This window comes from Pseudoalteromonas sp. Of11M-6, assembly GCF_022347905.1.
Taxonomy (GTDB): Bacteria; Pseudomonadota; Gammaproteobacteria; order Enterobacterales; family Alteromonadaceae; genus Pseudoalteromonas.
Genome location: NZ_JAKRFW010000013.1, coordinates 115,343 through 173,013 on the forward strand (window position 1 = coordinate 115,343; position 57,671 = coordinate 173,013).

Genomic DNA, 57,671 nt, shown 5'->3' on the forward strand with positions numbered 1-57,671 from the left:
AAAAGACGCCACACGAAGCGACATTAGAATCGAGTAAAGCAACAATGAAAAATTTATTAACGCTTAAACAGATAAAGTCAAGGGGATTGCAAACGAAGAATGCTAGGGTGGGATAGGGCAGAAGAAGCACAACACTTCTCCGTATTTTGCATTTATTTTTCAGTCACATTAAACGAAACTATCCATGGCGAGACTTTATCGAGGCCTTTGCCCAGTTCAATTGCAATTTTGCTAGTAGAGCTCGGCGAAGTAATGTCCGTACGCATTAGCTGGCCACTCTTTTGGCTATCACCAGCCCAAGAGTGATCTAAACATTGCCTTACTACACTCTGTGCATAGTTATGGATTTTTACTGCGTTTTCGTACTCTTTGAACTGCTCAGAACAGGTATATTTTGATTTTCCACTAGCGCTTTCTATAATTTGGCATTTATTGCCAACTAAATGTGCCTTAGCCTGCCAAGAGTTAATTAACTTTGCGCCGACTTCAGCACCTTTAAGCGCTGAAAACCCTGTGGATGATGCACTTAGAAGCGTATTAAGTTTCTCGCAATTAGACATATCATCGAGCTTTTCTTGTTGCTCTGGGGTTAATGTTGAACATCCGGCAGCTGTCAATCCTGCCAGCATTAGACCAAGTAATCTTGTTTTCATAAACCGTTCCATACTGTTCGTAGTAGCACCATTAAAGTTAGACTAATATTTTGCCACTACATAGTTGTAAGACTATGAGAAGTTTACCTTATTTATATGAACAGGAGTTGATCTAATTACAGGTTTATCCCAATTTTACTAAGCTGGCTTGTTTCGGCACGATGTCTGGAACAAGCCAACGAAGGGATAGACGAAATGATTACTTACCCAACGCGCAAATTACTTATGCCTATCTTTGAGCGTACTGACCACCTCACTGAGTGTAAGGCCCTGCCTCTGAAGTAAGACAATGAGGTGATACAGTAAGTCTGCGGACTCATTGAGCAACTCTTCGTTGTCGTTTTTCATCGCCGCGAGCGCCACTTCAACCCCTTCTTCTCCGACCTTTTGACAACTACGGCTTAAGTCTTTAGCAAATAAAGAGGCGGTATAGCTGCTTTCAGGTGATGCATTTTTCCTCTGGGCAATCACTCGCTCAAGCTTTCCTAAAAATGCAAGCTCTGGCATGGTTTCCGCAAAGCAGCTTTCGGTTCCAAGGTGGCAAGTTGGACCTTGTGGCTTTGCGTAAATCAGCAGGCTGTCTTTATCACAATCGGTATGCACTTCCACCAAGGTCAATACATTGTTTGAGGTTTCACCTTTGGTCCAAAGGCGCGATTTTGAACGCGAATAAAAAGTAACGAGTTGCTTTTCTAATGTCACTTCAAGGGCTTCTCTGTTCATAAAGCCTTGCATCAATACTACCCCGGTTAACACATCTTGTACGATAGCGGGAATGAGTGCTGATTTATCAAAATCTACTTTTGCTATGTTTTGTTTATTAATAATCATTGTCGTGCCGCCACATCATTATTTATTAAGAACTGTTTGAGCTTTGGAATGTCAATCACACCTTTATGGAACACACTTGCAGCCAAAGCACCATCGACATTAGTTTGTTTAAATACATCAACAAAGTCTTGCATACTACCCGCGCCGCCAGAAGCGATAAGTGGCACTTTACACAGCGCCCTAATCGCGCTGAGCTGCGCTATATCATAGCCATTACGCACGCCATCTTGATTCATACAATTAAGTACAATCTCTCCAGCGCCAAGGTCTTGAACTCGTTTGACCCATTCGTGCGTTTTGTATCGAGTACGACTTGCCGCATTCGGATCGCCAGTTAACTGGTATACTAAATATTCCTGAGTTTGCTTATCATAGAAGCTGTCTACGCCGACAACCACACATTGCTTACCAAATTCGTCATGTAACTCTTTAATGAGTTCAGGCCTTGCAATGGCAGGGCTGTTAATCGAGATCTTATCTGCGCCTTGCTCAAGCACTCGTGCCGCATCAGCCACTGATTTAATCCCACCAGCTACACAAAATGGTATATCGATATGTCTGGCAATTTCAGCTACCCAATTCACATCGAGTAAACGCTTTTCTACGCTGGCACTGATCTCATAAAACACCAGTTCATCAGCACCTGCCTCACTATAACGCTGGGCGAGGTCAAGAATATCACCGACGACTTCATGGCCTTGGAATTTAACACCTTTGACCACCTGACCGTCTTTTACGTCTAAACAAGGAATTATGCGTTTTGATAACATGCTAAAGCCTCCTCAACGCTAAATACACCTTCAAGTAGCGACTTGCCAAGTATCACTCCACCTACTTGTTGCTTTGCAAGCCGTGCAATATCGTCAAGAGAGCTCACGCCCCCTGATGCTTGTACTTTAATTGCACCGTTATGTTTGGTTATGTCTTCGTATAAGGAAAACGATGGACCTGTCATCGTGCCATCCTTACTGATATCCGTACATAAGAAATCACTCACACCTTGCTCAACATAAAAATCTAACAGCTCGAATAGATCGCTTTTCGCATCATTTAGCCAGCCGTGAGTGGCAGGAGACCAGCCGCTTTCGGTTTTGTTCACATCAAGTGCAATCACGAATTTGTCGGCGCCACATGCTTTAATCCACGCAGCAACTTCTTGCTGTTTATCTACCGCCATTGAGCCAATCACCACTTGGGCAGCTCCGGCATCTAACCATTGCTTTACGTCGTCTATACTGCGAATACCTCCGCCTACCTGAAAGGGAACAGATAAAGCCTTAGTCGCCGCTTGGATAGTGCGCCACTGCTTTTTGCTCGGGTCACGAGCCCCTTCTAAATCCACCAAATGTAGCTTGGTTGCGCCTGCATTTTGGTATTCAAGTAAACGCTCAGCTAAATTAAATGGGTAAAACTGTGCGGTTTCGTACTTGCCTTGATACAAACGAACAATATTGTTCTCTAATACATCTAAAGCGGGAATAATCATTGTTCGTCCTTTTATAGCTGCCAATTAATAAAGTTTTGTAAAAGCTGCGCACCAACCTTGCCGCTGCGCTCAGGGTGAAATTGCATGCCGGCATAATTGTCGTTTGCGACAATCGCAGAGAACGCTTGACCGTACTCACCCGAAACCAGTGTCGATTGATTGATGGTATGCGCAAAACTGTGTACAAAGTACACTTGGTCTTGTTCACTGAGTCCTGTAGTGAGCGCATGAGGCTTCACCACACGGAGATTATTCCAGCCCATATGCGGTGTAGTTAACTCATTAGTCTCTAATAATTCAACCTTACCCGGAATGCGACCTAAGCACGGAATATCCCCTTCTTCAGTCGATTGACAAAGCAGCTGCATCCCTAAACAAATCCCCATCAAAGGCCGTTGATAGTCAGCTACTGCGTCTGCCCAGCCTTGCTCATTTAACCGCTTCATTGCCACATTAGCGTGGCCGACGCCGGGTAAAATGGCTCGCTCAAAGCGGGCTAGCTTCTCCGGTGCAGTGATCACTTCAGGCGTGACACCAAGGCGCTCAAATGCAAAACGCACTGAGTTAATATTGGCACAACCAGTATTAATAATTGCAATCATAAACACCCCTTAGAACTTGCCATTTGCTGTGACGCGTCTGTTGCAATTGCCATACGAATAGCACGAGAAAATGCTTTGAATAAACCCTCAACTTGGTGGTGAGCATTACCTTCGCTTACGCTCAAAATTAAACTCACTGCCGCATTATCCGCGAAGGATTTAAAGAAATGCTCAACCATTTGTACATCCAAGTCGCCCACTTTATCTCTTGTAAAGTCAGCGTTAAGTACAAAAGACGCGCGTCCAGATAAATCCAACTGACATTCTGCTTTACATTCGTCCATAGGCAGCGCAAAGCCATAACGTGCGATTTGTGATTTTGTACCAAGCGCAGTCTTAAAAGCCTGACCAAGTGCAATACCGATGTCTTCTACGAGGTGGTGCTCGTCTATATGTAAGTCACCTTTCGCCTGAATATTCAGGCCAAGGTTAGCGTGAGTTCTGATCTGATCTAGCATGTGGTCGAAAAAACCAAGCCCTGTTGAAATCTCTCCATTGGCTTGTTGATCCAGATTTATCGCTACCGAAATCTGCGTTTCTTTGGTATTTCTGGCAATTTGTGCACTTCGATTTAAGGTGGTTAACTGCGTCACAATAGCAGGCCAGTTATCTTTGTAGAGAATACCTTCAATGCAAAGGTTTTCTGCAAGCTGAATATCGGTTTGCCTATCGCCAATAACAAATGATTTGCTAAGGTTCACTTTACCAGAGCGCATTAATTCAGTGAGTAATCCTGTTTTAGGTTTGCGACATTGGCAGTTGTCTTCGTCAAAGTGAGGACAGATCAGTACTTCTTCAAAACGGATCCCTTGGCTTGTTAAGATTTGCATCATTTTATCTTGAGGCGCATCAAAATCAGCTTTAGGGAAGCTATCTGTACCGAGACCATCTTGATTAGATACCATCACTAGCTTGTAACCAAACGACTGCAGTTGTAATAACGCTGGGATCACATTGGGTAATAGTGCCAATTTCTCTAGACTATCCACTTGCTTATCGGTTATTGGCTCTTCGATAATAGTGCCATCGCGGTCGATGAATAAATAGGGGGCGCTCATGATACTTCCTCAGTCACTTGGCATTGTTTCAGCCAGTTTTCTACTTGTTTTAATTCCTGCTCGTTGCCGATAGAGATCCGCAACCAGTTGTCCTCGCCAAACAGCACAAATGGCCGCATGATTAACCCCTGGCGCATCGCTTGCTCCACAAACTGTTTGTCGGTTAGCTGTAAAGTAACAAAGTTGCCTTCGCCGCATAACATTGCGCTTACGAACTCGCTGTCTTGTAGCCATTGTATAAGCTTCTTTTTTGCTAGGTTCAAAATAGAGACTTGCCGGCGCATCTGCGTTATCGCATCTGACGTTAACGCTGTTGCTGCTATTTGTGCCACGACTGTAGAAACAGGGTAGGGCGCAATCACTTTTCTCACCGGTGCCAATAGCGCTTCACTCGCTAACATAAAGCCAACGCGCAGTCCTGCCAGTGCAAACGCTTTAGATAGCGTACGCAGCACAACAACGTTTGAGAACTCTTTGATAAGCTCGACACAGGTTTGTTCTTCACAGAACTCAATATAAGCTTCATCAACGACCACGATTGCACGGCCTTTAAGCTTATCAGCAAGTGCAGCGACTTTGCTGGCAGGTTGTATTGCGCCAGTTGGGTTATTTGGATTACAAACGAAGACAAGTTTAGCGTCGCCAATTGCAGCGGCTAGTGTATCCACATCGTCATCGGCAAGCTGATCTTGGCTTAATTCATTAATGGCGATGTTGTGGGTGTCTGCCGTAACTTTGTACATACCATAAGTAGGGGTAAAGATTGCAATACTATCTTTGGCCGGTTCACAATATGTGCGTACTAATAACTCAATGCCTTCATCGGCACCACGTGTCATCAGTACATTTGTTTGCTCGACCTTAGCGTAGCCTGCATAGGCATCAATTACCGCTTGTGGCTGCGGATCGGGGTAACGGTTTAAGTTATCAAAGCGCATTTCAAGCACACGCGCGTATGGACTTTCATTGGCATTGAGCCACGTGGTGCCTGTTAGCTTTGCACTTTTCGCAGAACTGTAGGCCTTAAGCTTTTCAATGTTATTTGGTAGCGCAATATTAGTCATTATTATTCTCCAGCCTCACTTTCACGGCGTTCGCGTGTGCATCTAGGCCCTCAGCTTGTGCCAAAGGTAAAATGGCAGAGCGCAAACCACTCAGGCCTTCTTTTGTGATGGTTTGTACTGTGTAAGCCTTATAGAAATCCATCAGATTTAAACTTGAGTAGGTTTTTGAATAACCATAGGTTGGCAATACATGGTTGGTGCCAGACGCATAATCACCCGCTGATTCTGGCGTATAGTCACCAACAAACACTGAGCCTGCGTTTTTTACTAGCGGCAGGAAACGCTCTGCATCTCTTATCTGTAAGATTAGGTGTTCTGGCCCATACTCTGCTGAGATCTCAAATGCTTGCTCTATGCTCTCAACTAAAATCAGCGTGCTGTTTTTAAGCGCAGCTCTGGCAATATCAGCGCGACTAAGCTTGCTTAGTTGACGCTCAATTGCAGCTTCAGTTTCTTCGATAAGTTGACTGTCAGACGCCAATAATATGACTTGCGAGTCTTCCCCATGCTCCGCTTGAGAAAGTAGATCGGCGGCGATAAATTCTGGGTTAGCGCCCTTATCTGCAATCACTAACACCTCAGAAGGGCCTGCCGGCATATCAATCGCAAGTCCCGGCACTGACTGAGAAAGCAGCTGTTTTGCCATTGTGACAAAGCTATTGCCTGGACCAAAAATTTTGTTCACTTTTGGTACGCTGTTAGTACCTAGCGCCATGGCAGCGATTGCACCTGCACCACCACATTCAATCACATCCGTAACGCCACACAGTTTAGCCGCATACAAAATCGCAGGATGTATTTGGCTATCGCCTTTAACCGGCGTCGCCAACACGATTGTTTTTGCACCACTTAGCTGCGCACACACGCCTTGCATCAAGACAGAAGAAGGCAGTGGCGCGCTGCCACCTGGCACATATAAACCCACGGCTTCTATCGCTTGATATCTGAGCTCGCAGGTCACACCTGGCTGAGTCTCAATTTTCTTGCTTTGTGGTAACTGCAACTGGTGAAACTTCTTAATGTTGCTATACGCTTGGTCAATAGCACTTTTAAGTTCAGGTGTTAACGCAAATTCGCTTTCAATAAGCTCTGTTCCCGTTACCCGTATTCTTGGATTAATACGTGCGTCGAACTGCTCGGCATAACCAAGTAATGCGTTGTCGCCGTTGCGAGCGACGTTATCAATTATCTTTTCAACTGCTGCTTTTACCTTATCGCCCACTTTGACCGCAGGACGGCTCAAGCATTCGCGACGTTGCTCGCTGGTGGCTTGCTGCCAATCAAACATGCTGTTACTCCATCATCTTTTCAATTGGCATGACGAGAATAGAGTTAGCACCGAGCGCCTTTAACTCTTCCATTGTCTCCCAAAATAGGGTTTCAGAGCTGACCATGTGAAGTGCAACATATTCATCGCTTCCAGCAAGTGCAAGTAAAGTTGGTTGACCTGTGCCTGGAAGTAATGCACATACTTCATCTAGCTTATTCTTTGGTGCATGCATCATGATGTACTTGCTTTCTTTTGCTTGTTTCACCCCTTTAAGGCGTGGCATTAGCTTATCGATAAGCGCAAGCTTACTTTGGTCAGTCAATGTTGCATTTTGAATGAGGCAAGCGTTAGATTCTAAGATGGTATCGCCTTGCATAAGGCCATTAGCCTCAAGCGTGGCACCGGTTGATACTAAGTCACAAATGGCGTCAGCAAGGCCTGCTCGAGGTGCTACTTCTACCGAGCCCGTTAACATGACCACGCTAGCATCGATGTTCTCACGTTTTAGATATTGCTTTAAAATCTCAGGGTAGGTGGTTGCGATGCGTTTGCCGTTAAACCACGCCTTTTCCTGTTGACCTAGCTCTTGTGGCCACGCCAGCGCTAAACGGCAAAAGCCAAAGTCCAGTTTTGAAAGTTTAGTGACTTCAGCAAACTGCTCGTTGCGAACACGCTCAGCTTGCGCTTCTTCTAACACGTTTTCGCCTACAATGCCCAAATCACAAACGCCGTCCATTACAAGGCCAGGAATATCGTCATCACGTACTCTAAGTACATCAATAGGCATGTTAGTAGAGTGGGCGATTAAACGCTGTTCACGTAGGTTTAGTTTTACACCAAGTTGTTTGAGTAGGGCTTGACAATCCTTTGAAAGACGGCCTGATTTTTGGATTGCGATTCTTAAACGGTTGCTGTTGCTCATTATTTATTTCCTAATTCTTTAAACGAAAAACCCCGAGGCGGAACCTCGGGGCGAAATAAACTTTGACTATACTTTTTGCTTCGCCGGAGGTTCCTTTAAGGAATAACCCACCAGCGAAATACCTGACAGGTTATCCCGTATGATGATGGTGATGATGAATTGCTGTCAGTGTCATTAGCATGATGTTACCTTTGTAATATATCTGCTGTTCAAAAAGTTCATTTATAGATAAACACATTATTGTTCTATTTGGCAATCATTTTTTAACGCAAATTAAAGAATAGCTTATAACAGCCGATAATAAGTAAGATCAACAATAGGTTAGTGGAGAAATATATGGATGCGTTTAAACCGTTTTTAGGCCCAATCGTACGGCTAGATGTAACTCATAAGTCTGCATTTCATGTAGCTGGTGTGCAGCACTATAAGATTGAAAAAGTTAAGAAAGATCTAAAAACCGAGATCGAACTTAAACGCCAAGCTGCTGAGCATGAAAAAATTAAAGAAAGCGAAGATGAAGAGGATGAGGAGGAAAAATCTCACGAAGAACATAAAGGTGAGAATCTAGATACATGGGCGTGATCGTAAAATGTTTTGTTGCGTCTGTTAGTTTAAACTCACTTCACCTCGGTACCAATACATTTCCAGAACTGGTAAAGATATTTTTCGTCTTCGCAATACTTAGACCAGAAAAACTGCCGCCTTTCAAAAAGTTAGTAACCGCTACCCCCAACCATATTAAAAAATAAGATATTTTGTTTATAAAGGTGTAATGTCATGTAATTCAAATCTAGCATTTTCACGCCTATGTTTATAAACGAAATGGTGGCTAAGATAAAAATTCTAGCCGGTAAATCCATTTTGACTTAAATGAAAGAAAGTGATTCGATGATATGGTGAATGTGCAGGACGCCACAAGAGAGGGATCACTAATTTCTTGTAAATTTCATCCGATAGGAGAGGAATGTCATGTCAACATTAGAAGCATCTTCAGAAAGCATTAATGTGCTCATTGTTATTGATACAGAGTACGTGAAAGCGCATTATCCCCACCCAAGCCAAGACCAAAATAATCCCACACCTATAGATCATAACAGTGAGTTTATGATTGCTTCAGATCCCAGAGGCATTGTTAGTGGACAAGGTACTGCGGTACTAAACTTTAGAGCAAACGCTGGGGACAATGTTTCCTTTAGTGGCACGTCGATTTACGGCAACGCCGATGATGCAGTGATTATCTACGGGATCAAACAATTTGGTGGTACTCAGGTATTTAACACGTTTGTAACTAACAGCGTAAATCGCACTGAAGCAGCAGTTCCAAATGTTAATTCCGGCAACAATAATGGTTTACCAGCGGCGCATGTAAGCACAAACTTTATGACGCTGGATTCTAAGGTGCGAAACTCAGGCACTGAAAACTTTCAAGTTCAGTTTGCGTTATATACGCTTAGTTCAGATGGTCAAAGCCAGTCGCTTTTAGGATATTATCAATGGGATCCAACCATCACTGTTAGCTGAACAAAGTAACTGTTGACCAAAAGCGATTTCTTTTTGACATATTTAAGCCGTGTAGCTAACTAACCTGAGGTTTGGATAAGGAATGTTCCAACTCATTGTTGCTAAAGCACAACTTAGTTTTCTCCTTATCTAGCCAGAGAGTTTTAGGGAAAACAGTTAACTAGCACGGCTTTTCTCTCAATCTTTATGCTCAACAAATTTCACTAGGGCCAGTAGCCACCACGTCAAGCCAAAGCTAATTTAACCTGACCGTTCACCATTTTACACTGGAGAAATAACATGCCGTATAAATCAGTAAAGAACCTTATAGCTTGATTCGTTGTAGGTCTGCCTGTGCTCGCGTTAGCTCCTGTGTTTTCCTGATAGTATAGCTGTTTTAGCATTTTATTTAAGCACTGCGCTTCTCCTCATTTGCTTGTTTACCATTTCTTCAGCTAATCACCGCAACTTTTAATTGAAGGCAATCATTGTTGGTGTCGGTACGCTGGTTTTGAATGATTACTTGCGATTTGGTGCTTAGCCACATACAATTTCGCGACCTGTCTGTTTGTAAACTACATTACTTTGGCTGTATCTACGACTTTCTCTTCTACGGGGCCTTTAGCCCAGCATTTCCTGGGCTATCAACCAAGACAGCCCCAAATTGATATGGCTATTGCGGTAGAAGAAACCATACAAAATGGTGGACAATGCATCGCCGAAGCTGGAACAGGGACGGGGAAAACGTTTGCCTATCTCATTCCTGCCTTTCAGTCTAAAGGTAAAGTCATCGTCTCAACCGGCTCTAAGGCCTTGCAAGAGCAATTATTCCATCGTGACGTGCCAACCCTAAAAAAGGTGCTTGGCAGTGGGAAAAAAGTCACTTTGCTAAAGGGTAGGGCCAATTACCTTTGCCCTTATCGTTTATCACAGCATTTGAGCCATGTGCCAACCGACGACCCAGATGTTATGCACCAACTTGCCATGGTTGCAAAGTTCGCTTCTGAAACACACAGTGGAGACTTAGCCGACTGTGTGGGTATCGAAGAAGACGCAAAGGTATTACCCTACGTTACCTCAACTGCAGACAACTGTTTAGGGAAAGAGTGCCCAGACTACGAAGACTGTTATATCCGAAAGGCAAGATTAAAGGCAGTCGATGCCGATGTTGTGGTGATCAACCATCATTTATTTTTTGCCGATATGGCCGTAAAAGATTTAGGCTTTGCGGAGCTAATGCCAACCGCGGATAGCTATATCTTCGATGAAGCACATCAATTACCAGAAATAGCCAGTGACTACTTTGGTGAGACTATCAGCACTAAAGCTTTGCAGGCGCTTATTAACGATTTAAGGGTGATCTACCGTTCTGATATTCCAGATATGTTGCAACTTGGCAAAACACTCAATAAATTGGAAACCAGTGTCGCCGATTTGCGTTTGGTATTTGGTGGCGATGGTGCCCGTGGTGATTGGCGTGAGGCGCTGGCGAATAAACCAATTTGCGATGCCATGCATCGAGTGATAGCTAACTTAGACTTTCTCTATAAAGTGCTCAAACTTTGTCTGGATAGAAGTGAAAAAATAGAACACCCATTTGAAAAGGTCATGACCTTTAAAAATCAGTTTGAACGTGCCTTTGATACCAGTCAAACTGGATTTAGTTACTGGTTCGAAACCACAAGGCGCTTTTTATCTATTCATATCACGCCGCTTGATGTATCAAGTAAGTTTGCACAAATTGTCAAAACCACTGAGGCAAGCTTTGTATTTACCTCCGCTACCTTATCCGTTGATAATTCCCTTGAGCACTTTAGTCGTAGCTTAGGACTCAAACCGACCTCACAATTTATTGTTGATAGCCCATTTAACTATAAGCAGCAAGCCTTGCTTTGCCTGCCACGCTATTTGCCAGAAAGCCGTGACGACTTAATGCCACATGCGCTGGTAAAGCTTGCAAAACAGGTGATTGAAGCTGCAAAAGGGCGTACATTTTTACTCTTTACCAGTTATCGCGCGATGCATTTAGTCTATGAAGGGCTGAATACGGCACTGCAATATCCCATTTTTATGCAGGGTCAAGCATCGAAACGGATAATTTTAGAGCAATTTATTCGGCACGGTAACGCCGTACTACTTGGTACGGCCTCCTTTTGGGAGGGGGTGGATGTGAGAGGTGACACGTTGAGTTGTGTTGTCATTGATAAACTACCATTTGCTTCACCAGATGACCCTTTGTTGCAAGCGCGCATGCGAGACGCTGAAATGCGTGGATTAGAACCCTTTGATGCAATACAACTCCCCCAAGCTGTTATCGCGTTGAAACAAGGGGTTGGACGGCTAATTCGTGATGCTAACGATAAAGGTGTACTGATTATTTGCGATAATCGCTTAGTTACGAGAAAATACGGCCAGACGTTTTTAAGTAGTTTGCCCGATATGTCTCGCACGAGAGACTTAAACAAGGCAATCCGATTTTTAGAGAATATTGATAAAAATGAAAAATAACCTGTTGGCCATAGACGCCTCCACCGAAGCACTCAGTATTGCATTGCACTATGAAGGCAAGTTTATTCGCCACTTCGAGGTTTGCCCACAGCAGCATAGCCAAAAGATACTTCCCTTAGTTGAACGTATTTTACGCGAAGCCGATATCACGCTTAGTGAACTTGATGGCATTGTGTTTGGACGTGGGCCGGGCAGTTTTACTGGGGTTAGAATAAGTACAGCGGTTGCGCAAGGCTTAGCTTATTCTTCAGGTCTTAAGTTGGTTGGCGTTTCAACTTTGCAGGCGATGGCGCAACAGGCATACATGGAAGCAGGCAAGTCCAGCGTAGTGTCGGCAATAGATGCACGTATGGGTGAGATCTACTTATGCCAATACAACGGCGAAACTCGTGGTGTTATTCAACCAAGCACCGAAGAAACAGTTATTAAACCTGAAAATATCGACTTTACATCAACTGGCGCGGCCGGTGTTGGTACAGGATGGCAAGCGTTCTCAGAGCTTGCCACACAGCTTGAATGCGAAATCTTTGACAATATCACGTTACCGGATGCTTATTACATGCTGTTTATAGCCGACGATAGTTTCACACAAGGCTTATCTGTGGATGCAGCTGACGCCCAGCCGCAATATGTAAGGGATACTGTGACGTGGAAAAAGTTGCCAGGTCGAGAATAAAGGCGTATTTTTATACAAGCATATTGTATTTATTGAGCTAGAACGTGAAACTAAATTCAATCATTCAACAAGCAGGTACATACCAAGTAAAGCCACAGCCTAAAAAGGCGGTGAGCCCTGCTATTGAAGAAATGAGCACGGCTAAGCTTAATACTGCTCAGATCAAAACCAGTGAAAAGGGCATTGCGTTGGTGGAGCAGTTCCAATCGCAGCAACGTTCGACTATCTACGACCGCCCTAACTTTCGTACTGGACAAGCAATTAGTGAATACAAAGCAATTGCAACGGAAGCAAGACGAGATGAGATCAAAGGTATGATTGGCGTTTCTGTTTACGCGTAATACCAATTCGCTTAATTAAGTGGTCTATTTTGAGGCGAGAAAATCTTGTCGATAACACCGCTACCGCGTCCTGCTATCGCTAAGGTACCTGCATCCATGTAGGCAAGACAAAAATTTTGCTATTTAGTTGTTCTAAATGAGAAATTTTTAACGCCGTTAGCGTCAGATTTGCTCCTTCAAATTGAGCAAGTATTAAAGCTAATTGGTATATTATCTCTTTCAAGATTCGATAACAAAGAAGGTCAGCAAATGCTGACCTTCTTTGTTTGAAATAATAGGTGAAGATTTTTACTTTTTAATAAATCCAATCAGTTTATCAGCAATTGCGGTATTGTTTTGCGAGCCGATAAACGCTTCTTTACCTTTACCATGGGCAAACACTTGTACATCGATAGCGGTGTGACCACCCGTTGTCCAACCGGTGAAAGATGCATCACTAATTGCCTCTTTAACGACAACACTAAGCGCCTTCGGACCTTGTGATAGTGCTTCTTTTACTTTTAGCCCAGTCGCACTGTCATACTCAAGACCTGTTAGCTCTTGCCATGTTGCTTTAATGTCTTTTGTCTTTGCAAGTGCTTTTGCTATCTCGCCCGCTGAACCTTTCACTTTAGCTACCACATCACGCTCCCAGCGATACTGACCGTTCGCACCAAGCGTTAATCCACCGGTAGAGTGATCTGCTGTGATCACCAAGATAGTGTCTGGGTTGTTATCAACAAAAGCCTTTGCAAGCTTAATTGACTCTGCAAAGTCGTCCATTTCATGCATAGCACAAGCGATATCATTAGCATGTCCACACCAGTCAATCTGACTACCTTCAATCATTAAGAAGAAGCCTTTATCATTCTGGTTTTCCAATAATGATAATGCCGTTTTAGTCATTTTAGTTAGGCGCTGAGGCTCTTCATCAATTGCGAATGGCAGACCTACTTCTGCGAACAGACCCATCGCAGGAATTTTATTTAGCGTATCAAGCTTAGATAAAGCATCGACGTATTGATAACCTGCGTCTTTAAATTCATTAACTAGGTTTCTATCTTCACGAATGAAGTATTTAGTGCCACCACCAAGCATAAGATCTACAGGTAATTTTCCTGCGATTTTATTGTCTATGTAATCATTAGCAATGTCGTCATAGTTACGACGTGATTCATTATGAGACGCGAAACTTGCAGGTGTTGCGTGGTTGATTTGCGATGTTGCAACAAGCGCGGTTGTTTTACCTTTTCTTTTCGCCACTTCGAGCATCGTTTCCAAATGTTCTTTATGGGTATCTACCGCAATTGCGCCATTATAGCTTTTCGTTCCTGTACTTAAGGCGGTTGCGCCCGCAGCACTGTCTGTTACAACCGTGTCGTCGTCTGGGTAGGTATGCGCCATACCAACCAAAATAGAGTCAAAAACCGTTGGGTCAACCACTTTCGTGGAAGGGTCATCTTTAAAATAACGGTAGCCCGTTGTGTAAGCCGGCCCCATACCGTCGCCAATCATGTAAATAATGTTTTTTGGAGCAGCCAGTGTCGGAGCCGCAAATACTAATCCAACAAATGAGGCCAAAAGGCTAGTTTTGAAATTCATTGTTATTCCCGTGTACTTATCGTGATGAAGGTTTGTGATTCTCTACTATTTGATCAATTTAAACGCATTCGTAATAAAATGGATGTTGGATAAAAATATTTTCAACAAATCAAAGTAGTAAGTTCAAATATGTCACGGTAAGATGATAAATCAATGATGGTACAATGAACACTAAAAGAATTCGTCGATGTCTCTATATGCGATAAAAGAACAAAAAATCGGGCCATTCTCCTACCAACACTGGGGAGAAGGAGAGCAAACCGTTATCTACCTTCACGGTTGGCAAGATAATAGCAACAGTTTTGTACCGTTTGCGCCATTTTGCAATACACAATACACGCATATAGCGCTTGACTTACCAGGTCATGGACATTCAGATTGGAAAAGTGCCGACGCCTTTTATTACTTTATCGACTATGTCTATGACTTAAAGTACTTTTTAGATTTAGCACAAATCAAAACGTGCCATATTGTTGGTCATTCTATGGGGGCGATGATAGCTAACTTGTTTGCAAGCTGCTATCCAACACGCTGTTTATCTTTGGTATTAATCGAGGGAATAGGAATTGTGAGTACCTCAGAGAGTGATACCAAAACCCAGCTCATTAATGCGTTTAATTCCCGAGATAAATTAAAACAATCTGAACCACGGGTTTATCCTGATATAAATACACTTACGCAACTGCGCAGTAAAATCGGTGATGTTTCCGTAGAAATAGCAGCGCTGCTTATGGCAAGAAATACCCTGCCGCACAGTGAAGGCGTGCAACTGGCATTAGACCCTAGGCTAAAGCACCACTCTGGATTTAGGTATTCCATCTCGCAGGCAAAATCCGCGCTCAATGGGATTACCATTCCAACCTTACTGGTGTTAGCGGAACAAGGCTATAACATGATTGTCAGACAATATAGTCAATTTAAAGGCTGTTTCGACTCACTCAAGCTTGAGAAAATACCTGGCGGCCACCATTGCCATATGGAAAACCCGGAAATTTGCTATAAGCTAATTGAAGCACACCAAAACTGCGACAAAACATCGTTCACAACTGAAGGAGCGTAAAGAATAAACTAATCATGGAAAGAAAAGTTCACAAAGAGCGCTAAAGCCTACGTTTCAACAGCATCTAGATTGTAAATCCTCAGATATTGTGGGAATATGGCGTTTTTAGAGTATTTGCTCAATTGTTAAAGTGCCTTACATCGTTTATGGTTTAGGGTGAATATAAAAATAACGAGAACACAGGAGCTAAGAGTGGAAAAAATCTGGCTTAAGCGCTACCCAGAAGGTATGCCTGAAACTATCGACCCAGAGCATTACAACTCATTGCTTGAATTATTTGAAAAAAGTTTTGCAGATTATGCTCAGTATCCAGCCTACACCAATATGGGTAAGACACTGACTTATCAGCAAGTTAATGAAAAGACCAAAGCAGTTGCTAGTTATATACAAAATGAATTGAAACTTGGCCGTGGCGATAAAGTTGCTGTCATGATGCCAAACTTGTTGCAAACCCCAGTTACTATTTTAGGTGTACTACGTGCTGGTTGTACCGTTGTAAACGTCAATCCGCTTTACACCGTGCGCGAATTAGAGCATCAGCTAAATGACTCCGAGTCAAAAGCTATCTTTATTCTTGCAAACTTTGCCCATACACTGGAGCAAGCCTTACCAAAAACCAGTGTGAAGCATGTAGTGCTGACAGAAATTGGTGACATGTTAGGTGGCTTCAAAAAGCATCTGGTGAACTTTGTAGTTAAGCACTTCAAAAAAATGGTGCCTGACTTTAGCCTGCCAAATACCATTCCTTTCAAACAAGTAATTGCAGCAGATCCTGCAAAATACAGTAAACCAGACGTGACGCTAAGTGACCTTGCCTTCTTGCAATACACTGGCGGTACAACTGGCGTATCTAAAGGCGCGATGCTGACTCATGGCAATATGGTAGCAAACCTTGAGCAAGTTTCAGGCTGTTTAGATACAGTATTAGTTAAAGGAAAAGAAGTCGTTATCACGGCACTACCGCTATACCATATCTTTGCATTAACAGCGAATTGTTTGACCTTTATGAAGTACGGTGGTCACAATATCTTGATCACCAACCCGCGTGACATGCCTGCGTTTGTAAAAGAGTTGGCAAAAGTTCCATTTACCGCTATCACCGGTGTAAACACGCTATTTAATGGCCTGTTAAACACGCCAGGGTTTGCCGACCTCGACTTTTCAACCCTGAAAATGTCTTTAGGTGGTGGTATGGCTGTACAACGCCCTGTCGCTGAGCGCTGGCAGAAGGTGACAAAGTCGAAGCTGATGGAAGGTTATGGCCTTACAGAATGTGCGCCGCTAGTTACTATTTGCCCGCATGATCTTGAAGCCTACAACGGGTCTATTGGCTTACCTGCACCAAGCACTGACATTAAAATTGTTGATGACAATGGCAATGAAACACCTAAAGGTGAGCCCGGTGAGCTGTGTGTTAAAGGACCGCAGGTGATGGCTGGTTACTACAACCGTCCAGACGCAACCGCTGAATGTTTAAAAGATGGCTGGTTTGCAACGGGTGATATCGCCACTTATGATGATGACGGTTTCTTCTACATCGTTGATCGTAAAAAAGACATGATCTTAGTGTCTGGCTTTAACGTTTTCCCTAATGAAATCGAAGAAGTCGTTGCTATGCACGAAGGCGTGTTAGAAGTTGCAGCGGTTGGCGTGCCACATGAGGTTAGTGGTGAGCAAGTTAAAGTTTTTATTGTTAAAAAAGACCCATCTTTAACAGAAAAAGATATAATTGCACATTGCCGAGATAATCTAACGAACTATAAAGTACCAAAACTAGTTGAGTTTAGAGATGAACTGCCAAAGACTAACGTTGGTAAAATACTGCGTAGAGCGTTAAAAGAATAACAAATAAAGCCGGCACTAGCCGGCTTTTTTATAACTAGCGTGATATGGCTAGTTATGTAAATTGCATGGGAGTAACAGTGCAGTATCAAGTTATTGAAAGCCAAACAGCACTAGATGAATTTGTCTTGTCTATTTCGAAAGCCAAAGTGCTCGCCGTCGACACCGAGTTCATGCGTCGCCGCACCTTATACCCAGAAATTGCTCTGTTACAGATCTTTGATGGTAACCACCTTGCCCTTATCGATCCACTAGCCGATATGGATTTTAGTAGGCTGTGGACATTGTTTTCCGATACTAGTGTTTTAAAAGTACTTCATTCTCCGTCAGAAGATATCGAAGTATTTCTTAAGTTTGCAGGTTTTATCCCATCACCAATCTTCGATACCCAGTTTGCTTTACAGTTGTTAGGTGAGGGGAGTTGTATTGGTTTTGCTAATATGGTGAAACAACTTAGAGATGTAGACATTGACAAAAGTGAATCCAGAACAGATTGGTTACGCCGCCCTTTAACTCAAAGCCAATTAGATTACGCCGCCTCCGATGTATATCATTTACTGCCATGTTTTGAGACTATTCAAGCGCGAGTTAATGAAAAGCAGCTATTTAACATAGTGCTTCAAGAGAGTGAGTTGCTCGCCCAAAAGAGAAGCTTCCGTCAACCTGATGAAGTACTTTATCTTGATGTCAAAAACGTGTGGCAACTTAAGCCTAGAGATCTTGCTACTCTAAAAGAACTTGCAGCATGGCGCAGAGCGAAGGCAGAGAAAAAGAACTTAGCGCTAAATTTCGTGCTTAAAGAACATAACATGGTCGAAATTGCTAAACGTCGTCCAAGCTCACTGGGCAGTTTACGTAATGTTCTAGGTGTTGAGCCAATGGAAGTTAATCGCTCTGGCAAAGAAATTCTCGCCTGTATAGAAAAAGCAAAAGAAGTAAGTGAACAAGATTGTCCACAACGCGTGAGAAGACTTATCGACTTCAAAGGTTACAAAGCAGCGTGCAAGGATATCAAACAGGTTATCGCCGAAGTCGCCAAAGCTAACGATATTCCTGTTGATGTGTTTGCTTCGAAAAAACAAATCAATCAGGTGATCAGCTGGTCGTGGAAAAAGTCACCGGAAGAAAAGCAATTGCTGATGAAACCCGATCTTGCGTTAGGCTGGAGAGCTGAGCTTGTTGCAGATAAGTTAGACAGTTGGTGGCTGTAGCACTCCTGTCGATTTAAAGGTGAAAGATAAACTGCGAAAGCGATAATAACATCCACCTTCCGAAGAAGGTGGATGTCGCTCAACTAGTCTTTTGGTTGTTCGATACCAAAGTACACGCAATGTAACACAGGTAATACAATCAACGTCAGTATGGTCGCAAAACCAAGACCGAACATAATGGTGACCGCCATGGACTGGAAGAACACGTCAAATAATAGCGGGATCATACCCAGTATGGTTGTGATAGCAGCCATAGACACCGGCCTTACACGACTCACACCAGAATCAAATACCGCTTGGTAAGGGGACTTACCAGAGTCTATTTCGATATTTATTTGATCCATCAGTACAATACCATTTTTAATCAGCATGCCGGATAAACTTAGCAAGCCTAGCAGCGCCATAAAGCTAAATGGTGCTTGTAGTAAAACAAGGCCTGCCGTTACCCCAATAATAGCAAGCGGCACGGTTGACCAGATCACTAATGGCTTTTTCACCGAGTTAAAGAGCAATACAGTGATCATAAACATCGCTAAATAACCGATTGGTAATGAGCCAAAAATGGCTTTCTTCGCTTTGCTTGACGACTCATACTCGCCGCCCCATTGCATCTCGTACCCTTGGGGTAGCTCAATGGCTTCGATATCCGCCTTCACTCTTGCAAATAACTTAGCTGGGGTTTCATCACCTATCACGTCGTGATCAGCCATTACCGTGATGGTACGTTTACGGTCGCGGCGCATGATCAGGCTATCTTCCCAAGTGACACTAAAATCATCCACGATTTGTGAAACTGGTACGTAGACGCTAAGGACAGGGCTGAATATTTGTAAGTCACCAAGATTTTCAACATTGAGCCTCTCTTCCTCAGGAGAGCGCGCAATGATAGGCAACAGTTGTGTACCATCTCGATATAACCCTACCTTGTTACCTGACACCGAAGTCAGTAGCAACTGATCTAAGTCTGATTTACTGATCCCCAATCGACGCGCCTTCAATTCATTAAACTGTGGGCGCACCAACTTGGTTCTTTGTCGCCAGTTGTCACGAATATTAAACGCTTTATCGTCTTGGCTGATAATACCTTTGGCTTTTTCAGCTAGTTGGCGTAACACAACAGGGTCTGGTCCCGAAAACCGAGCCTCGATTTTTGCATCAGTTGAAGGGCCAATTTCCATACGCTTTATTTTGAGACGTCCGTCTAGCTCATTTTCAAGCTCATAATCGCGAAGCTTGGCAATCATGGCCACTACTGCTTCTCGGTCTTTTACACGTACAATTAACTGGCCATAAGCGTCGTATTGTTTTTCAGGCGAATAGGTCAACATAAAACGAGGCGCGCCTTGCCCAATCGTTGCAGTTACTTCATTAACCATCGGATCGGCCAGTAAAAAGGATTCAATTTTCTCAACATTCTGCGCCGTGCTACGTATATCGGCACCTTGATAATGCCAGTAATCCACATAGAACATCGGTGTATTTGAAGCTGGGAAGAAAGACTGCTTAACCGATTTAAAGCCAACAACTGCAGCGACTAATAGCAGTACCATAGAAATAATAGTAATAGCACGATTTTTAAGGCAGAAGGTCAGCATGGATTTATACACGGTGAAGATCACACCTTTATAAGGGTCGTCTTCTTCGCTAGTATCTGATGACTTTTCTTTAGGCCCTTTAAACATCATATTGGCAAAAAATGGCGTCAGTGTAATAGCCGTTACCCAACTTAGCAGTAGTGAAATTAACAACACCCAAAATAGCGAGCCTGCAAACTCACCACTGGCGTCGGAGCTTAAGCCAATCGGTGCGAATGCGGTGATCCCGATAACGGTTGCGCCAAGAAGTGGCCATTTTGTCTGTTCAACAATGTTCACAGCAGCTTTTACTTTAGATTGACCTCGTTTAATATTAATCAAAATGCCTTCAGTCACTACAATGGCATTATCGACTAGCATCCCCAGCGCAATGATCAAAGCACCTAATGAAATACGTTGTAAATCAATGGCGAATATCTTCATAAAGATAAAGGTACCCAGCACGGTAATAAGCAAAATACCGCCGATTAAAATACCACTTTTTACACCCATAAAAATAAGCAAAACGATAATTACAATGGCAACGGCCTCTAAAAGGCTAACGATGAAACCATCAACCGAGGTCTCTACTTCTGTTGGTTGATTGTAAACTGTGTTGATCGTAATACCGTAAGGGCGCTGATATTCTAATTGCTGTAAGTGATGTTCGATTTCTTTACCCACCTCAACAACATTTACACCAGAAGTAAAAGAAACCCCAACCAGCAGTGCACGCTTTTGATCAAAACGTGTAATATGATTCGGCACCTCCGCATATTCGCGTGTTACTTTTGCCACGTCACCCAAATAAATAAGCTCTTTGGCGCCGGGCTTTGAGATAAGTAAACCCTCTAGCTCTGCAACGTCTGTAAACTCACCAGTAGGGTGCAGGCGAATAGACTCGTCTCCAACGCGTATTTTACCCGCATTAGATACCGTATTTTGAGCTTGTAACAACGAGAAAATGTAACTAGGCGCAATGCCAAGTTGTGACAGTTTTTGTGTTGATATTTCGACGATCACTTGTGCTTGCTGCTCACCCGCAACAGTGACTTTACTCACACCTTCTACTAGCACTAATTCGCGCTTTAAAAAGTCAACGTAGTCTTTTAGCTCATCATACGAATAGCCTTCACCGGTGATCGCGTAAAGTTCACCGTAAACATCAGCAAAATCGTCGATAACGCTTGGCGTCATAACACCTGGCGGTAGCTTCGGCGAGAGATCATTTACTTTACGGCGCAGCTCATCCCAGATCTGTTGTAAGTCTTTCTTACGGTACTTACTCTTCATCTCAACAGTGATCTGCGACTTACCGGGAGAAGAAATTGAAGTAACATAATCAACATACGGCAGAGATTGAATCGCATTTTCAATCGGGAAGGTGACTTCCTCTTCCACTTGTTGTGGCGATGCACCAGGATACATGGTCACGACCATGGCTTTTTTTAGTGTGAATTCAGGATCTTCTAGCTGGCCTAAGCCCAAATAGGATACCGCCCCAGCAATAAGCAGGAGCAAGGCAAACATCCAACTGATAACCTTATTCTCAATTGACCACTTGGCTAAACTCATATTACAGACCTCTTTCTTTAGTCCAAGGTCTCACTTTTGCGCCTTCTTGCAAATAATGCACGCCCGCAGCAACAATTTCTTCACCAGGTTCAAGACCCGACATTACCTCAATACCGGTATGATTAAGTTGACCAACGGTGACTTCGCGTTTTGTTACCGTCTGATTATCTCTTTGATATACCCATACGTAACTATTCCCCTCTGTGCCTTGCTTTTTATCTGAGAATACTGCTTGGTTAGGTACGATGATTGCTGTATTTTCACGGTTCGTAATTTTGCTTGGGTCGACGTAAACATGGCCTGTCATACCTGCGAACAAATTAAAGTCCTCAGGGATTGGAAGACTAAATACGACTTTGTAGGTCAAGGTTGCAGGGTCTGCCTGCGTATCCCATTCCTTAATCGTAAGCGGGTAAGACTTACTAGGGTAGCCATCAAAAACAACGGTCGGTTTGTAATCCGAATCTTTATCAACACGTGCAACGATGCGCTCAGGTACTTGAATAACTACATCCATCATATCGCGTGTTTCAAGGCGAAGGATATTTTGCTTTGCTACCACGTTTTCGTAATTTTTGACAAATACCTTGGCAACCGTACCACTAAACGGTGCTCTAAGTTCGCTATATTCGAGGTTTGTTTTAGCAATTTTAAATGCAGACTCCGCAACTTGCTTGTCTGCATTTGCTTTATCAAACTCAGCTTTAGTCGCTATGCCTTTTTCAAATAACGGCTCAATTCTCGATAACTGCGATTTAGCGAGTTCAAATTGGGCTTTACGTTGTTCATATTGCAGATTGAAATCTTCAGGATCAAGCTTGGCTAGCAATTGCCCCTTTTGTACGTCTTGGCCTGCGAGAACTGGAAACTCGATAAGTTCACCATTCACACGAAAGGCAAGATAGGAGCCTTGATTTGCCACCACTTCAGCAGGGAAACTACGAAGCGTGCTGCTATTGGGGTCCGAAACCGTGTGAATTTTAACTGGTCGGTTAGGGGCTTCTGTTGGGGCTTGTTCTGCTTGCTCTTGGCAACCCACTAATAAGGTAGCCAGCACAATTCCAGAAAACACTCTTAACATTTTGTTCTCCATGACAACGTCAATTTTAATGCGTGCAGAATAATGGAATTACATATAAAATAAAAATTATAAAACATTCTATACTGCATAAGATTTATTTATGAAGATTTCGGACTTAGCAGCGTTTTGCACCGTTGTTGAAGCGCCTAGCCTTACCGAAGCGGCAAATAAGCTTCATAAGACACAGCCTGCGGTCTCTCAATCAATTAAAAGATTAGAACAATCTTTGGGATTTGCCCTTTTTGAGCGTGAGAAATATCGCAATGTGTTAACAGAGCAAGGTCGTCGGTTTTATTTTGAAGCCGAAAAATTACTTAATCATCATAGAGATTTGTCATTACTCGCGACTGAATTCGCGGCGGGTAATGAACCAAGCTTTAACATCTGTTACGAACCGATTGTATATCAAAACCAGATTGATCAAGTATTAGGCAATGCCTTCATTAAGTTTCCCGCAACTGAAATGAACATCTCAAGTGGTAAACGTTTTTTTGCGCTTGAGCAAGTCACACAGGGGATTGCAAACCTTGGCATTGGCCCTTGGTTTGACCTTTTTCATTCAACTGGCGATTTAGAATCAATGCCGATTGGACACGTAAAATTAGGCTTAGTCTCATTAACAGGCTATATGCCACCAGAGCTGAGTTTTTCGGAGCTTGCGCAATACCCATCTCTTGCAATGAAAGAAAGTAAATTCAAGTTTGATAGTGAGCGCTTGGCATACAGAAATAGTAACAATGTCATGAAACTCGATGACGCACTGGCAATAAAAAGATATTTATTACAAGGTATGGGCTATGCCTTAATCGGCCTTGACCTTTGTAGAGAAGAATTAGAGTCTGGTGTTTTACAACAAGTGAGGGTGTTTGATAGAAAAGACGAGTTTGAAGCTGAAATCCACGCGTATCGTTTGCATATTTCACACCATGGACCGGTAGCAAGATATTTTTGGGACAAATTAAAAGAGTTAAATATTCAATATGAAAAGCAGCAATCCTCAGCAAGAACTCGCTGAAAAGGTTTTCACCGTAATTGGCGGTATCCCGTTTGGGAAGGTAGCCTCCTATGGGCAAATAGCGAGCTTAGCTGGTTATCCAAAACATGCCCGAAAGGTTGGTCAATTGCTGAAGAACCTACCACAAGGTTCAACATTACCTTGGTACAGAGTAGTAAATAGCCAACGTCGCATTTCTTTTCCTGAAGACAGTAGTAAATTTCAAGAGCAAAAGTCACGCTTGCAAGCTGAGGGCATCACATTCTCAAATAGTAACGTGATAGCAAAACACTGCGTTTGGGAATAGTCATAAATTTAGCGTTAACTGATCCAGATAAATAGAGCAGTCGTAATTATCGTTAGTTTTTGTATATTTGAACGGGAATTATGAAACTCGCTTTATTTCCATTGCCAATATTCTTGCTTCCAGGTGGGTTCACCCGCTTGCGGATCTTTGAGCAGCGCTATCTATATATGGTAAAAGAGGCCGCGAAAACAGAGCAAGGTTTTGTGTTATGCCCATACCTCGCGGATACGCCGAACAATGTGTCAAAAGAAGGCGTGCACGTTAAAATTGTTGACTTTTCACAAGATGATGATGGTCAGCTGCTCATTGATGTTGAGGCACTATCGCGCGTCGCGATCAGTAATGTGGAAGTAGACTCACAATCTTTACGTTATGGCGATTGTGACATTATTGATGGGCCGCCATGGCAATGTAGTGAAGAAGCATTTAGTCTAGTTGACGAAACCCTTGCTCATAAACTTCAGAGTGTTTTTATCGCCAACCCAATCCTTGATGATTTGTACCGCGACAAGCATTTTACTCAGCCTCTTTGGGTTGCTTATCGTTGGCTAGAAATCTTACCCATCTCGATGACCCAAAAACTAAAAATAAAACAAGCACAAACATTTGAACAGGTGGCAGAGTTCTTACATACTGTATTAGATGAAAAATAGTGATCCATGCCAAGTTTTACAGCGTATTACAGCTTATAATTATAAATTGGAAGGTGAGCTATGTTAGGCCAACAGCAATCTATTGATTGCAACGTTCAGTCAGGAACTCGCAAAGCAGTGCAAGAAACTCCCTCTCAAGCGTTATCGGACGCTTTAGTTAAGGTTGCAGAAAAACGAGATCGCAAAGCTTTTGCCTTCTTGTTTGAGTACTTTGCGCCAAAAATCAGGCGCTTTGGTGTGAAACAATTTGGTAATGACGCCCAAGCGATGGAGCTCGTACAAGACACGATGACGTCAGTGTGGCGGAAAGCCCACCTCTATCATCATGATAAAGGCGCAGCCACAACGTGGATCTATACCGTGATGCGTAACGCGTCGTTCGATGCATTGCGTAAAATGAAGAGTAATAAAGAAGAACATATCAGTGAAGACATCTGGCCGATAATTCAAGACTCGCAGGCTGACGACGACGGTTTTCAAGATCACTTGCAAACGGCGCAAATTCAAAAATACATCAATAAGTTGCCGCCAGCACAACGAGACATAGTCAAAGGCGTGTACTTTCAAGAAATGTCTCAAGAACAATTGGCAGAGCATCTTAATATACCTGTCGGGACAGTTAAGTCACGTTTACGGCTTGCTTTACAAAAACTTCGCGCAGAGATGGGAGATCAAGCATGATAAAGCATCACCCTAATGATTCATTATTAAGCCAATTTGTTGAAGGTAATTTGCCTGCAAGTATCAGTGTCGCAATTGCAGCACATGTCGAAATGTGTCCATGTTGTCAGAAAAAGACTCAACAGCTTGAAGCGCAAGAAGCGAATGTTCAGCTTGGAGGAGGCAGCGACTCTTCACTAAGCAGCGATTTCGAGGCGATGATGCAAGCGATAACACTGGACGACGAAATAGACGAAGTTAAAGAATATATCCAACCCTCATTTAACTATCAGGGCAGGGATGTTCAGTTACCTCGGGCTATTGCGAATATCGATCGCACCAAGTTTTCAGGTGTAGGCAAAATCGCCCGCTCTCGGTTATTGCTAGAAGACGGCGACTTACGCTCAAGTCTTTTACAAATTGGTGCGGAAGGCGAAATTCCAGAGCACACCCACACGGGCTTTGAGATAACCTTGTTGCTTGACGGCGATTTTGCAGATGAGGCTGGTGAATACGTACCGGGCGACTTTATTTGGCAAGACGGCAAACATAATCATTCTCCGCGCACGAAAGAAGGCTGCCTGTGCTTTACCGTGGTAAGCAGTGCACTACACTTTAATAAAGGCTTAAGTAAGCTGTTAAACCCAATTGGTAAGTTGATTTATTAAAGGAATAGTTGCGAAATGAAATTTTCATCACCAATAAAAATTGGCATTAGCGCGTGTTTGGCTGGAGAAAAAGTGCGATTTGACTCAGGCCACAAGCGTTCAAACTTTTGTATGGATGAATTCGCCGAACATGTTGAGTATGTGCGCTTTTGCCCGGAAGTTGCGATAGGCATGCCAATTCCAAGACCAACCATCAGACAGATCCGCGTAGGCGATATTATCAAAGTTAGTCGCCCCGACGGTAAAGAAGATGTCGCACCAAAGCTTAAGGAGTTTGGTGAAAAGGTTGCAACCTCACAAACACAAAGCCTCTCCGGCTTTGTGTTTTGCGCCAAAAGCCCAAGCTGCGGAATGGAGCGTGTTAAGGTTTATAACGAAGCAGGAACAGGTAATACATCTGAGGGTATTGGCATTTTTGCTGAGCAAATTATAAAACACAATCCGCTTTTGCCTTGCGAGGAAAATGGCAGATTGAATGACATGCATCTTAGAGAAAACTTCGTAATGCGGGTATTTGTCTATAAAAGCTGGCAGGAACTAACGCAATCGGAAAACATCGGTCTACACGAGCTGACGAATTTCCACGCCAAGCACAAATATCTGTTGATGAGCCATAATTACCAAGCCTATAAAGATTTAGGGCGTCTACTTGGTGATGGCAAAAAATTTGATAGAGAGACGCTGAAACATAAATACATCAGTGGTTTGATGTCGGCACTGAGCAAGCCTGCCAATCGCAAAAATCAAGCAAACACGTTAACGCATCTACAGGGGTATTTTAAGAATGAGCTTTCGAGCATCGAGAAGCAAGAGATGTGCAGCGCAATAGAGCAATATCGCAAAGGTATCGTACCTTTATATGTACCGCTGACCCTGCTCAAGCATCACCTTACCGTACATCCTAAAACGTATTTGCAAAGCCAAGTGTACTTTGACCCATACCCCAACGAACTGCGTTTAAGATTCGGAATTTAATAATGAAAACAGCTTTTTGGTTTCGCCGTGATCTCAGGGTTTACGGCAATGAGGCTTTGATTGAAGCCGTGAATGAGGGCGCACGCGATGCGCTCTTTTTTTATTGCAAGCCACAGTGGCAGTCACACAACGTAGCCAGTATTCAGCTCGACCTACTTGAGCGCAGATTACTTGAGCTTGGCAGCCAGCTTAGTGAATTTGGCATTAGGCTACATATCATTGAAGCGAGCACATTCGCTGAGCTGCCGGCGCAGCTTCAAGTGGTTTGTGACGATAAAGGCATTGATTGCTTATATGCAAATAAAGAGTATGAAGTAAATGAAGTGGCGCGCGATGAAGCGTGTGAAACTGTGATCACGTTAAAATTATTCGATGGCGATCTCGTTGCCAAACCAGGTTCTGTGCTTACGGGCTCCGGTGAGATGTTCAAGGTGTTTACCCCCTTTAAAAAAGCATGGTTAAAACGTTTTGTGGGGCAGCAATTTCACTTCACTAGCTGGCCATTAGATAAGCAACATGAGGCAAACTTCAAAAAGCCAACTTTCTTCGAGATGACCAATGGATCTGAAAAGTGGCCAGTGGATGATAATGCCGTTGTCACGATTGTAAATCGTTTTATTAAGGACAAACTAGCAGACTACCAAGATGACCGTGATTTCCCTGCAATCAAAGGAACTTCGGGGCTCAGCCCATATTTGGCATTAGGCATTGTGTCGCCCAAGCAGCTCATCGCAGAGATCCAACTTCATTACCCTGAAGTGCTTGAAAACCCAAGTAAGCCAGAGTTTTGTTGGGTAAACGAGCTCATTTGGCGTGAGTTTTATCGCCATCTTATCGTCGCTTTCCCGCGTTTATGTAAAGGTTTTAATTTTAATGATAAATATAACGCGGTTAGGTGGCGTGACGACAGCCAAGCTTTTGAGCTCTGGTGTAATGGTCAAACTGGCTATCCGATTGTCGATGCGGCAATGCGTCAGCTCAATAAAACTGGCTGGATGCACAATCGGCTACGCATGATTGTTGCCAGCTTCTTAACCAAACACTTGCTCATCGACTGGCGTAAAGGCGAAGCCTATTTTATGTCAAAGTTAATAGATGGCGACCTTGCCAGTAATAATGGTGGCTGGCAGTGGGCTGCAAGTACGGGGTGTGACGCGCAGCCTTATTTTCGTATTTTTAATCCCATCACGCAGAGCGAAAAGTTTGATCCCGATGGTTCCTTTATTCGTACATATGTGCCTGAATTGAAAAATGTTCCAGCAAAGCATATTCATTTTCCTCATGACTATTTAGCGGCATTTGGCGGAAAGGATGACTATGTAGAGCCGCTGGTTGATCATAAAGAAGCAAGAGCAAGAGCACTTGACGCATTTAAGGTTTAAATAGGTATGGATCACAGAACGCAGCGATTCGTGGCAATTTATAATGAAATAGACAAATACTGTCTCGGTAAATTGGCTTCAATTTACACTGAGGACATCAGTTTCGTAGACCCTTTACATAAAATTCAAGGACTTGATGCGCTAACGAGTTATTTTCAGGTGTTATATGAAAATGTCTCTGAAATCGAATTTCTTGTTACGAACGCCTATCAAGTTGATGACGTCAGCTTTATCTACTGGACTATGTCCTATCAACACCCCAAGCTAAATGGCGGTAAGCTCATAGAAGTCGATGGTCATAGTCGTTTAAGTTTTATTGGCGAAAAAGTGGCGCAACATCGGGATTACTTTGACAGTGCGCAAATGCTGTATCGCCAAGTTCCACTACTCGGTGGTGTGATTCGGCTATTGGATAAAAGGATCACGGCATGAGCAACATCTTAATTACTGGCGCAACATCAGGGATAGGTAAAGGTCTTACGGAATTTTATGCAAAACAGTCACATCAAGTAACTGCTTGTGGCCGCAACCAAAAAGTGTTAGATGAATTAGAAAGCAGCGTAGGTGCAAAGAGCAAAGCATTTGATTTAACAAACCGCGAAGAGATAGAAGATAACTTCAAAGATATTGACGGCTTGGATCTTGTGATCCTCAACGCAGGTGGTTGTGAGTATATCGATAATCCCAACCAATTTGACGGCTATTTGTTTGAGCGAGTAATGCATATCAACGTCATCTCAATCGGCCACTGCCTAGACGTTTTACTGCCAAAAATTAAATCAGGCGGGCAACTTTGCATCGTAAGTTCCAGCAGTGCATTTTTACCTTTGCCTCGCGCCGAAGCGTACGGTACGTCGAAAGCGGCTGTCAGCTATTTAGCGCGCACCCTGACAGCAACATTAAAAGACATTGATGTGACCTTAGTTCACCCAGGATTTGTAGAAACGCCGTTGACAGATAAAAACGACTTTCCGATGCCATTTATTATAAGTGTCGATGAGGCCGTGAGTTACATTAGCAAAGGAATAGAAAAGCGCAGCAAGGAAATACATTTCCCAAAAAGATTTACTCTATTTTTAAAACTTCTCAGGTTACTGCCGTTTTCGTTGTGGTTACCTCTCGCAAAAAGGATAGCCCGTGGCTAAGATTGCAATAATTGGAAGCGGTATTTCAGGTATGACCGCAGCATACCTGTTAAGTCGTCAACATGACGTGAAAGTCTTTGAAAAAAATGATTATATTGGCGGACATACGGCAACTATTGATGTTGAATACCAAGATGAAAAGCTCGCAATTGATACCGGCTTTATCGTATTTAACGACAGAACCTATCCAAAGTTTGAAAAATTGCTGGCTGAAATTGGTGTTAGTCGCCAAGAAACTGAAATGAGCTTCAGTGTTCACAATAGTCAATCCAAGTTTGAGTACAATGGCCATTCACTTCGCACGTTATTCGCACAAAAACGTAACCTACTGAGGCCAACCTTCTGGCGATTACTAAAGGATATTGTGCGTTTTAATGGCCTTTGTAAGTCGTTGTATGAAAAAGACGACTATCGAGGTGTTGAAACGCTTGGCAAGCTACTACAGCAACACCAATTTAATGAATTTTTTAAGCTGCATTACATCTTGCCGATGGGCGCCGCGATCTGGTCAACCAGTATCAAAGAGATGCTCGACTTTGAAGCTAAATTCTTTGTCCAGTTTTTCTTCAACCATGGGCTCTTGGACATCACAAATCGCCCTCAATGGTATGTTATCCCAGGTGGTTCTAGGGAATACATTCAACCATTAGTGGCAGAATTTAAAGACAATATTGTGCTGAATGCCGACATCAAGACAGTAGTTCGTGATGAGGCTGGTGTGACCATCATCTTCAAAGATGGCAGCAATGAGTACTTCGATAAAGTCGTCTTTGCATGTCATAGCGATCAGGCTTTAGCGTTACTAAATACCCCATCGAGTGATGAACAAGCGATACTTGGTGCAATTCCTTATACTGCAAACTCAGTGGTGCTGCACACTGACACCCGTTTATTGCCAAAACGTCCGCTGGCGTGGGCCAGTTGGAACTATTTATTAAACGAAGCGACGGACAAAGCCGCTGTTGTCACCTACCAAATGAACATACTGCAGGGGCTTGATGCCAAACATCAATACTGTGTCACGTTAAATCATGATGAAGGGATAGCTGAAGACAAAGTGATCCGCCGCTTTGTCTATCATCACCCGGTATTCAATACCACCAGCATTGCGGCCCAAAAACGTAAAGCCGACGTCGATGGTAAACACCATAGTTATTTTTGTGGTGCGTACTGGTTCAACGGCTTTCATGAAGATGGGGTGAGAAGTGCGGTAGATGTGGCCGAGCAATTGGGTATCTCATTTTGAACAGTGCAATACTGGTCGGTAAAGTTCGGCATCGGCGATTCGCTCATGCCAAGCATGCTTTTTCTTACCCCATGTATATGATGTGGCTAGATTTAAGTGAGCTCGACGCACTCAATAGTATTTCGTCAAAGTTTGGTACATCCGGCTTAAAACTGCTTAAATTCAATCAAGCTGACTATATCCTCACAGAAGGCGAAAGCTTAGTTGAGCGCGCACGTGCTAAGTCAAATTCGCTAGGCAAACCCGTTTCATCACAAACAAAAGTATATTTAATGGCGCAAATACGCTGTTTAGGCTTTTACTTCAGTCCGGTTAATTTCTACTTTTTTGAAGACGAGAAGGGGGCTGGTTTTAGCCATATGCTCGCTGAGGTCAGTAATACGCCTTGGAATGAGCGTCATTTTTATTTAGTTGAATTAAGTAAAGAAGTGAACTTTAAAAAGCAATTTCACGTATCACCTTTTATGAATTTGGATATGCACTACCACTGGAAAGTGAAGCCACCCGGTAGCAATACGCTAATCCATATTGAAAACAGAAAAGGTGACGAATTGCTATTTGATGCCACGATGACGCTCAAAAAGCAGGAGCTCAATGAAGCAAATATTAATCAATTGCTTAAGCGGTTTCCAGCAATGACATGGAGCATAGCTAAAGGCATCTACTGGCAAGCGTTGAAGTTATTTTTAAAAAAAGTGCCTTTTGTTGGGCACCCCGGAAGAGTATAAGATGGAAAATACCACGACACTATCCTCATCAATTTCGCTTTCTACATTCGATAGAGTGTACAAAAAGCTCGTCTTTGGCGCGTTGAATACCTTAGAAACCGGAAAAGTGGTACTTGTCGAAGGCGACCAAAAATACTGTTTTGGTGAGTCAGAAACAAGCCTAAGCGTTGATATTCATGTTCATTCAGCGCAAATGTATAAGCTATTTGCACTTGGCGGCAGTGTCGGCGCAGGTGAATCTTACATTCTTGGTCACTGGAGTTGTTCGGATTTAACCAAACTGATTGAGATCTTCGTCCTAAACCAAGCTCAGCTAGATGCATTTGAAAATAAGTTTGCATTTTTCTCCGGCATTGTGAATAAGATAAAGCATCTTAAAAATAAAAACTCGAAACAAGGCTCAAAGCGTAACATTGTCGCCCACTACGACCTTGGTAACGACCTTTATGAATCATTTTTAAGTGAAGAAATGCTGTACTCTAGTGCAGTGTATCCCTCAAAGGAAGCATCGCTTGAAGAAGCGCAGCAACATAAGTTAGCCGCAATCTGTGAGCGTTTGGATCTTCAGGCAGCTGACAAAGTTGTTGAGATTGGCACCGGGTGGGGCGCATTTGCGGTTTATGCTGCAAAAAACTACGGCTGCCATATAACCACAACAACTATTTCAGAAGAGCAGCATGCCTACGTAAAAGCACTGATTGAAAAAGAAGGGTTGCAGCAGCACATCACATTACTAAAACAAGATTACCGCGAATTGGACGGCCAGTACGACAAGCTGGTGTCTATCGAAATGATTGAGGCAGTTGGACATGCTTATTTATCGGGCTTTTTTGCCAAATGCAACGACTTGCTGAAACCGACTGGCGCGATGCTGATTCAGGCCATTACCATCGCCTGCCAACGTTATCAACATTACCTCAAGCAATCGGATTTCATTCAGCAGTACATTTTTCCTGGCGGTTGTCTTCCTTCCGTGAGTGAAATGAGCAAGCAAATCGTAAATTCCACCGATATGGTTGTCCACGAACTCCATGATATCGGTCTGCACTATGCCAGAACGCTATACGATTGGCGTGTTCGGTTTGAAAAAGCATGGCCTTCGCTTGACGGTAAACGTTTCGATGAACGCTTTTATCGCCTTTGGCAATTTTATTTATGCTACTGCGAAGGGGCGTTTAAACAAAGAGCAACTAGTGCCGTGCATTTAGTCGCCAGAAAACCAAGATACCAGTCCAATGTCTGTACTCAAACATTGGATTACTAACGCGCTACTCTTCCAAAGTATTTGGTTTGCTGCATTATTTTTTCAAGCAGATGCGCTTTGGTTGATGTTGGTTGGCTGTCTCGTTATGCTCGCAGGACACCAAAACAAGCATCTCAATTTGGTGCTTGCACTCGTAGGTTCCGCCATAGGAATGAGCATTGAATTGATTGCGGTCAAAGCTCAGCTCATCAATTACCAAGGTAGTGAATTACTTCCGGTTTGGCTTTGGGTTTTGTGGATAGCATTGGTGCTGACAATAAATAATGCACTTTCCAAACTATTAACGCTCAAAGCGCCGATATTATTAGTGGTATTTTTGGTCTGCGCGCCACCTAGCTATCTCGGTGCAGCTACCTTTGATGTAGTTTCTATCTCAACACCTTGGTACATTTTTTGGCCAGTGTTTGGCGCACTGTGGAGTGTGGGGTTCTACCTGATAGTGAGTTTTAATCGCATTTTATGGGGTACAAAGCTTGCGCAGTTGCCAGCAAATTGATAGCGTTTGATTACAAACCCACAGGATCCGGGGCGAAACGCAATAAAATAATAAATATTTCGTCGAATTTCGCAATTTTGGGGTTGCACATAAACGCAAAATGCATAAACATAGGTTTTGCTTAGGCAAATTATAAAGTTATAGGAATCTAATAATGAATAAAGCTCAACTAGTTGAAAAGATGGCGGCAGACGCAGAGATTTCAAAAGCAGCGGCAACCCGTGCTTTAGAAGCGTTTACTGGCGCAGTAACTAACACACTAAAAGATGGCGGTTCTGTTGCTTTAGTTGGTTTTGGCACATTCTCAGTAAAAGAGCGCGCTGCGCGTACTGGTCGTAACCCACAAACTGGCGCTGAAATCCAAATCCCAGCTGCGAACATTCCTTCGTTCAAAGCAGGTAAAGGCCTAAAAGACCAAGTAAATCCTTAATCCACTCGCTGGACAAGAAAAACCTCCCAAGTTGGAGGTTTTTTTATGCCTCTCACATTCATTATAATTGATACCGCTATCTTGAATTTGCTACTATCGCCCTAATCTCGTAATTTTATCTAATAAGTTGTTTAATCAGTTTTCATGAAGCGTTTTAACCTTTTCGCCGTTATGTCATTACTCATGTTGTTATGGGTAGCTGCTGCGTGCGCGACAGGAACGCCTGATAATCACTTATCCCATACTTCTGATACGCACAGCACGAGCTTCGAAAACATCACCCAAAAGGGCCTCGCTGACTCCAATCAGTTACCCAGTAAGCCAAGCCCTACAAGTCCAATAAAGCTCAGTGGTGAAACCACGCATCACGAAAAGGGCTTATTGCCGGAACGCGAGCGTACTAGCCATCCTAGTTATTTTCTACATCCTAAACAACAAGCCGAATATGCGCTTGTATTTGAGCTTGCAGCAGAAAAATATATACCGGCCTCAGTCTATGACATCAATAGACCTAAGCCTGTGCCTTGGTATATGTGTGATACTCGGCCAAATAATGGCTTTATCGACAACTGTAAGCCGGCAAACTTAACCTTCAAAGGCAGTCTCAACTTCGCCTCTTAATCATTATCTATACCAATAAAGCACCCAAATAGTAGTTTTTGATACCAGTCCCCTAACGTCTATATGACCAGTATTCGTTAGCAAATCGGTATCGCTCAGATAGATAATGAGAAAAATATGAAAGATATAAATTCGCCAACGAGGCCATCAACCTCTCGTGGAGCAACCGCGCGTGCAAAACGCTTTTTTACTGCGCTTATTGTGTTCTTGTTGATCCTTTGTGCACTACCAAACTTGTATCCCAATAAGAATTTGATTCAAATTCAAGCAAGTAGTAACGAGGTAGTGTCTCTATCGCTGCCTGAGCTTAAATCTCAGCTAGAAGGAGAGGGATTCAAAGTCAAGCAAATCGAGTCTCATCAAGGTGGCTACTTAGTTGAACTTGAAAACCGCACGCTAACCGCCGAAGCGCGTGCTTATATGGCTGAGTCTCACTCCAAGCTAAGTGTTAAGGTTGTTAGTGCTTCAACGATGCCACAGTGGTTAGAAAGCACTGGACTCAAACCTATCAAGCTCGGACTAGACTTGGACGGCGGTGTGTTGTTCGTACTCAAGGTTGACACAGAGCAAGCGGCGCAAAATAAACTGCAGTCACTCGCAGACGAAGCCAATAGCCTACGGATCAAAAATCGTTATCGTAACCTATCTATTCCTCAAGTTATCAGTGGCGAGCAGGTTGAGGTCATAGCGAAAGCGCAAGGGCAAAATGAACTCGTAGCGCTTACTGCGACACTGCGCGAACTCTATCCACAATTTACCAGTACAACTCATAAACAAGGCAGTTTAACGAGAGTTAATTTCCGTTTTGCCGAAGCGAAAAAAGCAGAGTTCGATAAGCAGTTAATGACCCAAGCGCTATCTACTTTACGTTCGCGTATTGAGGAACTCGGGATCACAGAAGCAGTTACGCAACGTCAAGGCACTAACTATATACGAATCGAATTACCTGGCGTGCAAGACCCAGAACAAGCCAAGCGTATTATCGGCGCCACAGCAAAGCTTTCATTTCATGCATTACAAGAAATGGGAGGTCAAAAATTAAAGGATAAATCTGGCGCTTTGGTTTCAGTCGACCCAGTTGCCATTTTTGGCGGGGATGAAATAGAGTCCGCAACAGCAGGAAGAGATGAATACGGCAAGCCTTTAGTGCAACTATTCTTATCTTCTCAAGGCGGTGAAAAGATAAACCGATTTTCTAGAAACAATGTTGGTAAACCAATGGCTACCGTATTCAGCGAATATTACGCGGATCCAAAAGGAGAGATTAAGCGCAAAACGGAGGTAATTTCAGTAGCCACTATTCAACAAGTATTAAATACCCGATTCAGTATTACCAATATGCAGTCAATGGAACGCGCGCAAGAGTTAGCATTATTGTTGCGGGCGGGTTCTCTTGACGCACCAATCACCATTGTGAAAGAGCAAACCATTGGTCCTTCATTGGGCGAAAAGAATATTGAAAGCGGCTTTAAAGCTTTGGCGTTAGGGCTAAGCCTAACTTTGCTGTTTATGGCAGTATGGTATCGCAAGCTAGGCGCAGTGGCCATTACCTCATTACTGGTAAACTTAGTTTGCCTGATTGGATTAATGTCGCTGCTTCCTGGTGTTGTGCTTACCTTACCCGGCATTGCGGGCCTAGTTTTGACTATCGGTATGGCCGTCGACACCAATGTTATTATTTTTGAGCGCGTTCGCGAATTAAGGCGTAAAGGCATTGGGATGGTTACTGCATTAAAGCAAGGTTATCAACAAGCCATGTCGAGTATTATCGATGCCAACTTAACCACGATGATAACTGCTCTTATCCTACTTGGTATCGGTTATGGACCAGTAAAAGGGTTCGCGATCACTTTGGCGCTGGGCATAGTAACCAGTATTTTCGCCGGTGTGGTCGTCTCCGGTATGTTATCAGAATCTCTTTATTCAAAATCACGTAAAGGCACAAAGTAAAATGACAAGTAAAACGCAAAAGGCAAGATTCGTCGGGCTAATTTCTGGATTGTTACTTGTCCTTGCAAGTCTCATAGCCATCACTCAAAAAGGCATTGTATTAGGCCAAGACTTTACCGGCGGTTACGTTACGGTTATCGATTTACCCAAGCAAACGAGCCAAACAGAAATGCAAAACAAGCTAGCTGAGCTTGGTGTTCAAGATGCGCGAATCTCTCTACAAAACGATGGTAGCTGGCGAGTTTTCCAAACCCCTCAGTCCACCGATGAAACACACGTCAAACAGTGGATAGAAGGAATTGAAACACAATGGCAAGCAAGCGTATTAGACGCCAGTTATCTTGGTGCGCAGGTGGGTAATGAGTTAATTGAGCAAGGTGGCCTTGCTGGTATATTCGCATTACTTAGTGTATTGATTTACTTGGCGTTTAGATTTGAGTGGCGCTTAGCGGTCTCCGCAAGTATCGCGCTTTTTCATGATGTGATTGTGACGCTAGGTTTGTTTGCAATAACGCAAGTAGAATTTGACTTAACCGTGCTTGCAGCGCTGCTGGCGATTATTGGTTACTCACTCAACGATTCGATTGTGATTGGTGACAGAGTTAGAGAGCTTTTGTTCGAAGAGCAGTGGAAAAACAGTCCCGTGGGCAATACCATAGACCAAGCGATAAAGGATTCAATGAGCCGCACGCTTATCACCTCGTTAACGACGCTCACAACAGTGTTAGCGATATGGTGGTTAGGCGGCGCGGGACTTAATAGTTTTGCCATGGCGTTGTGTTGTGGCATTCTCATTGGTACTTTGTCTTCCTTGGCAATTAGCGCTACTTTACCGCAGTTTTTAGGCTTGTCATTTAATAACTACCTAAAAGAAGAATCTGAGGCAGCGAAACAGCAACTCGCTGAGCCATAAGCATAATATGCGATTTAGGTTAAAAAAGTAGCAATTACTCTTTTTTAACCTTGTCGTGCTGATGTATAATCCGCACTTCGAAAGGAGCCGGATAAGGATTAATGTCAAAATATAGTTATCAAACTCGGTGCGGGAAAGTAACCCTCTGGACCGAGCAAAATATCCTCTTTGCCTGTTTCGAAGGAAATATTAATGAGTCTATGATCCATTATTTTTCTAGGGCATTAGAGCAATGTCGAGCCGAGATCCATTCTTCGACATGGGGTTACGTGAGTTATTCCGAAAAGGCCATAGCTGCGACACCAGAAGCCTACAAGTTACTGGTAAACACAGCAAAGCGCTGTTTGCAGTTAGGCTGTGTTAGTGCTGCGTATGTGTTGAAGTCGGCAATTGCGAAAAGCCAGATTGAAAAAATGCGCAAAGAAATTGGCATGCCTGAGCCATTAGATCAAGTTTTATTTGCTAATGTAAGCGCTGCCATTGAGTTTGTAAAAAGTACTTTAGCTACACCTGAAAAGTTGTCGGTATAAGACATCCTAATGCTATATAAGTGACGTTGCCTATTGGGACGAGCATTTATAATCAGTTTGATTGCGCCTTCACTGTTAAGGCTTCATTGGGCCGCATCTCGCAACGTGCGATGATGCGGTTGTTTTTATCTTCTTCCTGTCTAAGCAACATACCTTCATCATTTTTTGTCCACCACACAAACCCATCACCTTGATATTTTGCACCGCTGGCTGAGCGCGCAATCTTCATCTTAACCACCTGTTCGTTAAAATGGACAGTTGCCTTATCACTGTCGTTGTAGTCAACTTTTATCACCGAATCATTATCACATTGATAACGGCTAAGTGTTTCACTAAGCTCAATTTTACGATTTGAGATGTCCTCGCCACATGCACTGAGAACAGCGCTAATTAAAACAGCAAAGGCAATTTGGGATTTCATAAACAGACTCCGGCGAGAAAAAGACGGTATCTGATAATTTAGCGTAAACGGATGAAGTTAAGGTGAATAGTGCGGTTACAAGGCAATAAAAAGCAGCATAAAAAAGGCCCATTGGGCCTTTAAACATGATTACAAGTTATTAATCCTTTACTGGAATAGCATTGGAGATACTCTGCGCTTCACGTATTTTTGGCGTGTATAATCGCTTCGTCATCGCCATAAAGAAAATAGGCGTAAACAATAGACCAAATAGAGTAACCCCTATCATTCCTGAAAATACTGCAATCCCCATGGTTTCGCGCATTTCAGCACCCGCACCAGTTGCAAGTACCAGAGGTACAACCCCCGCGGTAAAGGCAATCGACGTCATCAGAATAGGACGTAAACGTAGTTTACATGCCTCAACAATTGACTCCAAATTAGTCTTGCCTTGCTCATACTCTTCTTTGGCAAATTCCACCATTAGGATTGCATTTTTACACGCCAAAGCAACCAAAACGATAAGAGCAATCTGGGTAAAGATATTATTATCGCCGCCTGTTAGCCACACCCCTACTAATGCTGACAGTATGGTCATTGGCACAATGAGGATGATTGCAAATGGTAGCTTTAGGCTTTCGTATTGCGATGCCAAAACCATAAACACCAAGAGTACAACCAGTGGGAAGATATACACCATCACGTTACCCGCGAGGATCTGCTGATAGGTGACTTCAGTCCACTCAAATGCCATGCCTTCGCTAAGCGTTTCGTTTAGCACCGCTTCAATTGCCATTTGCGCTTGATCCGAAGAATATCCGGGCGCAGGGCTGCCATTTAACTCGGCAGTAGGATACCCGTTATAGTGCATAACACGATCAGGCCCCGTTGTCGGCGTGACTTTGAGTACCGCGCCAAGTGGCACCATTTGACCGTAGTTGTTTCTTACTTTGTAAGACAGAATCTGTGCAGGATCTGCCCGAAAATTAGCGTCAGCCTGAGCGGTAACCTGATAAGTGCGCCCAAATAAGTTAAAGTCATTGACGTACATTGAACCTAAATAGATCTGTAATGCATTAAACACTTCCTCGAGCGGTACGCCTTGTACCATTGCTTGCTCACGGTCGATATCAATGTCCATTTGTGGTACTTGGATCCTAAAGCTTGAGTACAGTCCCATTAGCTCCGGTTGCTGCTGCGCTTTTGCGATCACTGCTTGTAAGTCAGAGAATAGCTTCTCAAAGCCAAGGTTTGCTCTATCTTCAATTTGCAGTTTAAATCCACCTGTGGTGCCTAACCCTTGTATTGGTGGCGGTGGGAAAACCGCGACAAACGCTTCATCTATGATGGCAAACTTCTGATTAAGCTGGGCAGCGATTGAAGATGCATACAACTCTGGCGATGTGCGATTTTCAAATTTATCTAGGGCAACAAATACAATCCCGCTATTTGGGCTGTTTGTAAAACCATTGACCGAAAGCCCAGGGAAAGACACGGAATGTAAAACGCCTGGAGTCTGTAGTGCAATTTGTTCCATCTCACGTACAACGGCTTCTGTTCTATCCAAACTCGCAGCGTCTGGCAGTTGGGCAATCGCAACAAGATACTGTTTGTCCTGTTGTGGAATAAAGCCACCAGGGATGGTGCTAAACAACTTAGTGGTAGCAAAAATTAACCCTAAATAAACCACCAACACAATGGTGCTCAGTCTAATAAGTTTTTTTACTAGTCCAACATAGCCGTGAGCTGCCTTATCAAAAAAGCGATTAAACGGTTTGAATAGCCACTGACCAAACAATTTATCTAACACCACTGTGAGTTTGTCTGGTTTAGCACCGTGCGGCTTTAATAGTAGTGCAGCTAGCGCTGGTGATAATGTTAATGAGTTAAATGCCGAGATCAGCGTCGAAATTGTGATCGTGAGGGCAAACTGTTTGTAAAACTGGCCTGACAAGCCGGTAATAAACGCAGTTGGAATAAACACCGCACAAAGCACCAATGCAATCGCTATAATAGGGCCTGTCACCTCTGACATCGCTTGTTTAGTGGCCTCGAAGGGCGCAAGGCCGTTTTCAATATTACGCTCAACGTTTTCAACCACGACAATGGCATCATCAACCACGATACCGATTGCTAGTACCAAACCAAACAACGACAAAGTATTGATAGAAACACCAAGCCACTGCATTGCAGCAAAGGTACCAACTAACGATACAGGCACCGCTACCAGCGGAATAATCGAAGCGCGCCATGTTTGCAAGAATAAGATAACGACTAATACCACAAGTACGATGGCTTCTAATAATGTTGAAATTACAGCATCGATTGAGCCACGAACAAAAATTGTCGGATCATAAACAATATCGTACTCAACCCCTTCAGGAAAACGTGTCGATAACTCTTTCATGGTTTCACGCACCTGATCCGACAGCTCTATCGCATTAGAACCAGGACGCTGGAAAATCGGCATTGCCACCGCTTCGTTTCCATCTAGCAAAGCTCTTAACGCGTAGTTATCTTGTCCAAGCTCAACTCGGCCAATGTCTTTGAGTCTAGTGATCGCGCCATCGCTCAATACGCTAACAATAATATTGTCAAATTCACTGGTATCTACCAAACGCCCTTTAACGTTTAACAGAATTTGGAATTGATTTTCATTCGTTGTGGGTTGAGCACCCAAAGAGCCAGCTGCTACTTGGCGGTTTTGTTGTTGGATTGCTCGAACCACATCGCTTGCGGTTAAGTTTCTTTCAGCCAATTGCTCGGGGTTTAGCCATATCCGCAAGGCGTATTTACCGCCGCCGAATAGCTTCACATCACCAACTCCCGGCAAGCGCGCTATCTGATCTTTGACATAAATATCGGCATAGTTAGAGAGATAGCTTGTATCATGCGAGCCGCTTGGCGATACCAAGTGCACCACCATAGTGAGATCTGGTGACGCCTTCTCAGCAACAACCCCTAAACGTTGTACTTCTTGCGGTAATCTTGGAATAGCGCTATTTACACGGTTTTGTACTTGAACTTGGGCGCGGTCTAGGTCAGTACCAAGTGCAAAAGTTACGGTAAGCGTTAAGCGACCATCACTGGTTGCTTGAGAAAACATATACAGCATGTTCTCAACACCATTGATCTCTTGCTCAAGTGGTGTTGCAACGGTTTCAGCAATGACTTTTGGGTTTGCACCGGGGTAAGTTGCAGATACCACAACCGTCGGCGGTACCACCTCTGGATACTCACTCACGGGGAGCTGAAAAAGGGAAATGGCCCCTGCGATTAATATCACAAGCGACATCATCGCCGCAAAAATAGGGCGCTTAATGAAAAAATGGGAAAATTTCATTATTAGTTTAATCCTTGTGAAGAATCGCTTGGCGTCATCGCAACCACTTCTGTGGCAATGTTAGCTGGCAAGGTAAGCGTCACGGAGTTTGGGCTTATTGGCATACCTGGGCCCACACGCGCTGGGCCATTCACCGCGATACGCTCTCCAGCGGCTAAACCCGATTCAACTGCACGAAATTCGCCATAGCGATTACCGAGTGTGATTAGACGATATTCGAGTGTATTAGCGTCGTTGACGACAAGAACAAAACGATTTTTAAGATCTGTACCCACTGCGCGGTCTGGAATTAATACTCGATCGTTTTGCTCACCGGATGAAAGACTCACTCGCGCAAACGAGCCAGGTCGTAATTGTCCACTGTGATTATCAAAAGAAGCGCGTACTTTTAGGGTTCCGGAGTGGTCATCAATGGCGTTGTCGATAAAATCTAGCTCACCCATGACTGGCTGTGACTCACGGCCGAGTAGCTGTAATTTCACAGGAAGCGGCTCACCTTCCGTCACTGATGCAAACTGGCTATTCCAAGTGCGTTCATCGATATCAAAGTACGCATACATCTTATCGGTTGCGACTATCGTAGTAAGCAAAGTGTCGTTTGCTCTAATGGTGTTACCTTGAGTGACCTCAGCAAATGAAATTTTGCCGCTGATTGGTGCTGTGATCTTGCTAAACTCTAAGTTTAGTTGAGCTGCTTTAAATGAAGCGCGAAGCGCATCTAGTTCGGCTTCACGCTGTGCGGTAAGCGAAACACGGGCATCGACTTCTTCGGTTGAAATCGCTTTTTGCTTGCTTAATCGAAGCGCACGCGCTGACTCACTTTTTGCTTGCGAAAGGGCCGCTTCGGCACGTTTCACTTGTGCGGCAAGACTGGCAACCTCAGCCAAGAAAGTTCTATCGTCCAGCTCAAATAAAACATCGCCTTGGTGCACCGTATCTCCTTCTTTGAAGTTTACCGAGCCGATAACTCCTGTGACCCGAGCGCGAAGTGCGACTTCGTTTGGAGAAGAAAGGCGTGTTGTATAGGTGTGCCAATCAGCAATGCTAATTTGCGGTGTTGGTGCTACATCAATTGGTTGAAGAGGCGGAGTTTGACTGCTTGCCTGCTCAGCTTCGCCACATGCACTTAGCAATAGCAAAGCAGAAATAATCGTTGCGAGTTGCGTTGGTTTTAACATAGTTCCTCCTTTGTGTATGGAGGTAACTATACGTTTCATTTGTTGCATTAAACATAAGTGAAATGGAATATCATTGGTGCTAGATTAGAATCAATTGATGTAGATAACGAAATCAAAATGTCTTTTTTGTGTGATTTGCGCGAGATCTAAGATAAATCTTCCCGATTGATTTAAAATAACAAAAAGCCTAACGGAATTAAATTATGTCTAACGCTAACCATTTACAATCCCTACTGAGTGAAGTGCTCAATAAAAGTGACGATGCAGTTGCTATTGTTAGCAACAAGTCGGTTCTTGAATTTTGCAATAAAGCAATGGCGAAGCTAATTGGACAACCCTCGTCTCACATAACAGGACGCACACTGAGTAATATCTTCGACCCACAAACAGACGATACGTTTGATGATAGAATCGACGGGGATGAACTCACGGAATGGTTTTTAGGCTTAAGCAACGGCTGTGAATTAGACTATCCAGAAATTGAAATTGATACCTTAAGTGGTGAGTTCTTCAGATTACGATGTTTTTCGCTGCAGAATGATGCCTTCGTTATCTACGGAGATAACATTACCACAACAAAAGCGATGCATAGCGAACTCGATCACTTACGTAAAGAGCTCGATTTTATTACTAAAACTGACCCATTAACGGGCGTCGCCAGTCGTAGGCAGTTAAGCGATAAAGTTGACAGTCAAATTAGGTTATATGAACGTTACAGAACACCATTTAGTGTGATACTGACCGACCTCGATAATTTCCGTGCAATTAACGAGCAATTTGGCCATGAAGCGGGAGACCTAGTGCTGGTTCACGTGAGCTCGCGACTCTCTGACATGTTACGAGACACGGATTTAATAGCTCGGCTAGGTGGAGAGGAATTTGCTCTGGTACTCCCTAATACTGGCTTAGAGGGGGCAATCTTAGTCGCCGAGCGGGCACGCATTATGATAGAGCAGGCATCATTTCAAATTGCGGTCGGTGAAGAGGTCGATATTACCAGCTCATTTGGGGTTGCTGAATTTGGCGCAGGTGAGTCTGGCGTCGAGAGCATTATTCGTCGTGCAGATACGATGTTACTAGAAGCTAAAAGCAGTGGCAGAAATCGAGTTGTTCCAAACCCGCACTAATTAAGACCAATCGTTAAATTGTAATAATGCTTAACTAAGCTAGTTCCTTCAAGTAGTAGATAAGTGCGCCCTATATGGCGCATTTTGCAGTTAAGGAACAATAATAATGGCAAGTTTTACCCGTCGAGATTTTATTAAAAGTGCATTAATGGGCGTTGGCGCAGCGACAATTAGCGTCTCGTTAGTAGGTTGCGGCAGCAGTGATAGTAAAGCGGTTGCAAGCAATGATTTTGCTGTCGCATTTAACCATGGTGTCGCAAGTGGCGATCCTTTAGCTGATAGCGTTATATTATGGACGCGAGTCACTCCTGAAGGTACACCTAACAGTGTGGATGTCACTCTACAAGTATCAGAATCAGAAGATTTTGGTGTCTTACTACAAAGCCACCAGCTTGCCGCATTAGCAAAAAACGATTACACCGTTAAAGTAGATCTTAATGGCCTTGTTGCAAATAGCCGCTACTTTTATCGCTTCGTCACTAAGGAAACGCATTCACCCATAGGTAAATGCAAAACCTTGCCCGTCAACGATGTAACTCAGGTAAAACTTGCCGTCATGTCTTGTGCAAATTATCCGGCAGGTTACTTTCATGTTTATGCAGAGGCTGCAAAACGCAGCGATTTAGACGCGGTGTTACACTTAGGTGATTACATATACGAATATGGTATGGGTGGGTACGCCACTGAAAATGCCGACGCCATGGGGCGAGGGCTGGATGCAGATAATGCGAGCGAGATTATTACATTAAATGATTATCGTCGTCGCTATGCAAAATATCGTACGGACCTTGGTCTGCAAGCTCTCCACGCCAGTACGCCATTTATTGCGGTATGGGACGACCATGAAGTATGCAATGACTCATACATGGATGGCGCTGAGAACCATAACGAGGGAGAAGGGGAGTACGCTGCCCGCAAACTTGCTGCGCTGCAAGCCTACTATGAATGGATGCCTGTGCGTCCGATGGTTAAGGACCAACTCGAGAGCCTCTATCGTAAATTTGAATTTGGCGACTTGTTATCACTTTATATGCTAGATACCCGTCACGAGAGCCGCGTTAAAGCACTCGACTATCAAGATTATATTGACCCTACAACAGGACAAGTGGATTTTGCCGGATTTCAGGCGGATCTCACCGCGCCTTCGCAACAGCTTTTAGGCGTAAACCAATTGACTTGGCTCACCGATAATTTGAAAAATTCAACAGCGAAATGGCAAGTTTTAGGGCAACAAGTATTGATGACTAAAATGATGATCCCAGTCGAGCTGCTCATGTCTCTTGCCAACCCTTCCGCACAAATGCCGACGCAATTAACAGAGCTTGCTCAAATAAAGGGCAGGCTGCTTGCTGGTGACTCAACATTGTCTGCACAAGAAAAAGCGCGAGTCACGTATACCGCACCATATAATTTGGATGCATGGGACGGCTACCCGATTGAACGTGAAGTAATTTTACAAACAGCAAAAGCGGCCAATAAAAACTTAGTAGTCGTTGCTGGAGATACGCACAACGCCTGGTCAGGTAAGCTCTGCGATGCAAGCGGAGCCGTTTGTGGTCAAGAATATGCGACAGCTTCAGTCAGCTCTCCAGGGCTTGAGTATTACTTGCAATTAGGCGATGAGCAGGCGCTACAATTCGCTGAGGCATTGCAATTACTAGTCGATGACCTTGAATATGCCAATATTCATCAGCGTGGTTATTTAACGCTTAATTTCACAAAAGAGAAGGTGGAAAGTGAGTGGCATTTTGTCAATACAGTCAAGCAAGAGCAGTTTGAAAGCCACAATAAACAGCGCGAGCTTTTACTGTAGTTACGGCAAGCTATTCGCGCTACGCTTCATGTACAGCTGCGTAAAAAGTGTGTAAAGGGGCTTTACAGCCCCTTGCATTTAGCTATTTTATCTTGCGAAAGAAGCGGTGTTGCCTTAAACGGCTTCTTTTTACCTCCCTTAACTTTAACCTTTGCAATATCTAAATATTGAAAGTCGCCAGGGGCGTTAAGACGCCATAAATTTTTTGACTGTTCAGAAAAGCAAAACTCTCCCGTATCTCCATGTATCAACAGCAACGGATAACTGAGTTGCGCTGCATACTCTGCAAGTGTCTCTCGATATAACTGATAACCATCGCACTGAGCTTTCGAGTGTTTATCACAACGTCCTGAATGCTTCTCTTTTTGATATAGGTCGGCTTGTAGAAATATCACCGCGGCTTTATGGTTTGGCGTCAACAAGCTGTCCAACCACTTGATATTCTCTACATCACGACGATGAGACTCTTCGTGCACTACTTTTTTATCGGATAATAAGATTTGTCTGCGTCCGTTGTTGGTACCAGGCACATGCAAAGTTAAAAACTGCACATCATCCACTATCCAAGATTGATTTTCTGGTACTGTTTGCTGGCGTTTAAAGGCCGGTAGCTCAGGTGTTTGCACCGCAAAGTGTTTACGGATGAAATCCAATCTCTCTAATTCATCAAACCTAGGGTTCAGGGTTTCACGGTCACAGTCAGTCCAATCATTGTCTCCGGGCGTGAATACAAAAGGTTGACTACTTACATTTGAGATCAGGGCATAATTATCTTTAAGCAGCTGGTCTGTACAGGGCTCAGCACCGGATTTCATATCACCTACGTGCACCATAAAATCATGCTGTATATCATTTACCTTTTCGTGCAGAGCACCATTTGGCATCAACATGCCTCTGTCTATCTCCGTATAGGGCATATCACCAAAGACTAAAAATGACGTTGCCGAGGCCTGAGATACACTGAGCATAGGCATCAACGCCATGGCGAATAATTTAACGAGCTGCACAATAATTCTCCTTTATATTAGCCCCTATCATACATCAACTCTGTGACAGAAGAAGTCGCTCTCTCAATAAAAAGCGCCGCTAATTGCGGCGCTTTGCTACTTAACCTGAGCTGCGGATAATTAATGCCTTTCTAGCAGCCAGTTTTAGCGCTAACTTCGTTGAATTCACTTCCAATAGCCAGCTATTGGTGCGTAAATTCGCCTTGCCTACAGGATGTAGGTACCTTAGCGAGAGCAGGACGCAGAAGCGGTGTTTTCCTTAAAACTTGCTGGCTAGACAAGGAAAAAACTAAGTTGTGGCTTAGCAACAATAAGTTGGAACATTCCTTATCCAAACCTCAGGTTACTTAAGATGTTTTTCGAAAAAAGCTAAAAACTCAGTAAGCGTCTTCACTCTATGTGCTTGATAACTCAGATGGTGGTTGCCATCCTCGAGCTCTATGTATTTGAACTTCTTGTCATGATCTGCAAGTTCATCTGCCATGTCACGACTATGATTCACAGGCACGACTTTATCGTCATCACCATGAATAAGTAACACGGGGCGGCTAATCTGCTTAGCGTAGTTAACAGGAGATTGTGCTTTAAGTTTATCAATATCTTGTCCGAATTGGTCACGAACAAGCTCTTTGTTTGTGAAAAAGCGCGCACGACTGACTATCGATTCTAAGTCTGTAACACCGGCAAAACTTGCTGCACATTGAAACGTTTCAGGATGTTTTACCACAGCCATTAGTGCCGCATAGCCGCCGTAACTTGCACCACCTATACAAATTTTATTTTTGAGTGCATACTTTTCTGCAATCAACCAGTTTGCCGCATCTTGTAAGTCATCTTGCATCTTTCCTCCCCAACCTTGATTTGCTTCATTAAAGAAGTCAAAACCATAACCAAAAGAGCCTCTAAAGTTAGGTTGGAAAACCACAAAGCCTCTGCTTGCCAATAGTTCAGACCAGTAATCAAAGCCAGCGTAGTCGCGAGAGTATGGTCCACCGTGTGGAAAGATGATTGTTGGAGCAGCCGCATCGAATGCTTTAGGTAGGGTTAAGTAACCCTCAATTTCTAGGCCGTCACGCGCTTTAAACGATACCCTTTGTTTGCCCAAATAATTGTCACCGGTAATATCCGGATATAAACGTCCTAACCCTGCCAAAGAGCTGGTTTCTCTGTCACCAATCAGATATGTACCGGAGTCTTGGTCTGAATCGCCGTACGCTATGTATTTTTTATTATCCGCGCTCATACTTATAACAACGGTGTCGTAGTTTGGTAATGCCGCTTTAAGTGAGCGTTGAAGGCGTTTGCGGTCTTCGTCCCAGTAAATTCTCGAGTTATCAAGGTTGGAATGGCTGAAGCCTATGGCTCTGCCGTCGTGTGAATAAATGATACTGCCATCAAAATCATAGTCTGGATCGGAGAAAATAAGCTGAGGTAAAAGCGGGCGTTTAGTAATGTCTGCTTTAAACAGCGCATTTTTACCATTATGAAGTGCGGTGAGGTAAATAATATTTGGGTCTTTATCAAATCCAAGAATATGGATAGCTTCCGGGCCACGAGCCTGAAAGGTATAGAAATCGGTTAAATCCTTCGTCTCATTATCATAGAGCATATAATAGGCAGTGATCCCTTCAAACCCATAACCCATTCTTACATTGCCTTGTTGATCGGCTATCCAGCTAGATATTTTTCTTCTTGCTCGAACAACTTTCTCGCGTCTATCTTTAGCTATATCTAAGATATAAACGCTCGGCTTGTTTGCCATATCAAAGTCAGTTTGAACCAATATCTTGTTTGGTTGTTCTGGCAGTATGCTAATCACGTCATCTTGAAATTGTGCCGAAATTTCATAGCGATAAGCACGGTTGATTTGAACTAATTCATCCGTAGGATTTTTTAAATCAAATTTAAATAAACGAGATGAGGTGTATTTTACACCTCGCTGCACTTTGGTGTAATTCGCACCAAATAAGAGCATGTCATCACTGGCCCAATCGTACCAACCAAGTGCTATCGTTTTATTATCAGTTTGCAGGATATAATTTTTTTTATGCGTTTTTAGGTCATGAACAGTAAGAACAAGGTTTCCTTCATAATTTTGTAAATACGCAACGGCCTTACCACTGGGTGAGAGTGAAACTTTACTCATATTAGGTAGTTGTGCGTAACTCTCTACGGGTAACTGGGCGTTAGCAGAGATGGTGCAGAGCAGTGCAGTGGCAAATAGAATTATATTTTTCATTTTCTGAAGTATAGTGTATTAAGTTCCTTTAATTTGCCAACATTATTATCTATTTTTAGACCAAACTCCAATCTATATACATTTACATAAACTATCATTAGCGGTAATTCAGGAGAAACAAGCACAAAAGTTAGCTACATTGTGCTCACCTTAAAATGGTCATTATTGGGGCTGCGTACGCATTAAATAATTCATACGCAGATTGAAAGCTAACTTTTAGCCTATTTTACGTTAATTGGATTTGAGGCGTGAGTTTGGTAATCAGTATAACCTTGTTCACCTCCACCAAATAATGTCTCAGACTGATGTTCATTTAAGAGCAAGTCATTTGCCAGCCTGTAGGGCAAATCAGGGTTTGAGATAAAAGGACGACCAAACCCAATCATATCAGCCCAACCTTCATTAAGAGCTTGTTGGGCGCGCCCTTTCGTATACTTTCCGGCATAGATTAATACGCCATTAAATGCCTCTCTAATTGCGTATTTAAAATTCAGAGGCATATCTGGCGCGTCTTCCCAATCCGCTTCTGCGATGTGCACATAGCATACGTTGAGCGCAGTTAGCTGTTTAATTGCCGCGAGGTATGTCTGCTCAGGGTTTTCATCTACTGTACCATTTAAGGTAGTAAGCGGCGCAAGTCTAACACCCACTTTGTCACTGCCAATTTCTTCACTCACCGCCGTCACGACCTCACGCAAAAAGCGAATGCGGTTATCAACAGAGCCACCATAGCCATCAGTCCTTTGATTTGAGTGAGAGTCTAAAAATTGATTAATCAAATAACCATTCGCTGCATGCAGTTCAATTCCATCAAATCCTGCTTGCATCGCGTTACGTGCAGCGTGTCGATATTCGTTAATAACATTATTGATGTCTGCTTGGGTCATTGCTCTAGGTGTTTGAGCTTGAATAAAATCAGGGGAGTCATTTTCATCGATGAAAACTTTCACACCCTGAGCTTGAATTGCTGAAGCTGAAATCGGCTGAAGCCCAGCGGTATTACTTTGGTGCGATACTCGCCCAACATGCCAAAGCTGCGCAAACATAACACCGCCTGCATCATGCACTTGTTTTGTGACTTGTTTCCAGCCAGCAACTTGGGCGTCTGAATAGATCCCCGGTGTCCAAGCATACCCCTTACCGAGTTGCGATATTTGTGTCCCTTCACTAATAATTAAACCAGCCGTTGCACGTTGTGCGTAATAGGTTGCCATCAAACTGTTAGGGATATCCCCGGGTTGACTTGCCCGCGAGCGGGTCATAGGCGGCATCACTATGCGATTGCTCAATGTTTTACCAGCTAAGTTAATCGACTCAAATAAATCAGCCATTTGGCCTCCTCAACGTTTATTTTCACTATGAGAAGCTTAACGGTTTAAAATATTTTCATTAACCGCAATAAATACAAAACATATTTGTAAAAAATGAAAAAGCTATAGCGTGAGCCTAGGCGCAATGTAGTCTAGAAATGCCGAAATCCGAGAGGATACACCACTATTTTGATAATACACGGCTTGTACTGCTTCTCTGCGATTTGGCGAAATAATTTGCTCGGTAAAAACTTCAACAAGTCTTCCGGCTTTTATATCTTGCCTCACCATAAAGTTAGATAGCAGTGCAATGCCATGGCCAGCAATACATAATTGCCTCACGGTCTCGCCACTGGATGCGCTAATAGAAAACTTGAGCTGTTGCGGATTTTGTAAAGGCCAGACGTTGAGATGTGGGGCATCGGTAAAACCTATCAAGTTATGATGTGGAAGATCAATCAGTGGTTCATTACCTACAAATTTGCTTAAATAGTCAGGGCTTGCTACAAGATGAAGTTTACTGCGACCTAACAAACGCGCATGAAGATTGGAGTCAGCCAAGTCACCAATTCGTATTGCGATATCGGTTTTATGCTCCAGCAAATCGATGATGCTGTCATGACTTGTTATTTCCAAAGTAATATCGGGAAAGGCCTCATTAAAACCTTTTAATATAGGCGTAAGCTGGTGAAAAACGAAAGGACTTGCAGCATCCACTCTTAATTTACCAGCTGGCGAAAATCGTAACAGCTTTAACGCCTCTTCACCTTGCTCAATGGTATTGAGTGCCTGCCGCGCATAGCGTAAAAATAGCTCTCCTTCTTCGGTTAACTCTATCCGTCGAGTCGTTCGATTGAATAAGGTTACACGCAGGGACTTTTCCAGTCGAGTTACTGCTCTTGAGACCTTTGCAACTTGTTCGTCCATCAGATTTGCTGCAGCGGAAAAACTGCCAGTATCGACAACACAGATAAAAGCTTCTAGATCTTCGGTTTTTGAGCTAACGGTCATGTGTATTCCTTTTCATTTTCTACAAAAGTATTTTGTCATTTTCGCTATTTTTTGCAAATAAAAAAGCTTTCACACTACACCAACTTATTGCTTATCACGTTAAAAGGGTTATTTATGCCGCTTGCATTACTGGCGCTGACATTAAGCGCATTTGCCATTGGTACCACCGAATTTGTCATTGTTGGTTTAGTACCGACCATTGCTTCCGATTTATCAGTTTCGCTGCCAAGTGCAGGTTTACTGGTGAGTTTATATGCCATTGGCGTTGCTGTTGGTGCGCCCGTTTTAACCGCACTGACAGGGCGATGGAATAGGAAATCTGTATTACTTAGTTTGATGGCACTATTTGTCTTTGGCAATCTGCTTGCGTGGCAAGCGCCAAGTTATGAAAGCCTCATTTTAGCGAGGATCATGACAGGGCTCGCTCATGGTGTGTTCTTCTCGATTGGCTCTACGATTGCAACTAGCTTGGTCTCAAAAGACAAAGAGGCAAGTGCCATCGCCATTATGTTCACGGGACTGACCGTTGCGCTCGTAACAGGTGTCCCCTTGGGTACTTGGATTGGCCAACAGTTTGGCTGGCGAGCCACTTTTCTAGTAGTTTCTGCTTTAGGTGTTATCGCTCTCTTGGGAAGTGCATTATTAATTCCAAAGAACCTAAAGCAAAGCGCATCTGCCAATCTATCTGAGCAGGCAAAGGTATTATTGCAACCCAGATTACTGCTCGTCTATCTTATGACCATACTCGGCTACGGTGGAACCTTTACGGCATTCACCTATCTTGCGCCAATTTTACAACAGGAAGCTGGTTTTAACGCCGCTACAGTCAGTATTATTATGCTAGTTTATGGCGTATCTGTTGCAGTTGGCAATATCTATGGCGGAAAATTAGCAGATAAAAAAGGGCCGATAAGCGCTCTGACCATCATCTTCGCGTTACTCTCGGTCATTTTGGCTGTGTTGACATTTACCATGCAGTCGAAAATCGGCGTGGTGATCACAGTACTAGTGTGGGGAGCATTTGCTTTTGGGAATGTACCTGGTCTTCAGGTCTATGTTGTACAGCTAGCCGAAAAGTTTAGTCCAAAAACGGTGGATGTCGCATCGGGGTTGAATATCGCTGCCTTCAACGTTGGAATTGCGCTCGGTTCTGTCTTAGGTGGCCAAATTGTTGAAAATATGTCGCTGCAGGACACCGCTTGGGTAGGGGCACTTATCAGCGCTGCAGCCTTATTAGCAACCCGTTTTAGTGGCTATCTAGATAACAGATCTTTATTGAAGGCTCAAGTTGTAGAGTAGGTGGCGGCTCATCCGGAGGAATTTTGCTAAAAGATCGCCACGTGAAGTGGCTCCTACGAAAAAAGCAATCTGGTTTAGCAAATATTCAAGCCACACTAAAATAGGAGCAGGTTAATCCTGCGAGCTTTAAAGCAATCTGGTTTAGCAAATATTCAAGCCACACTAAAATAGGAGCAGGTTAATCCTGCGAGCTTTTGTTAAAAGATCGCCACGTGAAGTGGCTCTTACGAAAGGCAATCTTGTTTAGCAAATATTCAAGCCTCACCAGAGTAGGAGCAGGTTAATCCTGCGAGCTTTTGTTAAAAGATCGCCACGTGAAGTGGCTCCTACGAAAGGCAATCTTGTTTAGCAAATATTCAAGCCACACTAAAATAGGAGCAGGTTAATCCTGCGAGCTTTTATTAAAGATCGCCACCTGAAGTGGCTCCTACTAAGCTAAAGTGCAAGTGCTACACTATTGTTTGGGGATCGCATTTCCTTTAAACGACACTTTGATATTCGTCACTTTACTTAAGTCATAAAGCTGTGGATTTTTCAGCTTAATTGACCAAGTGGTAAACGGAGTTGGTTTAAAGTAATTAATCGCATAATCGTTTGCGATTGCACCACTGGTGATTGGATCTATGCGCGTCGTTTCACTATCTAACAGCTCGTAACTTACCAATCGGTATAACGACTCTGCACTAAATTGATAGGATTGCCCTTTAAACCTATCTTGATATGAACCACTAGATCTTACTTCGATATCATAGCGCTGGTTCTCATTTAACCCCGAACCTTCTAGTACAACATTGACCTCGTCTAATCTAACTCGATCAAACTGGGAAAAATCAATATCTTCCAACGACAGCGTAAAACTCATTTCACCATCTTGCGCAAAATCCAGCAATTGCTGCGGCGCATCTAACTCTTCTATGGTGAGCATAAAATCTTGAGGTCGAGGGTTAAAACGCAATAATGACGCGGCCTCTTGTTCACGTAGTAAAGCTAAGTCGTGACGGTATTCTTGATAACTTTGATTAAGGCTTGGTGTCACCATGGTGTCATCAAGAGACCAGTAGCTAAATGCCGCCTGATAGTTTGTTAGTGCAACAAATATCGGCCGTTTTAGATTATTCAAAGTCCGGAATAGCTGTTCCTCCATGTCCTGAATTTCATCTAGACTGTTTTGATTATTTTGTAAAAATGCATCTATACGATTGATCTGTTTAAGTTTTGCATCAGCGGTGATGCGCAAATCTATCTGTCTAGATTGCTCCTGGGCAATATCAATCTCTACAGCAACTATTGCCTTACCATGATTAATCAACTTTTCGATAGCAACAAGGTAGTCACTTGCACCATCAATGTCTTCATCTATGGCCTTTTTCATTTGTGCCTTAGCAGTTATTAAAAATTCGTCCCAAATTCGATTTGCCTCTTCTTTGGTCGGAATGAGTGAATTAAGGCGATTGAACTCTTGTGCAAGCTCACTACTAGAAAACGGATCAGCGGTTTTTTGTGATAACACGTTTAACTGGCCGCTAACCGTTTGTACTTTATCCATTAATGACGCGATATCATCAATTTTGGTTTTTAACTCATTGATCTCTTGGATTGTGGCGGGCAAGCTCGCAACTAAGTCTTTCAAGCCACTGGTATCTCCCCCCGCAGCACCGGCAAATGCAGTGCCCGCACTAATTACGGTTTCAAGTACTTTAAGCCCAATTTCAGTGATTTTATCTAGTTTGTAGTCCAAAATTCCTTGTTGAAACTCGACCCCTGAATAGAAGACATTATTTTCTTGTCCGCTGAATGATGCTTTTTGTTGATCAAGTGTTTTTGCCAAGCTCGTCAGTTGCTCTACAGAGCGAGAGATAATTCGTTGCTCAGCAGATGCAACGTCGAATAGGTTATCCTGCATCAAAGTGAGATCTTGGCGCTTGTTTTCTAAACTTCGGCCTTGTTTCTGAAAATTATCGTAGCTATCCTGATATGCCTCCATCGCGTCAATATATGCTTTAATCGTTAACTCATAAAAGTCGCGGGATAGGCTAGGCACATAGTTTTTGTTAAGTGTTGCGTACGACAAAAACTGTTTAAAGTTAGCAAGCTGCAAGTAAAAATTCTTTGCTTGAACGGAAGATTCTCTAACATCATGAGCTGCGTTTAAAATAGCTTCAGGCCAGCTCAACATCTCAATACTTAACGCTGGATTTTGATCATAGATAGAAGTCGCCATATCGAATGACTTTTCAAATGCATCTAAAAAGTACTCTTTATGCACAGAGATGAGCGACGTTAACGCTGGCGAAATAGGCGTTGCGAACTTATTGCCTTGTATAACTTGATATAGCGTACCAAATGAGTCTGGAGCAATACTAAAGCGTTCAATTTCACCATCGCTTGGCGAATGAGCTGTGATTATATTGATATTAGCCTCAACTTTATCAGCCATAAATACCAATGTTGATGCTTGAGCATTTTGGGTATCTAAATTGATACTCACCGTACCATTACCCATTATTTTACGTGCGACGATAAAAATTCGTTTGTTTGGCGCATCGAAAATCATGTTTCGGTCGATTTCCACCGTGTCAGCAGCAATGACGATAGTATTATGATCTCTTGCACTAGTAAGCACGTCATTCAAATTGACATGTAAGGCTGAGACCAAATAATTTTGTGTGTCTATCTGTTGTTGATTTGAAGTCGTAACGCTCGGTAGGTTTTGACTTAGCTCAAGATTATATAGCTCATTCCAAGTCGCAGCTTGGCTCGAAAAAGCGCAGCCAATCAACAGGCTGAGTAAAGTTGGTTTCATAGTAACTCCTTGTTGCAACATAAAACACCAACCTATTGAGCGCTCTATGAGAGTAGATCGCTCAATAGCTGTTGATTTATGATGCTAAAAATTTAAACTTATTGATGTTTACTGCTGTGATGTAGGCAGGTAGGCGTTTTGTAGAAACGTCCTTGCTTTGTCTGCAATGTCTTTCCATGAGTTGCTGGCATTGCTAGCAAGAGGTGAAGAAACGATCCCTGCAACAATCACATTGGCATTACGTAATGCATTTTCACTGTCTAATTGAGTCAATACATCTCGAAGAGACTGCATATCTCCATACAAAGACTGCCAGTGCACTTGAACTTTGCGTACATTACTCAGCGCAGTTTCAATTTTTTCGTTCATGCCTTCCACTTGACCTTTGGCAATTTGATAAGAGGCCGCTAGACTCATCGCGTGAGCGAGTTCCTTATTCGCCGTCTCAATTTGAGATTCTACTTTATTAATCTCGCTCTTTACTTCCTCTAACTGAGCACCTTGGATACTACCGCCAATGATTAGCCCAAGTATGCCGCCAAGACTACTTAAGCCAATACCGGTTTTTAAATCACTCTTTTCATCATTCAGATCGTTAAGTCGTCGTTGTAATGTGCTAATTCGGTCACGTATATTAGCTGGCTGGTCTTTGTTTAAAATGTCCTCAAAAGTGCCTTCTAGTGTATTTAATTGTCCAGAGTGTGTAGTTAAATCTCCTTGAAAGGAAACAAGTTGATCTACCACTGTTTGGGTTTTTGTTAGATTACCATCAACAAAATTCATGAAGGTGTTTAGAAATGAAATCGCTACTTGTCTGCTTTGCTCAGCAGCTTGCAAATCTCCGCTTAGCGACGCGTTATGTAGCTTTGTTAGTTCATCGATAAATGGTTGAATTAGTAATACATGGGTATCGGAGTAATTCGCTAATTTTGTCGCAAGGTCAATGATGCTAGGATAAAGCTTATGATTCCAATTCTGACCCGACGCATTGATTGATTCAAAGGTTGTCATTAGTGCAATGTAGTCGTTATTTAGAGGCGTATCTGCTGGATATCGCGTCGCACTTCTAAAGGCAGCTTCGTTATTAGGTAAGCTAACAGCTGACTCAGCAAAAACTTGAATTGTGTGCCATTGCTCCTGAGTAAGTAGGAAGTCATTCGAGCCAACATCTATAAACAACGGTGAACCTTCAATATCACCTTGAAGTGTATCGTACATAATTGGTGAGATTTCTGGGACGTCGGTATTCGCAGTTGCAAGCTGACTAAGCCCAAATAATTGGAGTGACGTTACGATAGCGATTGCGCTTTTCTTTAACTTAATTGATTTCATCTTTCATATTCCTTAATCAATCGGTGTTCTAACTGTTAAGTTGCACTAGACCTATTCTGGTTTAAAAGGTGCAACTGAAGATAAAAGTGCATGTAGTTAAAATGTTAACCAAATGTACTTTTAATATTATTGATATAGGGACAATGAGAATGGAAGAACTTCTACACTTTCTAACAAATTGAGGAAATTAGTTGCATTTTCAATAACACCAAACATCACGGCATACAATCTACAAAACAACAAATTAAGTAAATGAAAGTTAACAAAAACGAGCTATAACCTGGCCATCCATAGCTATAGATGTAGGGGGTTTTGTTACAAACAGATAGTTAACAGCTTATTTTTATAGCCACTTTCGCTCAAAATTCAACCTTAATTAAACTGTTTCATAAAATCGAACTCAATGTTTCTGCCGCTATAAATGAGACGCGTGTTCTTTGTTGAAGAAATAAATTCAATCTATTGACAGCTATCTGATCTTGGCCAGAAAAATCAAAGTAACTACCCGTTAGTACAGCCACTTTAAGTTATATAAATGACTTAAACATTCAAACAAGGTTAAACCTAAAACGATTAAGGAAATTATCAATAACCACTTTTAGCTAGGCAGGGGAAATAACACTGAATTTGGTATAGACCAAAACACATATTTCATTTATAACTGTTAAAAACAAATATTTAATTTATGTAATATTTATGTAATTTTATTTGAGTGCGGCGGTCTTTATCTTATAAAGTAATGTGAAAAGAGAAGTTAAATGAACAAACTAAGAAGAATGATGATATTTAAGGGGGTGGTAGAGTCAGGATCACTGACCAAAGCCGCGGAGAAGTTATCTTTGTCTAAGTCAGTGATCAGCCAACATCTCAAGAAACTAGAAGAAGAGATAGGAACACCACTACTATATAGAAACACACGAAGCCAATCATTGACCAACGTTGGTAAAGACTTCTATGCGTACTGCCTTGAAATCAGCCATTTATCAGAGTTAGCTTGGGAGAAAGCAAGATC

General features: G+C 43.0%; 51 protein-coding genes (1 of these 51 cut by a window edge). 30 read left to right on the top strand and 21 right to left on the bottom strand.

Translation table 11 applies throughout. The annotated features are described in order from the left end of the window. Positions 1-152 precede the first annotated feature (152 nt). The 9 genes from MHN32_RS09040 to hisG form a co-directional block, all read right to left on the bottom strand. A complete protein-coding gene (locus MHN32_RS09040) occupies positions 153-653 on the bottom strand; it encodes a hypothetical protein (RefSeq protein ID WP_211865528.1) in 501 nt (166 codons plus the stop codon). Between the two features lie 219 nt (positions 654-872). Next, a complete protein-coding gene (hisIE, locus tag MHN32_RS09045; RefSeq protein ID WP_174169182.1) occupies positions 873-1,484 on the bottom strand; it encodes a bifunctional phosphoribosyl-AMP cyclohydrolase/phosphoribosyl-ATP diphosphatase HisIE in 612 nt (203 codons plus the stop codon). Next, the gene (hisF, locus tag MHN32_RS09050; protein WP_102058097.1) at positions 1,481-2,254 is read right to left on the bottom strand and encodes an imidazole glycerol phosphate synthase subunit HisF; all 774 of its coding nucleotides are present in this window, start codon (positions 2,252-2,254) and stop codon (positions 1,481-1,483) included. Before hisF ends, hisIE begins: the two co-directional genes overlap by 4 nt. Further along, a complete protein-coding gene (locus MHN32_RS09055) occupies positions 2,236-2,970 on the bottom strand; it encodes a 1-(5-phosphoribosyl)-5-[(5-phosphoribosylamino)methylideneamino] imidazole-4-carboxamide isomerase (protein WP_239421554.1) in 735 nt (244 codons plus the stop codon). Before MHN32_RS09055 ends, hisF begins: the two co-directional genes overlap by 19 nt. An 11-nt stretch (positions 2,971-2,981) precedes the next feature. Continuing rightward, positions 2,982-3,572, bottom strand: a complete 591-nt coding sequence (gene hisH / locus MHN32_RS09060) for an imidazole glycerol phosphate synthase subunit HisH (protein WP_010605476.1) — start codon at positions 3,570-3,572, stop codon at positions 2,982-2,984. Then, a complete protein-coding gene (hisB, locus tag MHN32_RS09065; RefSeq protein ID WP_174169185.1) occupies positions 3,569-4,630 on the bottom strand; it encodes a bifunctional histidinol-phosphatase/imidazoleglycerol-phosphate dehydratase HisB in 1,062 nt (353 codons plus the stop codon). Before hisB ends, hisH begins: the two co-directional genes overlap by 4 nt. Beyond that, positions 4,627-5,694 carry a histidinol-phosphate transaminase gene (hisC, locus tag MHN32_RS09070; RefSeq protein ID WP_239421555.1) on the bottom strand — a complete coding sequence of 356 codons (1,068 nt, stop codon included), beginning with the start codon at positions 5,692-5,694 and terminating at the stop codon, positions 4,627-4,629. The genes hisB and hisC overlap by 4 nt, the downstream gene beginning before the upstream one ends. Further along, complete coding sequence (gene hisD / locus MHN32_RS09075) at positions 5,687-6,982, bottom strand: histidinol dehydrogenase (protein WP_239421556.1); 1,296 nt, start codon at positions 6,980-6,982, stop codon at positions 5,687-5,689. Before hisD ends, hisC begins: the two co-directional genes overlap by 8 nt. Before the next feature lie 4 nt (positions 6,983-6,986). After that, on the bottom strand, positions 6,987-7,886 hold the full coding sequence (hisG, locus tag MHN32_RS09080; protein WP_239421557.1) for an ATP phosphoribosyltransferase: 900 nt from the start codon (positions 7,884-7,886) through the stop codon (positions 6,987-6,989). Positions 7,887-8,222: 336 nt separating this feature from the next. On the opposite strand from hisG, the gene MHN32_RS09085 reads away from it, so the two are divergent. The 5 genes from MHN32_RS09085 to MHN32_RS09105 all read left to right on the top strand — a co-directional run bounded on the left by MHN32_RS09085 (position 8,223) and on the right by MHN32_RS09105 (position 12,911). After that, complete coding sequence (locus tag MHN32_RS09085; RefSeq protein ID WP_010605471.1) at positions 8,223-8,468, top strand: hypothetical protein; 246 nt, start codon at positions 8,223-8,225, stop codon at positions 8,466-8,468. A gap of 387 nt (positions 8,469-8,855) precedes the next feature. After that, a complete protein-coding gene (locus MHN32_RS09090) occupies positions 8,856-9,407 on the top strand; it encodes an inclusion body family protein (protein WP_102058090.1) in 552 nt (183 codons plus the stop codon). A 648-nt stretch (positions 9,408-10,055) separates the two neighbouring features. Then, positions 10,056-11,894, top strand: coding sequence for an ATP-dependent DNA helicase (locus tag MHN32_RS09095; RefSeq protein WP_239421601.1), 1,839 nt, complete (start codon positions 10,056-10,058; stop codon positions 11,892-11,894). Then, positions 11,884-12,570, top strand: a complete 687-nt coding sequence (tsaB, locus tag MHN32_RS09100) for a tRNA (adenosine(37)-N6)-threonylcarbamoyltransferase complex dimerization subunit type 1 TsaB (protein ID WP_239421558.1) — start codon at positions 11,884-11,886, stop codon at positions 12,568-12,570. The genes MHN32_RS09095 and tsaB overlap by 11 nt, the downstream gene beginning before the upstream one ends. A gap of 44 nt (positions 12,571-12,614) precedes the next feature. Continuing rightward, entirely contained in the window at positions 12,615-12,911 is a 297-nt protein-coding gene (locus tag MHN32_RS09105; protein ID WP_045988561.1) for a hypothetical protein, read from the top strand. Between the two features lie 288 nt (positions 12,912-13,199). Here MHN32_RS09105 and MHN32_RS09110 read toward each other — a convergent pair whose 3' ends face one another. After that, positions 13,200-14,492, bottom strand: coding sequence for an alkaline phosphatase (locus MHN32_RS09110; protein WP_239421559.1), 1,293 nt, complete (start codon positions 14,490-14,492; stop codon positions 13,200-13,202). A 187-nt stretch (positions 14,493-14,679) separates the two neighbouring features. Between MHN32_RS09110 and MHN32_RS09115 the strand changes: the two genes are divergently transcribed. The 3 genes from MHN32_RS09115 (at position 14,680) to rnd (ending at position 18,605) form a co-directional block, all read left to right on the top strand. Further along, positions 14,680-15,552 carry an alpha/beta hydrolase gene (locus tag MHN32_RS09115; RefSeq protein WP_239421560.1) on the top strand — a complete coding sequence of 291 codons (873 nt, stop codon included), beginning with the start codon at positions 14,680-14,682 and terminating at the stop codon, positions 15,550-15,552. 192 nt (positions 15,553-15,744) lie between these two features. Beyond that, a complete protein-coding gene (gene fadD, locus MHN32_RS09120) occupies positions 15,745-17,397 on the top strand; it encodes a long-chain-fatty-acid--CoA ligase FadD (RefSeq protein WP_239421561.1) in 1,653 nt (550 codons plus the stop codon). Between the two features lie 77 nt (positions 17,398-17,474). Next, the gene (gene rnd / locus MHN32_RS09125) at positions 17,475-18,605 is read left to right on the top strand and encodes a ribonuclease D (protein WP_239421562.1); all 1,131 of its coding nucleotides are present in this window, start codon (positions 17,475-17,477) and stop codon (positions 18,603-18,605) included. Between the two features lie 83 nt (positions 18,606-18,688). On the opposite strand, the gene MHN32_RS09130 is transcribed toward rnd, so the two are convergent. Both MHN32_RS09130 and MHN32_RS09135 read right to left on the bottom strand, forming a co-directional pair. After that, on the bottom strand, positions 18,689-21,754 hold the full coding sequence (locus tag MHN32_RS09130) for an efflux RND transporter permease subunit (RefSeq protein ID WP_239421563.1): 3,066 nt from the start codon (positions 21,752-21,754) through the stop codon (positions 18,689-18,691). 1 nt (position 21,755) lies between these two features. Further along, on the bottom strand, positions 21,756-22,835 hold the full coding sequence (locus tag MHN32_RS09135) for an efflux RND transporter periplasmic adaptor subunit (protein ID WP_102058082.1): 1,080 nt from the start codon (positions 22,833-22,835) through the stop codon (positions 21,756-21,758). Positions 22,836-22,935: 100 nt separating this feature from the next. Between MHN32_RS09135 and MHN32_RS09140 the strand changes: the two genes are divergently transcribed. From MHN32_RS09140 to MHN32_RS09225, 18 genes are all read left to right on the top strand, one after another. Further along, positions 22,936-23,850 (top strand): LysR family transcriptional regulator, encoded by a 915-nt coding sequence (locus tag MHN32_RS09140; protein WP_010605459.1) that lies wholly within the window; start codon positions 22,936-22,938, stop codon positions 23,848-23,850. Further along, the gene (locus tag MHN32_RS09145) at positions 23,816-24,136 is read left to right on the top strand and encodes an MGMT family protein (protein ID WP_227387929.1); all 321 of its coding nucleotides are present in this window, start codon (positions 23,816-23,818) and stop codon (positions 24,134-24,136) included. Before MHN32_RS09140 ends, MHN32_RS09145 begins: the two co-directional genes overlap by 35 nt. 80 nt (positions 24,137-24,216) lie before the next feature. Next, positions 24,217-24,789: an LON peptidase substrate-binding domain-containing protein gene (locus MHN32_RS09150; RefSeq protein WP_010605457.1), complete on the top strand. Its 573-nt coding sequence runs from the start codon at positions 24,217-24,219 to the stop codon at positions 24,787-24,789. Between the two features lie 60 nt (positions 24,790-24,849). After that, positions 24,850-25,470, top strand: a complete 621-nt coding sequence (locus MHN32_RS09155; RefSeq protein ID WP_039495233.1) for a sigma-70 family RNA polymerase sigma factor — start codon at positions 24,850-24,852, stop codon at positions 25,468-25,470. Continuing rightward, positions 25,467-26,117 carry a ChrR family anti-sigma-E factor gene (locus tag MHN32_RS09160; protein WP_174169198.1) on the top strand — a complete coding sequence of 217 codons (651 nt, stop codon included), beginning with the start codon at positions 25,467-25,469 and terminating at the stop codon, positions 26,115-26,117. The genes MHN32_RS09155 and MHN32_RS09160 overlap by 4 nt, the downstream gene beginning before the upstream one ends. A gap of 15 nt (positions 26,118-26,132) precedes the next feature. Next, positions 26,133-27,092, top strand: a complete 960-nt coding sequence (locus MHN32_RS09165; RefSeq protein WP_102058077.1) for a DUF523 and DUF1722 domain-containing protein — start codon at positions 26,133-26,135, stop codon at positions 27,090-27,092. A 2-nt stretch (positions 27,093-27,094) separates the two neighbouring features. Beyond that, positions 27,095-28,474, top strand: coding sequence for a deoxyribodipyrimidine photo-lyase (gene phrB, locus MHN32_RS09170; RefSeq protein ID WP_239421564.1), 1,380 nt, complete (start codon positions 27,095-27,097; stop codon positions 28,472-28,474). Between the two features lie 6 nt (positions 28,475-28,480). Continuing rightward, positions 28,481-28,906 (top strand): nuclear transport factor 2 family protein, encoded by a 426-nt coding sequence (locus MHN32_RS09175; protein WP_239421565.1) that lies wholly within the window; start codon positions 28,481-28,483, stop codon positions 28,904-28,906. Next, positions 28,903-29,619, top strand: a complete 717-nt coding sequence (locus MHN32_RS09180) for an SDR family NAD(P)-dependent oxidoreductase (protein ID WP_239421566.1) — start codon at positions 28,903-28,905, stop codon at positions 29,617-29,619. The genes MHN32_RS09175 and MHN32_RS09180 overlap by 4 nt, the downstream gene beginning before the upstream one ends. After that, positions 29,612-30,865 (top strand): FAD-dependent oxidoreductase, encoded by a 1,254-nt coding sequence (locus tag MHN32_RS09185; RefSeq protein WP_239421567.1) that lies wholly within the window; start codon positions 29,612-29,614, stop codon positions 30,863-30,865. The genes MHN32_RS09180 and MHN32_RS09185 overlap by 8 nt, the downstream gene beginning before the upstream one ends. Beyond that, a complete protein-coding gene (locus MHN32_RS09190) occupies positions 30,862-31,593 on the top strand; it encodes a DUF1365 domain-containing protein (protein WP_102058073.1) in 732 nt (243 codons plus the stop codon). The genes MHN32_RS09185 and MHN32_RS09190 overlap by 4 nt, the downstream gene beginning before the upstream one ends. Before the next feature lies 1 nt (position 31,594). Next, entirely contained in the window at positions 31,595-32,857 is a 1,263-nt protein-coding gene (locus MHN32_RS09195) for a cyclopropane-fatty-acyl-phospholipid synthase family protein (RefSeq protein WP_239421568.1), read from the top strand. After that, positions 32,829-33,353 carry a DUF2878 domain-containing protein gene (locus MHN32_RS09200; RefSeq protein WP_239421569.1) on the top strand — a complete coding sequence of 175 codons (525 nt, stop codon included), beginning with the start codon at positions 32,829-32,831 and terminating at the stop codon, positions 33,351-33,353. Before MHN32_RS09195 ends, MHN32_RS09200 begins: the two co-directional genes overlap by 29 nt. A 154-nt stretch (positions 33,354-33,507) precedes the next feature. Then, on the top strand, positions 33,508-33,783 hold the full coding sequence (locus tag MHN32_RS09205; RefSeq protein WP_010377204.1) for an HU family DNA-binding protein: 276 nt from the start codon (positions 33,508-33,510) through the stop codon (positions 33,781-33,783). 144 nt (positions 33,784-33,927) lie between these two features. Beyond that, positions 33,928-34,404 (top strand): hypothetical protein, encoded by a 477-nt coding sequence (locus MHN32_RS09210; RefSeq protein WP_010605446.1) that lies wholly within the window; start codon positions 33,928-33,930, stop codon positions 34,402-34,404. 117 nt (positions 34,405-34,521) lie between these two features. Continuing rightward, entirely contained in the window at positions 34,522-36,354 is a 1,833-nt protein-coding gene (secD, locus tag MHN32_RS09215) for a protein translocase subunit SecD (RefSeq protein WP_239421570.1), read from the top strand. Between the two features lies 1 nt (position 36,355). Next, positions 36,356-37,267: a protein translocase subunit SecF gene (gene secF / locus MHN32_RS09220; RefSeq protein ID WP_239421571.1), complete on the top strand. Its 912-nt coding sequence runs from the start codon at positions 36,356-36,358 to the stop codon at positions 37,265-37,267. A gap of 101 nt (positions 37,268-37,368) precedes the next feature. Continuing rightward, on the top strand, positions 37,369-37,797 hold the full coding sequence (locus tag MHN32_RS09225; protein WP_235367320.1) for a hypothetical protein: 429 nt from the start codon (positions 37,369-37,371) through the stop codon (positions 37,795-37,797). 52 nt (positions 37,798-37,849) lie between these two features. Here the strand turns inward: MHN32_RS09225 and MHN32_RS09230 are convergent, their stop codons facing one another. The 3 genes from MHN32_RS09230 to MHN32_RS09240 all read right to left on the bottom strand — a co-directional run bounded on the left by MHN32_RS09230 (position 37,850) and on the right by MHN32_RS09240 (position 42,718). Beyond that, entirely contained in the window at positions 37,850-38,218 is a 369-nt protein-coding gene (locus tag MHN32_RS09230) for an MliC family protein (RefSeq protein WP_010605442.1), read from the bottom strand. Positions 38,219-38,357: 139 nt separating this feature from the next. Then, positions 38,358-41,540 carry a multidrug efflux RND transporter permease subunit gene (locus MHN32_RS09235; protein WP_239421572.1) on the bottom strand — a complete coding sequence of 1,061 codons (3,183 nt, stop codon included), beginning with the start codon at positions 41,538-41,540 and terminating at the stop codon, positions 38,358-38,360. 2 nt (positions 41,541-41,542) lie between these two features. After that, positions 41,543-42,718 (bottom strand): efflux RND transporter periplasmic adaptor subunit, encoded by a 1,176-nt coding sequence (locus MHN32_RS09240; RefSeq protein WP_239421573.1) that lies wholly within the window; start codon positions 42,716-42,718, stop codon positions 41,543-41,545. Between the two features lie 203 nt (positions 42,719-42,921). Here MHN32_RS09240 and MHN32_RS09245 point away from each other — a divergent pair, with 203 nt between their 5' ends. Next, positions 42,922-43,845: a sensor domain-containing diguanylate cyclase gene (locus tag MHN32_RS09245; RefSeq protein WP_237116286.1), complete on the top strand. Its 924-nt coding sequence runs from the start codon at positions 42,922-42,924 to the stop codon at positions 43,843-43,845. A 106-nt stretch (positions 43,846-43,951) separates the two neighbouring features. Next, the gene (locus tag MHN32_RS09250) at positions 43,952-45,658 is read left to right on the top strand and encodes an alkaline phosphatase D family protein (RefSeq protein ID WP_239421574.1); all 1,707 of its coding nucleotides are present in this window, start codon (positions 43,952-43,954) and stop codon (positions 45,656-45,658) included. Between the two features lie 62 nt (positions 45,659-45,720). On the opposite strand, the gene MHN32_RS09255 is transcribed toward MHN32_RS09250, so the two are convergent. The 4 genes from MHN32_RS09255 to MHN32_RS09270 form a co-directional block, all read right to left on the bottom strand. Next, positions 45,721-46,665: a hypothetical protein gene (locus MHN32_RS09255; protein WP_239421575.1), complete on the bottom strand. Its 945-nt coding sequence runs from the start codon at positions 46,663-46,665 to the stop codon at positions 45,721-45,723. A gap of 343 nt (positions 46,666-47,008) precedes the next feature. Further along, positions 47,009-48,904: a S9 family peptidase gene (locus MHN32_RS09260; protein ID WP_239421576.1), complete on the bottom strand. Its 1,896-nt coding sequence runs from the start codon at positions 48,902-48,904 to the stop codon at positions 47,009-47,011. Between the two features lie 221 nt (positions 48,905-49,125). Continuing rightward, positions 49,126-50,235, bottom strand: a complete 1,110-nt coding sequence (locus MHN32_RS09265; RefSeq protein WP_239421577.1) for an alkene reductase — start codon at positions 50,233-50,235, stop codon at positions 49,126-49,128. A gap of 102 nt (positions 50,236-50,337) precedes the next feature. Then, a complete protein-coding gene (locus tag MHN32_RS09270) occupies positions 50,338-51,225 on the bottom strand; it encodes a LysR substrate-binding domain-containing protein (protein WP_102058059.1) in 888 nt (295 codons plus the stop codon). A 114-nt stretch (positions 51,226-51,339) separates the two neighbouring features. Here MHN32_RS09270 and MHN32_RS09275 point away from each other — a divergent pair, with 114 nt between their 5' ends. Continuing rightward, positions 51,340-52,524 carry an MFS transporter gene (locus MHN32_RS09275; RefSeq protein WP_239421578.1) on the top strand — a complete coding sequence of 395 codons (1,185 nt, stop codon included), beginning with the start codon at positions 51,340-51,342 and terminating at the stop codon, positions 52,522-52,524. Positions 52,525-52,978: 454 nt separating this feature from the next. Here the strand turns inward: MHN32_RS09275 and MHN32_RS09280 are convergent, their stop codons facing one another. Both MHN32_RS09280 and MHN32_RS09285 read right to left on the bottom strand, forming a co-directional pair. Further along, entirely contained in the window at positions 52,979-55,327 is a 2,349-nt protein-coding gene (locus MHN32_RS09280) for a hypothetical protein (RefSeq protein ID WP_239421579.1), read from the bottom strand. Positions 55,328-55,435: 108 nt separating this feature from the next. After that, positions 55,436-56,659, bottom strand: a complete 1,224-nt coding sequence (locus MHN32_RS09285; RefSeq protein ID WP_239421580.1) for an alpha-xenorhabdolysin family binary toxin subunit A — start codon at positions 56,657-56,659, stop codon at positions 55,436-55,438. A gap of 758 nt (positions 56,660-57,417) precedes the next feature. Between MHN32_RS09285 and MHN32_RS09290 the strand changes: the two genes are divergently transcribed. Further along, on the top strand, positions 57,418-57,671 hold the 5' end (the start) of the coding sequence (locus tag MHN32_RS09290) for a LysR family transcriptional regulator (RefSeq protein WP_010605430.1). The gene runs 634 nt beyond the window's last position; the window shows 254 of its 888 coding nt (coding positions 1-254); it begins with the start codon at positions 57,418-57,420; its stop codon lies off the right edge, out of view.

Coding starts and splice junctions, on each gene's coding strand:
- MHN32_RS09040 (WP_211865528.1), bottom strand. CDS start 653: ATGAAAACAAGATTACTTGGTCTAATGCTGGCAGGATTGACAGCTGCC.
- hisIE (WP_174169182.1), bottom strand. CDS start 1,484: ATGATTATTAATAAACAAAACATAGCAAAAGTAGATTTTGATAAATCA.
- hisF (WP_102058097.1), bottom strand. CDS start 2,254: ATGTTATCAAAACGCATAATTCCTTGTTTAGACGTAAAAGACGGTCAG.
- MHN32_RS09055 (WP_239421554.1), bottom strand. CDS start 2,970: ATGATTATTCCCGCTTTAGATGTATTAGAGAACAATATTGTTCGTTTG.
- hisH (WP_010605476.1), bottom strand. CDS start 3,572: ATGATTGCAATTATTAATACTGGTTGTGCCAATATTAACTCAGTGCGT.
- hisB (WP_174169185.1), bottom strand. CDS start 4,630: ATGAGCGCCCCCTATTTATTCATCGACCGCGATGGCACTATTATCGAA.
- hisC (WP_239421555.1), bottom strand. CDS start 5,694: ATGACTAATATTGCGCTACCAAATAACATTGAAAAGCTTAAGGCCTAC.
- hisD (WP_239421556.1), bottom strand. CDS start 6,982: ATGTTTGATTGGCAGCAAGCCACCAGCGAGCAACGTCGCGAATGCTTG.
- hisG (WP_239421557.1), bottom strand. CDS start 7,886: ATGAGCAACAGCAACCGTTTAAGAATCGCAATCCAAAAATCAGGCCGT.
- MHN32_RS09085 (WP_010605471.1), top strand. CDS start 8,223: ATGGATGCGTTTAAACCGTTTTTAGGCCCAATCGTACGGCTAGATGTA.
- MHN32_RS09090 (WP_102058090.1), top strand. CDS start 8,856: ATGTCAACATTAGAAGCATCTTCAGAAAGCATTAATGTGCTCATTGTT.
- MHN32_RS09095 (WP_239421601.1), top strand. CDS start 10,056: ATGGCTATTGCGGTAGAAGAAACCATACAAAATGGTGGACAATGCATC.
- tsaB (WP_239421558.1), top strand. CDS start 11,884: ATGAAAAATAACCTGTTGGCCATAGACGCCTCCACCGAAGCACTCAGT.
- MHN32_RS09110 (WP_239421559.1), bottom strand. CDS start 14,492: ATGAATTTCAAAACTAGCCTTTTGGCCTCATTTGTTGGATTAGTATTT.
- MHN32_RS09115 (WP_239421560.1), top strand. CDS start 14,680: ATGTCTCTATATGCGATAAAAGAACAAAAAATCGGGCCATTCTCCTAC.
- MHN32_RS09130 (WP_239421563.1), bottom strand. CDS start 21,754: ATGAGTTTAGCCAAGTGGTCAATTGAGAATAAGGTTATCAGTTGGATG.
- MHN32_RS09135 (WP_102058082.1), bottom strand. CDS start 22,835: ATGTTAAGAGTGTTTTCTGGAATTGTGCTGGCTACCTTATTAGTGGGT.
- MHN32_RS09140 (WP_010605459.1), top strand. CDS start 22,936: ATGAAGATTTCGGACTTAGCAGCGTTTTGCACCGTTGTTGAAGCGCCT.
- MHN32_RS09145 (WP_227387929.1), top strand. CDS start 23,816: ATGAAAAGCAGCAATCCTCAGCAAGAACTCGCTGAAAAGGTTTTCACC.
- MHN32_RS09150 (WP_010605457.1), top strand. CDS start 24,217: ATGAAACTCGCTTTATTTCCATTGCCAATATTCTTGCTTCCAGGTGGG.
- MHN32_RS09155 (WP_039495233.1), top strand. CDS start 24,850: ATGTTAGGCCAACAGCAATCTATTGATTGCAACGTTCAGTCAGGAACT.
- MHN32_RS09160 (WP_174169198.1), top strand. CDS start 25,467: ATGATAAAGCATCACCCTAATGATTCATTATTAAGCCAATTTGTTGAA.
- MHN32_RS09165 (WP_102058077.1), top strand. CDS start 26,133: ATGAAATTTTCATCACCAATAAAAATTGGCATTAGCGCGTGTTTGGCT.
- phrB (WP_239421564.1), top strand. CDS start 27,095: ATGAAAACAGCTTTTTGGTTTCGCCGTGATCTCAGGGTTTACGGCAAT.
- MHN32_RS09175 (WP_239421565.1), top strand. CDS start 28,481: ATGGATCACAGAACGCAGCGATTCGTGGCAATTTATAATGAAATAGAC.
- MHN32_RS09180 (WP_239421566.1), top strand. CDS start 28,903: ATGAGCAACATCTTAATTACTGGCGCAACATCAGGGATAGGTAAAGGT.
- MHN32_RS09195 (WP_239421568.1), top strand. CDS start 31,595: ATGGAAAATACCACGACACTATCCTCATCAATTTCGCTTTCTACATTC.
- MHN32_RS09200 (WP_239421569.1), top strand. CDS start 32,829: ATGTCTGTACTCAAACATTGGATTACTAACGCGCTACTCTTCCAAAGT.
- MHN32_RS09205 (WP_010377204.1), top strand. CDS start 33,508: ATGAATAAAGCTCAACTAGTTGAAAAGATGGCGGCAGACGCAGAGATT.
- MHN32_RS09210 (WP_010605446.1), top strand. CDS start 33,928: ATGAAGCGTTTTAACCTTTTCGCCGTTATGTCATTACTCATGTTGTTA.
- secD (WP_239421570.1), top strand. CDS start 34,522: ATGAAAGATATAAATTCGCCAACGAGGCCATCAACCTCTCGTGGAGCA.
- secF (WP_239421571.1), top strand. CDS start 36,356: ATGACAAGTAAAACGCAAAAGGCAAGATTCGTCGGGCTAATTTCTGGA.
- MHN32_RS09225 (WP_235367320.1), top strand. CDS start 37,369: ATGTCAAAATATAGTTATCAAACTCGGTGCGGGAAAGTAACCCTCTGG.
- MHN32_RS09230 (WP_010605442.1), bottom strand. CDS start 38,218: ATGAAATCCCAAATTGCCTTTGCTGTTTTAATTAGCGCTGTTCTCAGT.
- MHN32_RS09235 (WP_239421572.1), bottom strand. CDS start 41,540: ATGAAATTTTCCCATTTTTTCATTAAGCGCCCTATTTTTGCGGCGATG.
- MHN32_RS09240 (WP_239421573.1), bottom strand. CDS start 42,718: ATGTTAAAACCAACGCAACTCGCAACGATTATTTCTGCTTTGCTATTG.
- MHN32_RS09245 (WP_237116286.1), top strand. CDS start 42,922: ATGTCTAACGCTAACCATTTACAATCCCTACTGAGTGAAGTGCTCAAT.
- MHN32_RS09250 (WP_239421574.1), top strand. CDS start 43,952: ATGGCAAGTTTTACCCGTCGAGATTTTATTAAAAGTGCATTAATGGGC.
- MHN32_RS09260 (WP_239421576.1), bottom strand. CDS start 48,904: ATGAAAAATATAATTCTATTTGCCACTGCACTGCTCTGCACCATCTCT.
- MHN32_RS09265 (WP_239421577.1), bottom strand. CDS start 50,235: ATGGCTGATTTATTTGAGTCGATTAACTTAGCTGGTAAAACATTGAGC.
- MHN32_RS09270 (WP_102058059.1), bottom strand. CDS start 51,225: ATGACCGTTAGCTCAAAAACCGAAGATCTAGAAGCTTTTATCTGTGTT.
- MHN32_RS09275 (WP_239421578.1), top strand. CDS start 51,340: ATGCCGCTTGCATTACTGGCGCTGACATTAAGCGCATTTGCCATTGGT.
- MHN32_RS09280 (WP_239421579.1), bottom strand. CDS start 55,327: ATGAAACCAACTTTACTCAGCCTGTTGATTGGCTGCGCTTTTTCGAGC.
- MHN32_RS09285 (WP_239421580.1), bottom strand. CDS start 56,659: ATGAAATCAATTAAGTTAAAGAAAAGCGCAATCGCTATCGTAACGTCA.